Below are 54463 nucleotides of genomic sequence, written 5' to 3' on the forward strand. Positions count from 1 at the left end.
GCGATGGACTCAAGGACGCCGCATTTATCCGGTTTACTCGCGTTATCGTTAACGACCTTCGCTGGCAAGCCAGCTCCTACAAGACCGCGTCCTGGTTGAAAATGAAGTGACTTCCCGGGGAGCTGTAGGAGTCGGCTTGCCGGCGATGGACTCAAGGACGCCGCATTTATCCGGTTCACTCGCGTTATCGTTAACGACCATCGCTGGCAAGCCAGCTCCTACAGACTGCGTTCTGGTCGAAAATGAAGTGACTTCCCGGGGAACTGTAGGAGCCGGCTTGCCGGCGATGGACTCAAGTACGCCGCGTTTATCCGGTTCACACGCGTTATCGTTATCGACCATCGCTGCGATGCGGCGACCCGACAAGCCAGCTCCTACAGGGGAGCGTGCCCACGCTTTTTTTGCGGTCGACTGCTGCCGTTGCGCCTGCCTGAAGGTAAGTCCGGGCATGCCGATATCGCCCTGAATCGGGTCAACAAGCTGTACGGTATCGAGCGGAGATTTAAAAGAAGTTGGCGATGAACATCGCCGCGAAGGTCGACAGCAGAACAACCTGTCGCTGTTGCTGCAGTTGCACGCGTGGCTGGTGAAGATCCAGCCACGAGTGACGAGGCTAACGCACTGCGCAAATGGCTTGCGTCGCTTGGTTAGCCTGCAGGTGCATCATCAATAAATGTCTTTTGACAGCAGGGTGAACGGTGTCTTCACCAGGATTTTCACATCCAGCCACAACGACCAGTTATTGATGTACTTGAGGTCGATCTCGACGCGTTTCTGCATCTTGTCGATGGTGTCGGTCTCGCCGCGGCAACCGTTGATTTGAGCCAGCCCGGTGATCCCCGGTTTGATTCGGTGGCGCGCCATGTAGGCGAGAATCTTGCCGGAGTAGTAGTTATTGTGCGCAACGGCATGAGGGCGTGGCCCGACCAGCGCCATATGGCCCTGCAAGACGTTGAACAATTGCGGCAACTCATCGATGGAAGTGCGGCGGATAAAGCGCCCGATCGGGGTGATCCGCGAGTCGTTACGGCTGGCTTGCTTGACCTCGTGATCGTCGTGTACGCGCATCGAGCGAAACTTCCAGACCTTGATGACCTTCCCGTTCCACCCGTGGCGGTCCTGTTTGAAAAACACCGGGCCATGGGAGGTGAATTTGACGACCAGGCCAATGATCAGCAGTAACGGGCTTAGAGCGACAATGGCCATGAGCGCCACGCTTTTATCGAACAGGCTTTTACTCAGCGCGGCAGTGGGTTGGCTGCTCAGCGGGCATTCAATCAAATGGATTGCCGGCATGCCATCCACATCACTGACCGAGTGATTGAGCAGCGTCAGGCTGTTCAAGTCCGGGACCCAGACCACATCGACGTTGGCATCCAGCAAGTCGACATACATTTCTTCGATTTGTGCCGCTTCGCTCAGGGGGAGCGTGATGTACAGGCGTCGGATGTCATGTGTCTTGATCAGTTCGAGCAGTTCCTCTTGCGGGCCTACGACAGGTGGCATACCCGCCTCCTGCAAGAGAGTGGTGTCGGAGCTTACCAGGCCGACCAACGGGAAATGCTCGAGGGCACGAAGCTTGTTAGCCAAGCCCAGGGCCAGCTCGCCAGTACCAACAATCAGCGTTCTACGCTCAATCTGCAGCGTCCGTTGGTAGTACTTCGAAAAACCATGCAGCGGGACGTACAACAACGCCTGCCCGATGTAGCTGCAGAAAGCCCATATCAGGATGATTTGACGAGAAAACAGTTCGTTGGCCTTACAGAGAAAGGCGACAATAGCTAACGCTGCCAGTGTCATTGACCAACCCATCAGTAGTCTTGTCAACCCTTCCAGGTAATTGTCCTTTTTTGCATAGGCGCCGCACCATGTATAGGCCGGAACCGATGCAAGCACAGTAAGCGTTGCGCATACTCGATAGTAGAATTCTACCGTTCCAGTCTGGTAATAAACCAATAGAAGTAACAGGGCGACAACAAAGCCCTGACCCAGTGCCCACTGTCCCCAGAAGGTCAGTCCTTTGAGGGTGGTATTTCGATTGATACGAAGATTGTTAACCATACGATATCCCCAAAATACGTCCATTCGTGTTTCGACAATCAAGAGCCAAAATTAATGCGCTAAGAGTTGTTGTTCATATTAGATGGCGATGCATTGATGACCGAAACGCCACGCGGGCGGCGCTGTCATCAGTTCATAGGTTAAATTATTAGTGCGGGCACTGTCTGACGACTTTTAACGAGCGGGCGGTGTATCTTGTTGATATGTCTGGGTGAGAAAGGCGTTAGAAATAGTCTGGCTTCAACTTTTTTAACGCGACTTTATAGAGGGGGGGAGGGAGATGCGGGGGTAGATAAATTGGCGTGCTTTATTATTGTTGTATTGCACTGCCGAGGCGAAAATCTGAATTTCTCAGGCTAGATTTTTACGCGTACGATTTTTTGTATCACGCAGTACCCACGGTTCCTCACTGCACGAAAAAGGCGTTCGCCATTACTGGCGTTTTTAAATTTTTCCTGTAGTCGACTCAGGCACATTTCGAGACCCCGATAATGTTCAGGTTCTCTACCGATGCTGAGGATAAGGTCGTCCTTGCTGACCACGCGATCTTCATGGTGCAGCATTTTTTTAAGCAGCGCGGCCTCCAGGCCAGTCAAGACAATTTCCACGTCATCCTTGATCAGCGCGCCACTGCTGTCGCTCAGTCTCCAGGTTTCAGCCGCTGGAGTGTGCGGTTTGGCTGGCTGGGAAACGAATTCCCTGGCGTCATCCCTGGCGCTGTCTGCGGTTGATGTGAAGTGCGTAAACTTTGTTACGGTTAGGGCGGTTTGCCATTCGGACTTGAACGTTGAAAGGATGCGCTGGGTATCGTGCTTGATCACCGGCGGAAGCATTCTGGCCATTTGCGGGGAAATAATTTCCATAAGCTTGGGGGCAGAAGCTGGCGGGGCAACGCCTTCAAAAAACATTTTTGCCTGTGACGTGCCGTAACTGTTGTATCGCTTGCTGGACAGTAATGCCTCAAGCTCCAGTTGCAGTGCGGGGTTGTGAGTCACTACGACAAAGTATTTTCTGGGGAGGTTTGTGCTGCTATCCATGGCTCTCTCCTTAGTTGCACGTCTTGAATTTGGTTTAAAGGTTGTCAGCAGGGGAGTAATGACTCCCTTGAAAGTAATCAAAGGGCAGTGCACGTGCCAGTATATGGCTAGCAGCATGCTCGACTCTGTCCGCTATAAAGGAGACTTTTGTGTTGTGAGTGAGCATGGTCATACGTTCGTGGAGACGATTGAATAACTCTGGGTTGCCACTGAGCTTGAGGCTCAAGTCTAGAGAGGCGGTGGAGATCTTTATATAGTCGAATAAATTCAGGGTGGTAAAGATTTCGATACTTTCATCGTCGATGTTGTAGTCGTCGAGCGCGATTTCTATGCCGTGATCTTTCAACAAATATACGTTGTGAAGGATTTTCTTTTTTTCAGCGAAGCTGATTGCCGACAGGGGGAGCTCATTGAGCGCGACAACCAGTGTCTGGCCAAATTCGCGCAGAGCGGCGCCGGACTGTATCAGCTCTTCCGTGAGCGCAGAGTTGGCGAGATCTGACTGCCCTACGCAAACAAATCTACGGCTCAGGTATTTATTTCCGTTGGTGGTGTTGTGATCTTTCAGCGAAAAGGCAATCAGCCTGGTTTGCATCAGTACTTCACTGTAGATCCCGCTCATCTGATGCGCCTCTGGCGCGCGGGACGCGCAAGCGGAGTCGTCAAAATGTATTCTGATCTCGCTGCCAAACGGGCAGTCATCCCGAGTGAGAATCAATTGTCGAGACAGGTAATGCTCTGCGTGACCGTAGAGTCGCACGCTCCCTGTTGCGTTCATAATACAGAAACTCCCTTCTACATTTAGAATCAGGTTGTCGAGATCAGACCCCTGATTAAACGATATCCATGCCCACGAATACTTTGAATGGCGTTGCTGCCATACATGTCTTTTATTTTGCCGCGAAGGCGGCTGATCGACTTTTCCAAGGCTCTTGGGTCATAAAAATTTATATTCAGCCCCATGATCCTGGCGATTTCATCATGGCTCAATATTTGGTTCTTTGTTTGAGAAAAAGCCTCGAGAATCTTCATTTCCGCAAACGATACGTCCAGTTTTTTATAGTCGCCAATCAGGCACATGCGAGTGGGGTCCAAAAGCAGATTTTGCTTTTTTTGCCATTCTGGACTGCTAAAAAACTCGGACAGTGCGTCAGTATTTTCGTCTGCAAAGGTGTCGCAATTAATACAGTAGTCGGCCCCGGCAAGATAGTATTTCATCTTGTTGTAGGTGCCTCTACCGGTGATGGCGATGAAAATTATTGACGCCAGATTATCGGCGCGAATGTTTTCTACCAGGGTGAGGCTTTCAACCAACGCCTGAGGGCTGTCGATAACGATAAAAATTGCACGGTATGAATTAGAATTCTTGTTTCTTTTGAATGAGTTGCTATAGCACATTGCATCAACGGCAATATCCTGGCCTACGTGGCTTGCGACTAATTCCCTAAAGCCCTCAGCTAGCGTGTGGGTTCGCCCAATGGTGAGAATACTTTTCTCCTCCGTCACGTCGCTGTGGCTTGTAGTCGTTATTTTCCCTGTAAGCATCATGCTTTGACTCGGATGGGTGCTGGCATTCGAATGTTAAAGCACCAATTCTCGCTTGTGACTGACAATTGGTAACATTTCACTGTTTTTTCAGACGGCCGTCTCGTTTTTTTAACATTGTCGGTGATTCTGACGTGATCGTTTGCCCGCCGGTGGTTCGAGGAGCCTCATGATCGATGGCAATCTCGTGGGTTGATGAGGTGTGGCATTGTGCCATCTATTGGTCCAATGCCCCGCATTTTCGCAGCCATATGACCGCGCATGTCGCTAAAGTTTCAGCCACCTGACTTTTTTTGATTGGGCGTCATGAGGCGGTAGGGTTTTGTGGTTTCAAGTGCGATTTTTTGCTCTTGTCTGGCTCGGCACTCTCCAATATTAACCGTTATATAACGTTGGTATTGGTGGTGCCCGCCATGGACATTTCATAACATTGAGTTTTATTAATCGCTCTAATGCGCTTTACTCTCGTGTTGGCGTTGAATTAGTGCGAGGTCGACGCAACGGTATTTGTCGATGAGGGGGATTGATGGATCTTTGGACAACCATAACAGTGTTGATTTTAGGGATGGTCGAAGGTCTGACGGAGTTCTTGCCGATATCAAGTACAGGGCACCAGATTATCGTCGCGGACTTGCTCGGCTTCGGCGGCGAGCGAGCCATGGCCTTCAACATCATCATTCAATTGGGCGCGATCCTGGCGGTTGTCTGGGAGTTCCGCCGCAAGATTCTCGAGATCGTTACCGGCTTGCCGACCCAACGCAATGCACAACGTTTCACCTTGAATCTGTTAATCGGTTTTCTTCCGGCAGTGGTCTTGGGGGTGTTGTTCGCCGATAAGATCCATGAGTATCTGTTTAATCCAATCACTGTTGCAGTGGCATTAGTGGTGGGTGGCATCATCATGTTGTGGGCCGAGCAGCGCGAACATGTGGTGTCTGTCGACCATGTTGACGACATGCGCTGGACTGACGCCCTCAAGGTCGGTTTCGTGCAATGCCTGGCGATGATTCCGGGCACTTCGCGCTCTGGGTCGACCATTATCGGTGGGTTACTGTTTGGTCTGTCGCGTAAGGCTGCCACGGAGTTTTCGTTCTTTCTGGCGATGCCGACCATGGTCGGTGCCGCCGTGTATTCAGGCTATAAGTATCGGGATCTGTTCCTGGCCAGTGACTTGCCGGTGTTTGCGCTGGGTTTCGTGACGGCGTTCTTTTTCGCCATGATCGCCGTGCGTGGTTTGCTCAAGTTTATCGCCGCCCACAGTTACGCCGTGTTCGCCTGGTACCGGATCGGATTCGGTTTGCTGATTCTGGCAACGTGGGTATTCGGCTGGGTTGACTGGACCGGGGCTGCAGCGCACTGACACTTGCACCAGGCATGCAGGACATGCAGCCTGGTCGCAGGGAGGCGGCTAACCTTTAACGCCCCTCAAGCAGCTCCGCCGCTTGATCCAGCAACGCCAAAGGCTCTTTGGCCTTGTGAATATCCACCGACAGTAACTGCCGAAACTTGCGCGCCCCCGGGAACCCGGTGCCCAGCCCGAGTACATGCCGGGTGATGTGGTGCATCGAACCACCTGCAGCGATGTGCGCCGCTATATAAGGACGCAACTGCGCCAGCGCCTCAGCCCGGCTGATCACCGGCGCCGAGCTGCCGAACAGCTGCTGATCCACCTCGGCCATCACATAAGGGTTGTGATACGCCTCACGGCCCAGCATGACGCCGTCGAACGTCTGCAAATGCTCGTGGCAGGCCTCCAGCGTCTTGATCCCGCCGTTCAGGATAATCTCCAGCTCCGGAAAATCCGCCTTCAACTGCGCCGCCACGTCATAACGCAGAGGTGGAATGTCACGGTTCTCCTTCGGCGACAACCCCTCCAGAATCGCGATCCGCGCGTGCACGGTAAAACTGGTGCAGCCGGCATCCCGCACCGTACCGACGAAATCACACAGCTCTTCGTAACTGTCTCGCCCGTTGATCCCGATTCGATGCTTGACCGTCACCGGAATCGACACCGCATCACGCATCGCCTTCACACAATCGGCCACCAACTGCGGATGCCCCATCAGGCACGCGCCGATCATATTGTTCTGCACCCGATCACTCGGGCAGCCGACATTCAGGTTCACTTCGTCGTAACCATGCTCCTGCGCCATCCGCGCACACGCGGCCAGATCCAGCGGGACACTGCCGCCGAGTTGCAGGGCGAGCGGGTGTTCGGCTTCGTTGTGACGCAGGAAGCGCTCGTGGTCGCCGTTGAGCAGGGCGCCGGTGGTGACCATTTCGGTGTAGAGCAGGGCGTTTTTCGACAATAGGCGCAGGAAAAAACGGCAGTGGCGGTCAGTCCAATCCATCATGGGCGCAACACTAAACCGCCGAGATAGCGCAGGGCTTGGATTTACTGGTCTGGAGTGGGTGTTCTGTACCATTTTGCTCTACGTGTTTTCAGCGTGTTTTAGGGCGTTTTCGGGCGTTTTTTGAATGTGGGTGGTACGATGTACCACTTCAAAACTGACGCGTACCACTTTCGATATGGCGACTATCAGGGCAAGAAAACTGGCGGATGGGACTGTGAGCTACACGGCTCAGATCCGCATCAAGCGCGACGGAGTGCAAGTCTACCAAGAGAGTCAGACCTTCGCCCGAAAACAGGCTGCTCAAGCCTGGGCGCGAAAGCGCGGTGCGGAGTTGGATGAGCCTGGCGCAATTGAGCGTGCGAACCGAAAGGGGGTCACGGTCAAGGACATGATCACCCGCTACCTGGATGAGATGGAAAAAGCCCGACCGCTGGGGAAAACCAAGCGGGCCACATTGAATGCCATTGCAGAAACGGACTTTGGGAGACTCGTTGATTCTGACCTGAACAGTCAGCAGTTGGTTGATTACGCACTCTGGCGTATGAGTAAAGAAGGTGGCGGGGTGCAGCCACAGACTGCAGGCAATGATCTTGCCCATCTTGGTGCGGTGTTATCTATCGCCCGACCGGCGTGGGGGTATCAAGTTGATCCGCACTCAATGAGTGACGCACGCAAGGTATTGCGTAAGCTCGGTTACAACATGAAGAGCCGGGAAAGGGATCGTCGTCCGTCGTTGGATGAGTTGGAAAAGATACTGGGTTACTACGAAGAAATGCAGGGGCGTCGGCGTAGTTCCATCAATATGCTCAAGGTTGTGGGGTTCGCGATCTTTTCCACGCGACGACTTGATGAGATCACGCGCATTGCCTGGGCTGATGTAGATGAGGCTGGTCAGCGGGTGATGGTCCGGGATATGAAGAATCCTGGCCAGAAGATCGGCAATGATGTTTGGTGTTACTTGCCAGATGAGGCGTGGCGGATCCTGCAGACAATGCCCAAGGCTGGCGACGATATATTCCCATATAGCCCTGAATCTATTTCTACGTCGTGGGCGAAAGCCTGCAAGTTTACAAATATTGAAGACTTGCACTTCCACGATTTGAGGCACGACGGTGTTAGCCGTTTGTTTGAAATGGACTGGGATATCCCACGTGTAGCGAGCGTTTCAGGGCACAGGGACTGGAACTCGCTGAGGCGCTATACCCATCTGCGGGGCAGAGGGGATCGATACGTTGGCTGGGAGTGGCATGACAAGATATTGAAGGCGCCCGTACAGCTGGGCGCCGCATCAATGAAGTGGCTTAAGAGGCGCGTTTTAAGCCATTGAGTTGGTGGTATTCCTTGACTGCAGCTTCCCGCTGCAAGTCGAGGTAAGCCGCAAGGTCGGTAATGTGGATGCCTTTGGCGCTTTTTTGGCTTGGCTCAAGTCGTGTGATCGGGATTTTGATCTGGCCAGCCAATACCTTGCGTTGGAACATTTCTGTGGTTAGGTGTGTGAAGTAGTCCTTGCACACTTGGTCTAGCGGGATAATGGCACGGCCATTATATTGCGCCATCAGGATGAATGCCGTGTTCATGCCGCTACCTCCAGCAGTGCGTCTTCGTCCCGATCTGCGTTAGCGTTGATTAGTGCCATCATTGGCCAAGGGGATACAGAGTTCCCGACCATAAGCACCTGGTCCTTCTTGCTGAATTTGACGCGGTCGTGCCCGTGGTCGATGACGTAGTTATCGGGAAAGCCTTGGGCGCGGTACAGCTCGCGAGGCGTGAGCATGCGCATGCCGATGTCCACGATTACATACGGTGTGCCCTTGATCAGAACGGTGACTAGAGCCAGCCTGTCCCTTGTTGTGATCGTGGCGGCAGGGTCGCGTAGGTCGTAGATGTTGTCGCTGCCGTAGTAGCCCATCAGGAACGCTGCTACGCGCAGTGCGCCTTGCTCAGCCTCAGGTGCCAGTGCGTACTCAATCAGCGCGTGGTGTTCGGCCCCGGCACAGACAGTTGAGACCGGATCGTCCATTGCACTGCCCACGCAGTTTTTGCGTAGGGTGAGCATGTGGGCGGTCACCAGCTGCTGCTGGCTGCCTGTCGTCGTAATTGCGGTTAAAGGTTGATTCGGGTGGTGCCCCGGTGTTTCGTTGAAGCCGCCGTTGTGTTGTGCGATGTAGGCAACGGCCAGGGCGAAGTGTCCACCCTTGACCTGGGCGCAGATGGTGCTCAGTGGTGCGTCGGCGGACATATTGCGCTGGGTGGTCGCATTGGCGTGTTCCGTGAGGAATGGGGCCAGTTGCGGCGTTACCAGAGCGAAGCCGTGCGCGCCGGTAATGGTCTTTGTTGGATCCTGTACCGATTGGCAACGAGCTAGATCATTACCTGAGTGATTGACGCTGACGATGAATGGATCTGCGTGTTCGACCACGTAGCGGCGCGCGCCTTTGCGAACGCGCTCCATAGTCTTATTCACCAGCGGACGGCGTACACCTGCAGCACGACCCTCTTCCTTGCTGAGGAAGATGCTCGGGCAGGGTATCGACCAGTCGATGCAACTGGCGGCGGTTCGCCATCCCTTCTGGCCTTTTGTTGGGTTTTTGAAGTGGGTCGGTTCTGGCCAGCGGAGAGGCTTACCGTCGCATCGAGCGACCATGTACAGCCGTTCGCGGGTGGTCGCGGCACCGAAGTCACAAGCCTTGAGTTTCCCGTGCATTAAGTCGTAACCCATGCCCTTGAGGATCTGTACAAAACGGTGCCAAGTCTGGCCCTTGCGCTTAGGATCGGGCACCAGGTACTGATCTTGTACGGGAACCCGATCGCCCGGGGAGGCCACGCTGCCATCGCGGCGGACCACCCGGCCAGTCACTTTGCAGCGCTTCGCGATGAGCGGGCCCCATTGCAGGATCTGCCAGACGTTTTCCATGGTGATCATGCGCGGCCTGACCTGGCCTGCCCATTTGATGATGACCCATGACAGTGAGCGGCTAGTGCTGCTGCGTGCCTGGCCACCGGCCGCAAGGCTGTGGTGGGTGCATTCGGGGCTGGCGTGCAGGTGTGCGACTGGGCGGTTACGGGTCGCCTTGCGCGGGCAGACCTCGTACACGTCAGTAATGTAGTGCTCTGCACCTGGGTGGTTGCGCTTGTGCATGCTGATGGCTTTCGGGTTGTGATTGATCGCAATGTCGACCGCCTTGCCCGTTGCCATTTCTTGGCCCATGGTCGCGCCTCCACCTCCAGCGAACAGGTCGACGCGGATCTCGCCGGCAAGGTCTAGGCCGAACTGGGTAATGCAAGCGGTAACTATCGGGGTGGGGGTGAAGATCGATGTCATGATCTGCTCCCTGCACTCGGGCTCACAGTCCAGTGCACCGGCTTCGGCTCGATACAATCACAGGTGGACAACTCCATTGCGCAGTTTTCACAGCCGTTCTGCTCAGCGCTGGTCCATCCATTATCTTGGTCGCCCTGCGCCACAGAGGCGGCGTTTACGATATTCGATGAGTGCGTACACCCCACGACAGGCTGCGCGGGCGGGCGTTCCTGAGCGTTTAGCGTTGCATCAGCGAGCGCTGCCCCGCGCAGCTTTTCGTGGGGTATAAGTGCCTCGGCAGTGGCGCTGGAAGAAGCAATAATGCCTGCTGCTGCGCAGCAGAGACTCTCTGTTTTTGGAGTGTCGACGCCATTGGCGTTGCGGAGCAAAGCGGTTGATGTCTGGCTCGTGTTCTGTTCCATCTTCATGCCGCTTTCCTCCGGTGTTCGATAGCGAGTTGGTCCATCAGGCGCTGGTGAAACGTGAGCCGTGCTTCGGTGGCTGACCACGGGCGGATGGTTTCAGCCATGGGTTCGATGCCGATCAGACAATCCCAGATGGCCGGATCAGTTGGCATGAGATCGCGGCGCTCGGTGGCGAGAGCGATCATGTCGGCCTGGTGCACGCATGCTGGAAGTTCGGGGGAAATTTCAAAGCGCATGCAGACGCGTTGCCAGATCCAGTCCTCAAAATCCTGATAAGCGTGTATCCATTGTTTGAGTGGTCGGGTCATGTCGCCGAGGTAGGCTTCGGTGGCGTCGTGCAGCAGGGCGGCGAGCTTGTGTTCTTCCGGTACCAGTTCTGCAACGATGCAGCTGTGCTGGGCCACGCTGTAGAACTCGCGAGTGTGGCCGTTGAAGCGGCACAGATGCGCCAGCGAGTGGCTGATGTCCCTGGGGTCGATCATGTCGGCGTCAGGTTCGAACAAGTCGAAGCGCTTGCCGGTATGGGTCAGGATGCAGTTCATGCAGCCTCCTTGGTCAGATCGGCCAGCAAGAGCGCGTTCTTGGTGTCTTTGTGCAATTTGCGCAGGGTATCGTTGCCGATCAGCGCGCCCAGCTGCCGATCGAGCTCTTTGCGAAAACGCGTCAACTCACGCAATTCGTTGAGGGTTTTTGTGTGTTGATGCTGGAGTGAACCAGCTGCCTCCGGGGTGAGGCGTAGCAATGGGATTGGTCGGCTCATGCTACGTGCTCCGGCGCTTTTGGCTCGATTTGGGCCGCCAGACTCAAAGCTTTTTCGCGCAGTCTCAGTGTTTCCTTTACCTGGTCTTTGGCTGTCGGAAAGATGCTGAAGGTCTGGGCGGCAATTCGCAGCTTGTCAGCGATGGCCAATAGGGCTCCGTGACCGTCGATTCCGAGCATGTCCTTGAGTGTCTTGCAGTGTGAGGCCAGCTGCTTATGGTCGGAACGTATGAACTGAAGGGATGCTTCAAGTTCGCTGATGATTTCGGCGTTCGCGGCTTGCTGAGTGTTCACCCCTTCTTCTCGACCTTCGAGGCGGCCATCGGCCAAGCCTCCTCGGTAGCCGATCCAGTAGAGGAGGGCGGCCGCGATGATGACGCTGGCCATTGCGCAGATTTGAAGTGCGGTCATGTGGTGTGCTCCATAGGGCTGGTGGTGGCAGCCGTTTTGATTTACTCGGTTGGCTCGTCTTGCGGTCGCGGCATCTCTGCATCCGCCTTGTAGGCGCGGATGTCGATCAGAGAGGCAACGTGCCGGATGTGCGCGTACTTTGGTGCCTTGCGACTGGTGTCCAGGGTGGTGATGGGGAGCTGGATTCGGCCGCTGTTGATCTCCGTGACAAACGACTGCTCGTTGAGGTTGCGGAAGTACTGTTCGCGCACTTTTTCCAGTGGAATTAGCACGTCACCGAAAATGCGGTAGAGCAGCTCTACGGTCGCCGACTCAGGTGCGAGTTGCAGTCGGAGCGGTGTTTGACCTGTGTTAGTCATTGGCTTGCTGAGCCTCCTTGCGTTGTAATCTAGCCGGGTGGTTCCAGGCGTTCAGGCAGTGGCGTTTGGTCAGCTCCCGCAGATGTTCCGGCACTTCGAGGAGCGCGGCACTGCGCTCCTCGCGTGTGCGCATGGCGACGATCTGGCGGGCGTATTCCCTAGGCCACGTCACGGTTGTCGGCCGGAATGGCGGGCAGTTCGAGCCCCAGCTGTTCGGCCAGCCAGCGCATGCCGGCTTGTCGGACCTTGGTCGACTGGCTGTATTGCATGCCCGCGGTTTCGTGATACCAGGTGCCGTCTTTGATCCGCAGGTACTCGCGGTCGCGAACCGGGAATGCCGGCAGGCGGCGGTCGTTGATTAGGCCTTTCTCGCGCATGAGCGCGATCAGTTTGGGTCGAGTGATGCCGAAGTACTTCGCGGCTTTTTCCAGGCTACGTTCCATCTCGGCCTCCTAGGCTGCATGCGCGGTGGGAGTCGCCACGGCAGCCAGGTGGTTGATGGATTCGGCCACTTGCTCGTAAATCTCGGCATCGCTACCGCACACGGTGAAGCACTTTGTGCGCGGACGTTTCACACCGATACTCATGATGGTGGTGACGCCTGGGCGGGTCTGTGTGCGATGGATAGCGACGTGGATGGGGAGATCGAAACCCATGTCGAGGCTCAACGCGCCGCCGGTGCGTACAAGCTCGAACACTCTCTGCCTGTTCTCGATATCAAACCGAGCATATTGGCGACTTGCATGCGGAAGCGTCAGAAGATCGGCCGTATTGCTGGGGTCTGCTGGACCGTTAGCAATTTCTTCAATGAAGTCGGCCAGCTTCAGATGCATCTTTTTTTCGTTCTTCAAGGTCAGCGAGTGGCGTTCGCTGCCGAGTTCGACCGTGAAATAGGTATCAGATGGATTGCGCTCCACCTTCAGACGGAACGTCAGTGCTTCACGCTTAGGTGTCGACCGCAGGACGTGGCTGAAGGTCTCGGTTAGGTTGACCTGGGCGTTCAGCAGTTGCAGGGTGCGATTGTCGATCTTGAACTTGCTCATGCTGCGTGCCCTCCGCCATTCGGATCGAAGGGGGCTGGCTGGTAGCTTTTAGCGACAAGTTTGGGTTTGTTGTTGTGGATGATGATCAGGCAGCCGGTTGTGGATTGCAGCTGCTCGATCAGTTTCCGATTGCTGGTGCACGCCGGATGGACGTGCAGGGTGGCTGTGGTGTGCATGGTATTACCTCGCTCTGTGGTGGAAGAGTGAGGTGAATATCAACCATTGGTTTAACTGTGTCAACAATTGCCAGGTGATGTTTTGTGTATTTCTGGTCGATCTGTAGAAAAATGGAGGGTCTCATTCAGGGGTAAAGGTGCCGATGACTTTGCCACAAATCTGCATTTCTTCGGTGAGTTCGATGATCGGATACTGCGGGTTGATAGGCTTTAGATAGTGCTTCCCCGCGTCCTGCACTAAGACTTTGAACGTCGCCTCGTTGGTGCTAGGTAGTGTTGCTATGACTCGGTCACCGTTGTTTACCGCTAGCTCTGGGTCGACAAAGATTACAGAGCCTGCAGGATAACTTCTGCCCGGACCCGTGTTGGTCATGGAGTCTCCAACGACGCGTAATGCATAGCCAGATTTGCTGATATTGACCGGGCAAGGGAGCCAAAGCTCTGCATCGAAAGACTCGACGCTCGCGCCCATTTCGCACCATGAACCGGCTTGAACCCACGAAATTAGCGGAACCTTGCCCATTTTGTGGTTGGTAATCCTCACTACGTCTACATTGCTTTCCGGGCCTCTAGGGGGCGCTTCATCGGGGAAAACAGGCATTACGCCATGCTCAAGCCATTCTCTGCGTACACCCAACCAATCAGATAATGCCGTGAGGCTATCGACCTCTGGCATAGCGGCACCATTTAGCCATTTGCTGACCGCCTGAGGCGTTTTTTCGACCCCTTTGGCCTTCAGTTTCTTGAGGACGTCAGCACCTCTCCCATGCTTCCGAACGTTATTAGCGTCAAGGGCGGCGTGGAGCCTTTCGGCAAACATGAGTCGCAAATTTTCTTTATCAATCATGAGTTGATGATCACATAGAAGTTGCTAATCCGTCAGTTGAACTTTACTATCAACCAACAGTTTAATAGAGGGCCAAAAAATTGAACCCGTCAGACTTTCCAAATGCCATCGCGTTCGCTTTTGAAGCTGTAGGGGGCATTGGTGCTGCCGCCAAAGTGTGCAACCGGAGCTACCAGGCACTGAACAAATGGCGTCTGGCATCCAGCCTGCCGCGAACCGATTACACCGGTGAAACTCAGTACGCCGCGCTTTTGGCGATTGCTGCGAAGAAAAAGGGGAATGAATTTGATGCCGCTTGGTTGCTCCATGCGTCGATCCCACAAAAAACTGCTGCATAGATAGATAGATAGAAAAAAGGCGACCCAAGGGTCGCCCAGTTCCTCCCGACACACACCACCACAGTGCTGTCGGGTCGCAATAAAGGTAGGCGGGCACACCACATGCAAAACCGCCAATCTTTATCGCGTTGCCAAGGCACGGATGCCTCGGGTTGCTGCCTTTTCCACCACAGATAGGGCAGCTGTTGCGCCAGAGGTAAACGACGGATCGTTTGCCTCGGCACGGTGCCGGTATCGATCTTGCGGATCTAACCGGCGTTTGGGCCCTTTCAAGCCACGCGGCAAATGTATCACCACTGCATGTCGCGCGGCACTGGCAACTTTCAAGGATTAATGCCATGAGCCGAATCGCTCTGAGTTCAGTAGACCGGGCACAGCGGGAAATATTGCCGCTCGATCTAGCGCTTTACCATGCTGCACGGGATTACCCCGGCGGCGCCGCTGCAATTGCCGTCACCACCGGCAGAAACCCCACCACGCTGCAACACAAGCTTTCACCCACCCATCCCAGCCACTCTGTGAACATCCAGGAGTTTGGCGAAATTCTCGAGCTGACCAAGGATCGCCGCATTCTGGATGCAGTGCATGCGTTGGTCGGCGACACGACTTGGCAGGAGTTGGCCGAGGCCTATACCAACGACATGCCTGAGACGTTGACGACTGGCATTGCAGGGTACTTCAGGCAGGTCGCCGATTTGGCGGACACCTGGGCCAAGAGCATTGGCGACGGCGTTGTGACTGATCGCGAACTGGCCGAGATTCGCCTGCAGGTGTTTCGCGGCATTCAAGGGCTTCTGGGGATGTTCAACCGCGCCACGTACGTCAATCAGACAACGCGGGTGGCTGACCATGGCTGATATTGCTGATTTTGCGAATGACCTGGTGCAAGAGCGTCTTGATCAAGCCCTCGCTGCACGCAACGCCGCTAAGCCTGTGTTGGCGGCGCATTCTTTCCTGTTTTGCGTAAGTTGCGACGATCCGATCCCTGAGGCTCGCCGACTTGCCCTGTTGGGTTGCGATCTGTGTGTTGTTTGCCAGTCCGTTGTTGAATCGCGGGAGGCCCGCCATGCTCGATGAGGTATTGGGGCAATTCGCAGACTACGGCCTTGAGCCTGAGCAGCCGCTGATCTTCGGCAAACTGACCCGCTGCAAAACCTCCCAGGACAAAGGCAAGGAAAAGAACGGTTGGTATGTAGTCCATGAGCACCGGACCGAGAAAAACGAAACGCTAATCTTCGGCAGCTTCGGTGACTGGCGTTCCGGCGAGACTCAGAAAATCAAGGTCAAGGCCGGGCGTATGAGCCCCGAAGAACGCGAGGTTATGCGTGCTCGTCAGGAAGAGGCAAAGCGCAAGGCTGCTGAGATTGCAGCCAACGCTGCACGTCGAGCGGCCAACCGTGCTGCAGGTCTGTTCAAACGCATGCCTGAGAAGGGCAAAAGTGCTTATCTGGATCGAAAGCAGATTGTCGGCTTCAAGGTTCGTTATGCGCCCCGTACCGGCGCATTTTTAGTGCCTATGTGTAACGTGCGGGATCAGATTGTCGGTCTGCAGGTGATCTTTCCGGCAAAGCAAGAAGACACCGGGCGCGACAAAGCTTACTGGCCTTACGGCATGTCGAAAGAGGGTGCCTTCCATTTGATTGGTCCGCACCCTGAACCCGGTGAACCGGTGCTGGTGTGTGAGGGTTACGCCACGGGTGCCAGCTTGCACATGGCGACGTCGCTGACGGTCGCAATCGCGTTCGACGCGGGCAACTTACTCCCGGTCTCCAAGGCCATGCGCGAGCGTTTCCCCGGTTGTCCGCTGATTCTCTGTCGGGACGATGATTGGAAAACCAAGCGCTCCAATGGTGAGCCTTGGAATCCCGGGGAAGAGAAAGCCAACAACGCAGCGTTGATCGTCGGTGGTCAGGTGGTCGCACCTGTCTTCTCGGGTGAGCGTGAGACCAAGTGGACCGACTTCAACGACCTGCACGTTGCCGAAGGTTTGGAGGCTGTCCGTCGCCAGGTGTTGGCGGTGGTCAAGCCTCCTGCAGCTGGTGGCTGGAAGGATCAACTGGCCCGCACCGAAAACGGCTCCCTGATTGCGCACATGCAGAATGTCGAGCTGATCCTGGGCAATGACGAGCGCTGGGCCGGCGTGATCGGTTACAGCGTGTTCAGCTCCAAGATCGTCAAACTGCGGTCCGCACCCTTTGGCGGCGGTGCCGGGGATTGGGCCGACATCGATGACATGCGGGTGATGAAATGGCTCGCGCAGCAGTACAACTTGCGAGTGAAAGCGTCCCATGTGATCGAGGCGGTCAGCGTGGTTGCCCACGATCATTCTTTTCACCCGGTGCGCGAGTACCTGGAGAAGCTGGAGTGGGACCGGGTGCCCCGGCTGGAAAGCTGGTTGACCGATGTGCTGGGCGTCCAGGCCAGCGAGTATTCCGCCAAGGTCGGCAAGCGTTGGCCGATCTCTGCGGTGGCTCGGGTGATGCGCCCGGGCTGTAAGGCTGACTCGGTGATGATCCTCGAAGGTGGGCAGGGTGAGGGTAAGTCCACGGCCATGGGCATTCTCGGCGGCGAGTGGTTTATGGACACGCCTTTTGCCCTCGGCGACAAGGACAGCTTTCAGGCGATTCGCGGCAAATGGATTGTCGAGCTGGGGGAGCTGGACAGTTTCAACAAGGCTGAGAGCACCAAGGCCAAACAGTTCTTCTCGGCGTCCACCGACACCTATCGCGAGAGCTACGGCCGCAGAACAAACGATGTGCCACGCCAGTGTGTGTTCGTGGGTACCACCAACCAAGAGGAATACCTCAAGGACGCCACCGGCAACCGCCGTTACTGGCCGGTGTTCTGCAACAAGGTCGATCTGGAACAACTGCGCGAGATCCGTGACCAGCTGTGGGCTGAAGCGGTGTTCTGCTTCGAGGCTGGCGATATCTGGTGGGTGACGAAGGATGAGTCATGGATGTTCGCCGAAGCACAGGACGAGCGGTTTGTTGTGGACGAGTGGGAAGGACCGATCCTGACCTGGTTGGAGGAGTCGCAGATCGGCGAAACCGCCACCGGCAACGAGATCTTGACCCAGGCTCTCAAACTGGATTTTGGTCATTGGGGTAAGCCTGAACAAATGCGAGTCGGCGCGATCATGCACCGGCTGGGCTGGCGGAAGAAGCGTATGCCGGCGTTGGCAAAAAGCGGTGTCCGACAGTGGGCCTATCAGAAGCCTGCAACGTGGGCGCGTGCGGCTGCATTGCAGCAGGCAGTGGTAGAGGAGCCTTGCTTTGATTAAGCGAATCGATGAAATGCTTAAGCTCTGGGCGCAGGATCTGCATTCGCCAATTCCTGAAACTTATGGTGGTGCGAGCGGAGGCAACATGATCGCCATGTTGATGGAGTGCAAGGGCGAGCTGATACGTGGCACTCGGGGTAGTCGGGTGCTGTTGGACGAATCGGCGGATATTGAGCTAATCGTCAACAAGCACCTGGCGCCAGAGCTTGCCTTGGTGGTGATGGAACACTACTGCAACCACGAAAGCTTTCTCTCACAGAAGATGTTGCACTGCGGATGCAGCGCGCCGACCTACTACCGCCGGCTGCATGATGCCCATGTGAGCATCGATGGCTTGCTGATGGGGAAGGCTGCATGACCTCTGGCGTCACTCCGCTTGTTGTTGTCCTACTGTCCGGCCTTGTCCGACTGCCGTTTAAGGTAGTCGGACAAGTGCAGGCCGCGCTGTTGCTGGGCTGTCCTACTGTCCAACCTTTGCCCGCACCATGCACACGTAAGCATAGCGGGCACGTAGTCGCGCCCATGGCGCGCACGCGTGCTTTTAGCTTTCTCTCTATACACAAGGAAAAGTTAAATAAGGTAGGACAGTAGGGCTGAGCCCCGAATTTAAGGGGCTGTAGCTGTCCTACTTCGACTCTGAATGGTGGGACAGGTAGGACAGGGCAACAGAAGCGATAGCCGAGGTGATGTATTCACCGACATTCGCTAGACGTTCACCCTGCGTTACCCACTTATTCACCGGGTGGCATTAAAGTAGGGTTGCTGCCATGAGAATCCACCTGTAAAAAGTACCCATCTTCGATAGGTGCGACCGCAGAGAGCGGCAGGCACCACACACCAAACCCGGCCCTTGCGCCGGGTTTTTGCGTTTATGGAGTAGGGCGATGACGAACGAGCAGCAAGCGCTGGCAGAGATGCCAATCTGGTTAGTGATCGTCCTGGCTCTGGTCGGTGGCGTGTCGGGCGAGATGTGGCGGGCGGACAAGGATGGGGCACGAGGCTGGGTGTTGTTACGACGCCTGGCACTGCGGTCGGGTGCCTGCATTGCCTGCGGGGTTTCGGCGATGATGTTGATGATCGCTGCAGGCATGTCGATCTGGGCGGCGGGTAGCTTGGGTTGCCTGACCGCGATGGCCGGCGCCGATGTCGCCATTGGGTTGTACGAGCGCTGGGCCGCCAAGCGTCTTGGCGTCAGCGAGTCGTCCGCCACTGGTGGCGAACCAGGGCAATGATGCGCCTTGAGATGCGCGACAACATCGACAAGATCGTGAAGAGCATGCGAGGGCTCAGCCGCAACAAGGTGCCAATTGCTGCGGCCAAGGCGCTGACCTTCACCGCCGAACGGGTGCAGATCGCAGAGAAGGAAGAGATTGCCCGGGTGTTTGATCGTCCTACCCGCTGGACGTTGAACTCGATTTATAAGCGAAGTGCGACAGCCACCCGGTTGTTCGCTCGGGTGTGGGTCAAGGACGAGGCCAGTTCGGGTGTTGCGGCCTCGAAGTACCTGCCGGTGCATATGGACGGCGGCAATCGTCCGCACAAGCGATTCGAGAAAGCGTTGATCCACTATGGTCTGATGCCTGCTGATATGTACGCGGTGCCAGGCCGGCGTGCCCGAATGGATGGCAACGGCAACATCAGTCGTGGGCAGATCGTGCAGATACTCTCCGCCCTCGGTGCCGCCGAACGTGTATCGGGTTTCATGGCTAACCGCACGGCTCGCAGTAAACGCCGCAATCGCAATGCCCCTGACTACTTCGTGGGTCGCCCAGGCAATGGCACTGGCCCATTGGGTATCTGGCAGCGTATCGGCAACGGTGCGCGGCCCATCCTGATCTTCGTTAAGCGTCCGACCTATCGTCGTCGTTTCGACTTCTACGGTGTAGCCAACCGCGTCGCCGCTGCCGAGTTCGAGCCGCTGTTTCGCCGGGCATTGGCCCGCGAGATGGCTCGCGACTGAGGCCATCGTCGATTTTTCGGCGTTTTCGCCCGAATTTTGGGGCGATTCGGGCATGGGTCGGGGCCTCATCCCCTTTTTCAATGGGTCCTTCCGGCGATCTGGGGGAATGGGGTAATTCGAACCCCGACTTTTTCACAGATTCAACCCGACATAGGGGGTTCCGCTTCCATGTCAGCAATAGGACCAGACCATGCCAACGCAACGTGAAATCGCCGAACACCTGGACATGAGCGAGCGAAATGCCCGCGACGTGCTCAAGGGGCTGGACCTGGACTGGCAGACGGCGGGACTCGACGAAATCCGCACCGCCTACATCCGCGACCTGCGCGGAAAAGCTGCGGGGCGCGGGGGCAGTCAGCTTGAACAACTCAACAGAGCGCGAATCGATGACCTGCAGCAGAAGTCGGCGAACGGGCGGTTGGCGTATCACGAAAAACTGCGTTCATTGATCCCCGCCGGCGATGCTGAGCGGGTGTTGTCCGACTGGGCCAGCTTCGCAAACCGGGAATACCTCGGCGGCCTTGAACGAATTATTCAGGAAATCGAGAACGTGCAGAAACTCACGGTAGATCGAACAGTGGTGGCCAAAGTTGCTGGACCTACAACCGAGCGAATTGCAGGCTACGCGCGAAAACTTGGCGCGGAGCTTGTTGGCAGCAGCGGGGAAGTTCAACCCGCCCCGTGACATTCCGACCGCGCATTACCTGAGCACCGAGTTTTACCTGCCCTCGGAGAGCGGCGTGTTGCACGGGCTCTACGACTTCCAGTACACGCCTTACTTTCTCGGCGTTGCCGCTGCCCTGGATGATCCGCGGGTTAGCGAAGTTGACCTGATGAAGGCGGCGCAGATCGGCTGGACGTGGTTCCTGATCGGCTACCTGTTCAAGTTCATTCATAACCTGCCGCGTCCGATCATGATCCTGTTTGCGAAGGAAAAGGACGGCAAGAACTTCCACGACGAAAAGCTCAAGTTCGGTGTCACGGCGAACACGGAAGTGGCGAAGCTGATGCCCGTCGACGTCAGCCGCACCTCCGGCAACCGCTGGGACCATAAGACCTTTCCGGGCGGGTTCCTCAAGTTGGTGGCGTCCAATTCCCCCGGCAACGTGAAATCCACCTCGTCTGTCGGCCTGTCGGTGGTCGAGGAACCGGACGATACCAGCGACGACGTGAAGGGGCAGGGTGATGCGATCGCCCTGCTCGAAGAGCGTGGCAAACGTTATCCCGGCTCCAAGATGCTGGTGGGTGGTACTCCGGCGATCAAGGGCGCGAGCAAGACCGAAGCCAGGCTGGCCCAGACCGATTGCCGGGTGTTGCCGATCATCTGCCATACCTGCGGCCAGGCTCATGTGCTGGACTTCGCACACATCAAGTGGCTGGACATCGAAGAGGAAGCCCAGCCCCATGAAATCTACGGCCGTGCGGATCCGGCAACAGCCGGCTACGCCTGCCCGTACTGCGGCGAGATCTGGGACGACTACCAGCGCAAGGAGAACATCCGCAACACGGTGTTCAACGCCATTGATGCAGGTGACCCGAACTGCGGCTGGGTACCGACCAAACCCTTTGCCGGGCGTGCCGGATTCATTGAGCTGAACGAGCTATACGCCTGCCTGCCGGGCACCAGTCTGGCCGATATCGTGCGTGAGAAACTCAACGCCGAGCACCAGGCGTCGATGGGCAACCTGTCGCTGCTGATCAAGTTCGTCAACCAGAAACAAGGCCGCGCCTACGAGTACAAGTCCGACCTGCCCGAGGCGGACAAGCTGGCAGAGCGGGCGGAAGACTACCCCGAACTGTTCGTGCCAATGGGTGGCCTGGTGGTCACTGCCGGCGTGGACGTCCAGCATGACCGTCTCGCGGTTGTCATGCGGGCTTGGGGCCGCGGCGAGGAATCTTGGTTGCTCTATTGGGGCGAGATCTACGGTGAAGTGGTTTTGCCCGATCAAGGTGTTTGGTTGGACCTGGAGAAACTATTGTTTGCTCCCATCAGCCACGCCTGCGGTGCCAAATTGAAGGTTCTCGCGGTGTCGCTTGACACCTCGGACGGTACCGTTACCCAGGACGCGGCGTATGCGTTTTGCCGTAAACACCAGCGCAATGGCGTGATGGCGATCAAGGGGGCCAGTGAGCGGGGTAATACCCGTGATGATGAGCGCCGGGAAATCTTCAGCGCGCCGCGGCAGGGTGTGGACACCGACAAAGAACAGAAGGCCTCGAAGTACGGCCTGCGCCCTTACATCGTCGGCACCTCGCGAGCCAAGGACCTCTGGATTGAAGGGCGTTTACCGCTGGCTGGAGACGGACCGGGCCGGATGCACTTCTACAAGACTGTGCGGCCGGACTACTGGCGGCAGATCACGGCGGAAGTGAAAGCCCCCAGCCGGCGGCATCACTACCGCAAGGTGTGGCAGAAAAAGGCTGGTGAGCCGAACGAAGCCACCGACTGTGAAACCTATGCACTCCACGCGGCCCGATCGCTGAAAACGCACCTGCTGCAAGAGCACGACTGGGCAGCGCTTGATGCCCAGATTCGGCAGGGGGCGCTTTTCTTCGATGCCCCACCCGCGATTGAGCCAGCTCACGATCCAGATCCTGAGGGTGATGCAGTGGTGGAGCAGCCGACGCCGGCCACACCTGTTGAACCACCTGAACTCCCGCCAACTGGCGGGAGAGTTATTTCTGGGCGCCGCAGTGCAATGCGGGTGCTCTCCCAACGCAGGAATTAACCCATGGCCATCACACTGGAACAGGCGCAGAGCCAGCTTCAAGCGTGGCTCGACGCAAGCATCAAGGTCAGCCAGAAACAGAGCTATCGCATCGGCACCCGGCAGCTGGAATATGCCGATGCCGCTGAAATCACGCGGATGATCGACTACTGGCAAGGCCAGGTTGATCGGCTGGCCAGCGGACGGCCTCGGGGTATAACGCTGCGTGGGATCACGCCGTTATGAGCCGCGCACCGAAAGCACCTGAACCGACGCTGCTGGACAAGGCCATCAGTTGGATCAGTCCGGAGCGCGGTGCCAAGCGGATGCATGCCCGGATGACAATGACCGCGTTGGGCGGTTACACCGGAGCCTCCAAGGCCAAGCGCTCGTTGAGTGCCTGGAATCCTACGGCGGGCAGTGCCGCGGCGGACCTGCTGCCTGACTTGCCTACGCTGCGCGAGCGCTGTCGTGACCTGGAGCGCAACAACCCCATCGGCGGCGGCGCCATCAACACCGTGACGACGAAAACGGTCGGTACCGGCTTGGCCCTCAAGTCGGTGGTCAATCGCCAGATCCTCGGGTGGGATGAAGAGCAGGCCCGCAACTGGCAGCGCAATACCGAATCGCTGTTCAAGTCCTGGGCCGAAACCAACTGCTGCGACATTACCCGGGAGCAGAACTTCTACGGCCTGCAGGAGCTGGCTTGGCGGTCGGTGCTGAGCAGCGGGGATGTGTTCCCACTGCTGACGCATAAAGTCCAACCAGGGCATCACTACTCAGCATGCATTCAACTGATCGAAGGCGATCGGGTCTGCAATCCCTCGGGCAAGGCCGACACCGAATCCCTCACTGCAGGTATCGAACGGGATGCGGACGGGGCGCCGGTAAAGGCGCACATCCTGCGCAGTCATCCAGGTGCGCTGGGTGTGAAAGAGCGGGTCTGGGATGAGCGTCCGTTCTTCAATGAGCGAGGCGGCCGGGTGCTGCTGCACCTGTACCGGCGCCGTCGTGTGGGTCAGCCCCGCGGGGTACCGTACCTGGCGCCGGTGATCGAAAAGCTCAAGCAGCTCGACCGCTACACCGACGCCGAGCTGGAAGCGGCGGTAGTGTCCGCGTTCTTCGCGGTGTTCATCAAGCCAGGCAATGGTGGCCAGCTCAGCCCTTTGGCCTCGGCCGCTACGGGCAATACGCCGGTGGGCGGTGATGGTCCGGCAGGACGCGCTTCTGGCGGGTGGGACGGTTCGCTCAGCGGCGGCATCGTGGCCGAGCTGGACGACGGCGCCTCGATCGAGACCGCCGCACCAGGCCGTCCCAACCTGGCCTTTGATCCTTTCGTGCTGGCCATGCTGCGCCAGATCGGTATGGCCCTGGAGCTGCCGTATGAGGTGCTGATCAAGCACTTCACTGCCAGCTATACGGCGGCCCGGGCTGCCGTTATGGAGGCCTGGCAGTTTGTGCGAGGGTGTCGCGACTTCTTGGGGCACAACTTCTGCCAGCCGGTGTACGAGCACTGGCTGGAAGAAGCCGTTGCGCAAGGCGATGTCGAAGCGCCGGGCTTTTTCGATCATCCGTTATTGCGATATGCCTATTGCGGGTCGCTGTGGGTCGGGGATGGCCCGGGCACGGTGGACCCTCTGAAAGACGTCAACGCCGCGGAGAAGCGTATTGATATCGGCATCAGCACGCTGGCGAAGGAATCGATGCTCTATGACGGCAGCGACTGGGAAGAAAACCACGAACAGCGGGCGCTGGAGGTAAAACGCCGTCTTGACGATGGTCTTTCTGCAACGCCTACAGCCCGCCCGGAAAATGAGCCTGCCGTAAACCCCGACCTTCCTGAACGGACATAACTATGAGCGACAACCCAACCGATGCACCTCCCGTGCACCGGGTGACGGCGTTCGACCTGGTGTCACGCGAGCCGTGGGCCATCACCCCGGACATGCTGCAGACCATCACCGCCATCGCCCGCCGTGAAAATGAAGGGCCAGAAGCCTTGGAGGCTCGGCAAGGCAAGCCCTTGCAGAACACTCGAACGGTGACACAGCGCGGCAATGTCGCGCTGCTGCCCGTCACCGGCCCGGTGTTCCGTTACGCCAACCTATTTACGGCGCTGTCCGGTGCGACCTCGCTGGACGTGCTGGCCAAGGAGTTCACCACGGCGGTGGATGACCCGCGAACCGACACCATCATCCTAGTGATGGACACGCCCGGCGGCATTGCCAGCGGCATCGCGGAGTTTGGCCAAATGATCCGCGCCTCGCCCAAGCGGGTGGTGGCCTACGTCTCCGGCAACGCGGCCAGCGCCGGTTACTGGATGGCGGCGGCGGCCCATGAAATTGTCATGAGCCGCACCGGCGCGGTCGGCTCCATTGGCACTGTGTTGACGGTGCAGAAAAACGGCGACGACGGCAGTTTCGAGATCGTCAGCAGCCAGAGCCCCAAAAAACGGCCGGACTTCGGTACCGAGTCAGGCCGTGCGCAGGCCCAGGCCCATGTCGATCGATTGACCGACATCTTTGTCGAGGACGTAGCCAACTATCGCGGCCTCAGTGTTGAAACCGTGCTGGCCGACTTCGGCCAGGGCGACATGCGGATTGGTTCTGATGCCGTTGAACTGGGCATGGCTGACCGTGAATCCACCCTTGAAAACCTTATCGCCGAATTCAACGGCAGCTCTTCTGGAGATCGATCCATGTCCACGCCAAACAGCAGCACCGCACCCACCTCAACGACTGACAAGCCGGCCATCACCCGCGAGTACCTTGCCGCGAACCATGCCGAGCTGCTGGCCAGCCTGGAACATGATGCACATGCGGCCGGTGCCCGTGCTGAGTGTGACCGTATCAAGGCTGTTGAGGCGGCTGGATTGCCGGGCCATGAAGAACTGATTGCCAGCCTCAAGTTCGATGGCAAAACCAGCGGTGCCGAAGCTGCAGCGCAGGTGATCGGTGCCGAGAGATCGAAGCGCGCAAACGCACTGACCGATATTCGCGGTAGTGCTGCCGAGCCCGTACCGGGCGTAGTTACTCCGCCAGCGGCCCCAGCTGCTTCCAAGGAAGATCCGGACGCGCCGCTGGAAGAGCGAGCCAAAGCAACGTGGGACAGCGACAAGGAGTTGCGCACTGAATTCGGAACCTTCGAGGCCTACCACGGCTATCGCCGGGCTTCTGAAAAAGGGCTGATTAAGGTCCTGAAAAAGTAAGTACCTGGTAATCCTCTAACCCTTGGCCTTGGAGAATCCTATGCCACTTACACTCGACACCCCACGCGCTTACGAGACGGGGGATATCAACGATTTGCCTGTTGCCGGCGGCGCTCAAATCTTCGAAGGCTCAGCGGTCGGCATTGTTGCCGCCAGTGGCCTGGCTCGACCGCTCGCCGCCGGTGACCTGTTCGCAGGCTTTGCTGATCGCGGCGCTGACAACCGCATCGGCGGCGCTGGTGCGATCCGTGTTCGCACGCGAGAGCACGGCAAGGTGCAGCTCGCTGTCGCAGCACTGGCGATCACGGACATCGGCAAGGCTGTCTACGCCAGTGACAGCGGCACCTTCGTGCTGTCCGCGGCTGGCAATAGCCGCGTCGGCCATGTGCACCGCTTCGTCAGTGGCGGTGTGGGCATCGTCAAATTCGCTGCACAGGCCATTCCGGTCGCTCCGTAACATCCCGCGCAACTCCATTTTTTTCCAATTCATCCTTCTTCGGGAGAATCACCCATGGGTGCTGAAGTACTTTCCAGTCGTGCCGTGATCGGTACGTTTTACGAGCTGCTCGAACAAAATGTCGGCAATACCTGGATCGATGCAGTGTCCAACCTATTCGACTCCGACCAGGCCAAAGAAACCTATCCATGGATCGGCATGGTGCCAACGCTGCGCGAATGGATCGGCGGGCGTCATGCCAAGGGTTTCAACAGTGCTGACCTCGAAATCGAGAATCTGCACTTTGAAGCGACTATCGAAGTTTTGGTCAAAGAACTGCGCCGCGACAAAACCGGCCAACTGCGCATTCGTCTGGGTGAGCTGGCCGACCGTACCAACGCGCATTGGGCCCGCCTGTTGTCGGTGCTGCTGCTCAACGGCGAGAGCCAGGTCTGCTATGACGGGCAGTACTACTTCGACACCGACCACCAGGAAGGTCAAAGCGGTGTCCAGTCCAACAAGATCACCACGGTCATTGCCAACCTGCCTGCCAAGGTGCACGGCACACCGACTGCCCCGAGCGTCGAAGAATTCCAGCAGGCTGTTGCCCACTCGGTCACTCAACTCACCAGCCTCAAGGACGATCAGGGGGAACCGATCAACGAACTGGCTCGCGAATTCCTGGTGATGGTGCCGTTCAACCTGCTGAGTGTTGCCCAATCTGCGTTGAGCGTTCCCCGCGGTACCAGCATCAGCGAAATCGTCATGCCGGATAACGTCGTGGTACGCGTGGTGGGCAACGTCCGCCTCAACGCCTGGCAGGACCAGTTCGTCACCTTGCGTACTGATGGTCGCCTGAAAGCGTTCATTCGTCAGCAGGAAACCGATGTGGTGATGAAGGCCAAGGCTGAAGGCTCGGAGTTCGAATTCGACAACGATGCCCACCAGTACGGTGTCGACACCTGGCGCAACGTTGGCTTCGGTCGCTGGCAGTACGCCGTCCTGAACAAGCTGGTGTAAGCCAGCGGGCTTACACGTCATCGAGGACATCGATATGCCGAAGTATCAAGTTGATCAGCCCATCACGCTGTACAGCGGTGAGTTGATCTTGACCGCTGCCCAGGCCGCTGTGCGTGCGCACAGCCTGGAGGCGATCCCGGGCAAAAAGGGGCGTTACATCATTCTGGATGCCGTTCAGTTCAAGGCGGGGGAGGTGATCGTTATCCCCGGTGAACCGGACAAGGCGTTGGCGCAGCGCGTGAGTAAGGTCGAGAAAGCAGCCGGGGGCAGTGATGGCGAATAAGTCCTACACGGTCGTGTCCGGGACTTTTCGCGGTCCGGGCGACAAGGTGACCGCGCTCGGTGGCCAGATTGAATTGCCGGCCGACGTTGCTGAGCGTTTTCGCCATCAGCTGGTGGAGGTGAAGGTGGAGACCGTCGCCCAGCCAGTTCAGGAAAATGACCCTCGCAAAGGCGCCCAGGCCAAGGATGGCGGCAGTGCTTAATGAGGATCTCGCGGGCTTCCTGGAAGATTTCGACGTGGGCGGGGTGATTGATGGTCAACCCTTTCTGGCGGCCCGAGATATGCCCGACGAGATCGTTGGAATGGGTGGGCTGAACAGCCAATCCACCAGCTACGAGATCCTGGTTATCACCGCCGAGGCCGAACGCCTCGGCATCGACAATCCCAAGATGATCACCGTCGGTGGCGTCACTTTCAGGGTGCGCGATCGCCGCATGATTGATGACGGCGCTTTCAGTCTGGCCTCTCTCACCAAGGTTTAAATCCCATGCCTTCGATTCAAGAACGCATCGTCGAAAAGGCGAGGGCGCTGATTTCGGCTGCCGGTACGTTGGCCGAAGATCGTGTGTTTCGCAGCCGTACTGAAGCGCTGACGCGAGGCATGACCCCGGCCATCGTGCTGCGTCCTGATCTGGAAACCACCGAGCGCGAAAGCGCCTCGGTGGACCGCAACCAGTTTGAACTGTCAGTTGAAATTCTGGCGCGGGAGAACACCACCACCGGTGAGGCCTGGGACCAGATTGCCGATCTGGTCAAGGTTGCGGTCCATGCCGTCCTGCTGGCAGAGGATGCGTTTGAAGAAGCGGATCGGGTGCAACGCTTCTACATCGATTGGATCGAGGAAGACGGGGACAACACAGCCGGTAACTGCATGGTGCGTTACCGCTTTACCTACCTGTGCAATACCGGCGACTTGACGTCCGGTCCTACCTTTTACTGAGGAACACATTATGCAAATTGCATTCGGTAGCGGGCTGTTTTATGCCACCCCGCTGATGGACGCCTATGGCAACTCGCTGGCCTCACCGACCCCCATCCTGCTCGGCATCATGCAGGAAGCCTCGGTAGATCTGTCCTATGACTCCAAGGAGTTGTTCGGTAGCGAGCAGTTCGCGGTCGACGCCGCTCGTGGTCAGGGCAAGCTGTCCGGCAAGGCAAAAGCAGCGCAGATCAGCCTTGCACAGTGGAATGCTCTGGTTTTCGGCCAGAACCTGCAGTCCGGTCAGGTGCTGGTGCATCATGCGACTACGCCGACCCCTGTGCCTGCCGGCGGCAAGATCACCGTGACGCCGCCCGTAGGCGGTCTATTGTCGGGTGATCTGGGAGTGCGTGGCGGCGGAGCGCTGCCTTTCGAGCGAGTGCTGACCGCTCCTGCAGTCGGTCAATACACCTATAACGCCGTGACGGGCGAGTACAGCTTCGCGGCTGCCGATGTCGATGTGCCGGTGTTTATCGACTACCGCTACTCGGTTGCGACGGGTAAGAGCCTGTCGGTTCGCAACTTGCCCATGGGCGATATGCCGGTGTTCCAGGGTGAGCTGTACCTGAAGTACAAGGGCAAAGCGATCTATGTCCGAGTGCCGAACTTCGTCAGCAACAAGCTGAGCTTCGGTACCAAGCAGGACGACTACACCATCCCTGACTTTGAATTCACTGGCTACGCCGATGAGTTTGGCGAGGTCGTGTACTGGAGTGCCAGCGAATGACGGTCGTGAATGTACCGGGTGTCGAGTTCTCGTTTCCCGGGAAGGTATTAGTTATTCCGCCGCTGGCTCTGGGTGATCTGGAGCAGTTGCTGGACCGAATCAACTCGGTGATGGCGGGCAACATGGACAAGGACAGCATTGCGACCGTGATCGATGCGACGCACGCCGCATTGCGTCGTAATTATCCCGATATTGAGCGCGCTGAGGTTGCCGCTCTGTTGGACCTGAGAAACATGCGTGATGCCCTCGATGCGGTGATGAGCGCCTCGGGTCTGGAAGTCCAGGATGCGGCACCGGGGGAAGCGGTGGCCCCTTCGCCTGGGGCCAGCTCTACGCTCACCTGATTGCGAGCACCGGTCAGAGCCCGGTCACGCTGCGACGTGACTGGGACATGATCATGGTCGGGCACATGACCGACTACTGGCATCACCACCCGCCGGTGCATGTGCTGGTTGCCGGGTATCTGGGATACAAACCAACGCAATCGGACCATGGAGCGCCTGACTTGGCGACCAACATGGCAGCGCTGGCGGCGGATATGCGCGACGAGCTGCCTGAGCATTTGCGTGGCGCTTTGGATGCCTTTGTCGTACCAGGCTGAGGAAGCGCCGAGCGCTCTCTCGTCATCAACAGAACTCCGCCTCGGCGGAGTTTTTTACTATCTGCACAGTGAGTGTTCGGCATGGATAGAAATATCGCGTACCAGTTCACTGCCGGCACTCAGGGGTTTGACCGCGCAGTTGAAAGCATCGAGCGCAACATGCGTGACGCTCGAACCACGCTCAGCCGTGAATTGCGGGCCATCAACACGGACATGGTGGGCAGTCAGGCCCAGATCGGAAAGTTTGGCCCGGCGGTGAATGACGCCTTTGCGGGTGTCGCTAGTGTCATGCGCTCTGGTTTGGGCGGCGTAGCCGCGGGCATTTTGGGCGTGTTTGGGATTGGGGCCTTCAAGCTGAGCCAGTTGGTCAGTGATAGCAAGGATGCAGCGATCCAGCAGCAGGCGGCCTATCGCGGTTTGGAAGCGGTGGCCAACCATGCTGGCGTCGGTATCGGGCGGGCCATGGATGAGGCCAACAAGCTGGCAGCCGATGGCTTGGTCAGCGTCGGGGATGCTGCCAAGGCGTTGCAGAACCTGCTGAGCCGCGGTTATAGCGTTGACCAGGCGGTGTCGGTCATCAATCGATTGAAAGACGCCGCGGCGTTCAACCGGCAAGCCAGCCTCAGTATGTCCGAAGCGGTGGTGACCGCGACCGAGGGCTTGAAGAACGAAAACTCGGTGCTGGTCGACAACGCGGGCGTGACAAAAAACGTCGCCAAGATGTGGGACGAGTACGCCAAAAGCATCGGCACCACGCGTGACAAATTAACCGAATCCCAGAAAATCCAGGCCGAATACAACGGGATCATGAAAGAGACCGAGGCCCAGGTCGGCAATGCGAAGAAGGCGGCCGATGGGCTGACGGGTAGCCAGGCTGAGCTTGACTCGAGGAGCAATGAACTCAAGGTCACCATTGGCACAATCCTCGAGCCCGTTTTTATCAGCTTGAACAAACGCCTGGCTGAAACTGCCGGCTGGTTCAATGGCATTCTTAAAGGCATGACGGGGGTGGGGCTGACCGTCGAGGAAGTGGCGGCGAATGTCGCTCGCTATGAGGCGATGCTGGCAAACGTTGGCAATAAAGGATCACGGGGTGGGGGTGGCCAGGCCCAGCTGGAGGGCTCGCTACAGGAAGAGCGCCTGTTGCTGGAAAGTATGCAGCTCACCTCTACGAAGATCGATCAGGTAGATGCCGGCATGCGGTCACGCATGGCGCGAATCGAGGCGCAGCGAGCCAAGGTCGCGGAAATGGCGGCGACCGGTGACACGGCGTTGACCAAGCCTCCCCAGCAAGGGCGCGTCGCTCCAACAGCCTATGGCATTGAAATAGCGCGCCTCACCAAGCTTGAACAGGCATACGCCGCTGCCGTCGAGCATCGCAAAAACCTGGTTCAAACCACCACACCGCCGCCGGCGAAAACGGACACTCCGACCGCGCCAACTGGGCCTACAAAATCCCGGATGAGCCAGTGGTCTGAAGCGCTGGATGCGCAGAAGGTCGCACACGCGCAGCTGCAGTCGGAGCAGGGAACCTTTCTGAAGTTCTCCCAACAGCAGGAAATGGACTACTGGCAGGGCATCCTTAAACGTACTGATCTCAGCGCGTCCGAAAGGCTCACCGTGCAACGCAACTACCTCGGCGCCTTGAACGGGCTTCGGCGTCAGGACGAAGGCAAAGCGTTTGCCGATCTGCAGGCCCAGGCCCAGCAGTACCGCCACAACATGGACGCTCGGCTGCAAATTGCTCAGCAGACGCTGGATCGCAGTCGGCTGCTCTATGGCCAAGACTCCCAGGAGTACCAGCGGGCGGCCTCTGAGGTTGTTGCTATCGAGCGGGAGAAACAGCAGCAGATTGCCAACATGAAGCAGCAGCAAGTTGCTGCTGATCAACAAACCCGGCTCACGGACATTGCCCATGCCGAGCAAATGGCGCAATTGGATCTGCAGGCCAACCTGATCACCCAAGGGCAGTTGTTGCAAGCGCAGGCCGAGTTCGAGCAGCAGCGTTACGCGATTGAAGCGGCTGCTTTGGCGCAGCGAAAAGCCTTGCTCGATCAAGACCCTGACCGCAACCCCGTTGCCCTGCAGCAGGTTCAGCAACAGATCCTCGCGCTGGAGCAAACGCATCGCAACAGCATGGCGGTCATCGGCCGTCAGCAAACCATGGAGTCCCAGAGCAACTGGTCCGGAATGCTCGGCAGCATCCAGTCGAGTTGGTCCGGCGGTCTCAGCGGCATCCTGTCCGGGACGATGAGCACTCAAGGGTTACTGCAGGGCATCTTCGGCAATATCGGCACCGCGTTTATCGAGAACATGGTGACCAAGCCGTTGATGGCCTGGATGTTCGGTGAAACTGCCAAAACCGGCGCGACGGTGGCCGGCGTCGGTGTGCGTACCGCAGCGGAAGCGGGTGGTGCGGCCATGTCCGTGGCGATCTGGGGCGCGGCCACGATCAAGAACATCATCGCCAGTGCTTGGCAAGCGATGGCGGGTGCCTTCGCGGCCATGTCGGCGATTCCCATCATCGGTCCCGTGCTGGGTGTCGCTGCCGCTGCGGCGGCTGGCGCCTTTGTGTTTGGCCTGGTGAAAAACGTGGCGTCGGCCGAAGGCGGCTACGACATTCCGGCGGGTACCAATCCAATGACCCAGCTTCACGAACAGGAAATGGTTCTGCCCAAACAATACGCCAACGTCATCCGCCAGGCGGCGAATGGCGACGGGCAACTGGGGGGCGGTGGCACCTACCACTACAACGATTACAGCGGCCGGATGACGCCGGCAGACATCCGGCGCAACGCCCGGGCATTTGCCGAGGAAATGCAAAAAATGCGGCGTAACGGTGCCATCAAGGCATAGGGGGGAAATCATGCCATTAGGTCCGTTCTGGCCACCACGCTGGATTGCCAGCTATCCAGATGTGGGTGAGGTGATCGACGGGGTGTTGCCGCGTATGCCGGGGCAAACACTGCTGTCGAAAAAGGCACCGGAGTGGAGCACGGGGGTGCAAAAGGCAGCCAGCGGCCGGCGTCGCACCACCGCGTACTACTCGGCGCCATTGTGGTCATTCCAGATCAGTTACAACGCGGTGCGCAAACGGCCGGGGCTGGATGAATGGTCGCGGCTGGTGGACTTCTTCAACAGCCGCAAAGGGCAGTTCGGCGAGTTCCTGTACTTCGATCGCTCTGATCACCTGGTGACACTTCAACAGTTCGGTACCGGCGACGGCACCACCGTCAGGTTTCAGCTTTCCCGCGCTATCGGCGGTTGGGTCGAGCCGGTGTATGGCGTCGTCAACATTGATGCACTGACGGTGGATGGCGTTCTGACGTTGGCCTACAGCATCGATGAACTGGGTCTGGTCACGTTTGCTGTGCCACCGCCCAACGGGGCGTCGCTGGTGTGGAGCGGCGCCTTCTATTTCCGCTGTGCCTTCGATGCCGACTCGCTGGATGGCGCACAGCCTTTCCGGACGATCTGGGAAATAAAAAACGTCGCCTTTACGAGTATCAAACCATGATCGATGCCAGCCCAGAGTTAAAGCAGTTCCTGGCCACGGCGCGCAGTTTCGTGATGGCCGATCTGTACACGATTGCCTTGGCCAGCGGCCAAGTGCTGCGCTACACCGATGCCGGTCTACAGATTTACTACGCCGGGCAGAATTACTCGGCCAGCGGCCCAATGATCAAACGCACCGGGGTTCGTGCGGTGCGCGGCATCGAGGTGGACACCTTGAACGTCACCTTTACCGCAGGCCTGAGCGATACGGTGCTGGGTGAATCGGTACTGCCGTTCATTGCCGGCGGTGGTTTCGATGGCGCCACGTTGAGTCTGGCCCGGGCCTTCATGGCGGATTGGGGCAAGCCAGTGATTGGAACGGTGACGCGCTTCATCGGCCGGGTGGCCGAGGTCGATCCCGCCGATCGCGAGCAGGCGACCGTCACCGTCAAGTCGCCGATGGAATTGCTGGATACCAAAGTCCCCCGGGGTGTGTATCAGCCGTCGTGTCTGCGCACGGTGTACAGCGCCGATTGTGGGGTGAATCGGGCGTTGTTCCAGACGGCGGGCGTCGTCCAGGCAGGCAGCAATACCGCCCTGCGCATCAATTCCAACGTGATGGCGGATCAGGGCTGGTTCGACCAGGGCGTGATTCGCTTCGTCAACGGGGCCAATGCTGGTGTGGCGCGTACGGTACGACGCCAGACCGGCGACGGCGCGGTCACGATGATTCTCGGGGTACCCGCTGTTCCTGAACCGGGCGATCAGTTCCTGATTTATCCGGGCTGCCCGCGCACGCTGGATGCCTGCACCAACAAGTTCGGTAACCGCGCGCGTTATCGCGGCATGCCCTTCATCCCAGTCGCGGAGACGTCGATATGAACGCGCTCGAAGCTCAGCAGCGGGCGGCCGTGGTGGCCGAGGCTGAACGCTGGCTGCGCACACCGTACCAGCACCGTCAGCACTTGCTGGGTGTCGGTGTCGACTGTGCCTGGCTGCTGATTGAAGTCTATAACGCGGTCGGGCTGATGCCCTTGATCGACCCCGGACCTTATGCCCAGGACTGGCACCTGCATCGCAGCGAGGAACGTTATCTGGACTGGCTCGATCGGTACGGCCACCCGGTGGAGACACCTCAACGCGGAGACATGGCGGTGTGGCGTTTCGGTCGCACGTACAGCCACGGCGCGGTGGTAATCGATGAGCACCGGGTCATCCATGCCTACCGCGATATTGGCGTGGAATACGCAGACATGCGCGAGGAACGGCTGGCCAGCCAGCTGGTGCGTTATTACACACTCAACCTATATGGAGTCAGCGATGGGGGGCAGCAGTAGCACCATTACCACCAGCGCCACGCGCATCAATGCACTGCAAGTTCAGAGCAGTGCCAGCGGCAAGCCGATCGCCTGGATCGCCGGCCGTAACCGCATCAGCCCCAACCTGATTTACTACACCGACTTCGAAGCCGTGGCGAAGACCACGAAGAAAAAGTCGGGTGGCAAGGGCGGCGGTGGGGCAACCCAAAAAGACACCACCTACACCTACTACGCGGCACTGATCCTCGCGATTGGTCGTGGGACGTTGGGTGCGGTTCACCGCATTTTTCGTGACAAGGAAGTGTTTGCCGAAGCGGTCATCAACGGGGTAACTCAGTCGGCCTTGGCACAGGCGGGTTTCAGCTTTGCCCGGGGTGATCGCGACCAACCGGTGTGGGGCTTTCTCGAAACCAAGCATCCCGCCGAGGCTATCGCCTACGCGGACACCGCTTATGTGTATGCCGGTCGGTACCTGCTCAATGATAGCGCCGGGGTGCAGAACCACACGTTCGAGGTAGACGGTCCCTATCAAGTGCCGGGGTTGCCGGACGCCAATCCCGGGGAGTTTTTGTCAGGGTTACTGCTCGATCCTTTGGACGGCATTGGATTCAACCCATGGTGGATTGCCGACCTGAGCAATTATCGCAATTACTGTCTGGCCGAAAACCTATTGTTGAGTCCGGTGCTCGACGAGCAGTCTCCGGCCAGAGAAGCGATCGCCCGCTGGCTGCAGCTAACCAACAGCGAACTGGTCTGGTCGGCCGGTCAGCTCAAGGTCATTCCCTATGGCGATCAGGTCGTGACCGGCAATGGCGTGACCTGGTATCCGGATGTCACGCCAGTGGCGGATCTGACCGATGATGATTTTCTGGCTGAGGAGGGCGAGCCACCGGTTTCACTGAAGATCAAGAGTCAGGCGGACAGCTACAACGAAGTCTCGCTGGAGATTCTCGATCGCGCTCACGAGTACAACACCGATGTGGTGCGCGGCACCGATCAGGCGGCCATCGAGCAGTTCGGCTCGCGACCGATGGAGACGATCAAGGCCTATGAGATTTGCGATGTGGCGATTGGTGCGCATGCCGCGCAGTTGCTGGTTCAGCGCAAGCTCTATGTGCGCAATGAATACCAGTTCTCCCTGGGCTGGCAGCATGTGCTGCTTGAGCCGATGGACCTGGTTACCATTACCGAGCCGGGGTTGAACCTGCAGCAGCGCTTAGTCCGTTTGATCTCGGTCGAGGAAGACGAAGAGGGCAAATTGGCCGTGGTGGCCGAAGATGCGTTGCTGGGTGTTGGCAGTGCGCCGAATTACCCGGTACAGAGCAAAAGTGGTTTTCAGAGCAATCAGAATGTCGCACCCGGTCCGGCCTTGGCGCCGATCATGTTCAATCCCCCGGAAAGCCTGTTGCTAACTGGTCAGTTGCAAGTGTGGGGCGCCGTGGCGGGGGCGAGCCCGAACTGGGGCGGCTGCGAGATCTGGATTAGCGCCGACGGTGACAGCTATCGGATGGCTGAAACCATCTATGGTCGGGCCCGCATGGGCCAACTCACGGCCACGCTGGCCGCCGGCAACGATCCGGACACGGTCAATACCCTGTCTTTGCAACTGGCGGCACCGGACGAACTGGCGGCCGCGACTACCGCCGAGGCGGATAGCGGCGCCACTCTGTGCTGGGTGGACGGGGAGCTGCTCAGCTACCGCGATGCCACGCTGACCGGCGTGGGTGCCTATCAGTTGGGCTACCTGCGACGTGGACGACTCAGCTCGCCGGTGGCCAGCCATCCGCCCGGGGCACCGTTTGTGCGTCTGGATGATGCCGTCTGGAAATACAGTTACGCCCAGGATCAGATCGGCAGAACCGTGTGGGTCAAGTTTCGTTCGTTCAACGTGTATGGCCGGGCGCTGGAGGATCTGGCGGACGTCACGGCGTACAGCGTCACCTTGTCGCCGGCGCGGGTGGTACCTGCGTCGGCGCAGAACCTGGCGCTGGTCGGCTCATTCGAAGCGCCGTACTTCACCGTCAGCTGGACGGCCGGGGCTCGCGCGGAGGATCGGCTGGTGCGGATCCGCAACGCCGGCAGCAATGCGTTGCTGCGTCAGGTATCGACCACCAGCACGGCCTTCACCTACCAGCGGGCTGACGCCTTGATCGACGGCGCGCTGCTGCGCAGTTACCGCGTGGAGATCATCGAGCGCAACGCTGCCGGCAGCGCGCCGTTGGCTTCGGTGTTGGTCACCAACACGGCACCGGAAGCGGTGACCGGCACAACGGCGACGGTCAGCGGCACAACGGCTGATGTGAGCTGCGATCCCAGCAGTGCAGCAGACGCTGCCGGTTACATGTTCGTGTATTCCACCGTCGCTGGTTTCGACCCGACCTTTGCCGGAGCGGTTGGCTATCAGGGGGCGTCCCGTTCTGGGGAAATCACCGGCTTGATTGCCGGCACCACCTACTACCTCTGTGCCGCTGCTTACGACACCTGGAGCAGCACGCGCAGTCAGCTCAACTTCGCTCCGGCGATCACCTTTAACACCTGATAGAGAGCCATTATGCAACCCATTCAATTCTTCGCCGCCCGGGCTGAGGACGGCGCCCTGGTGCCCGGCGCAACGGTAGATGTGTTTGTGAGTGGCACGCAGGCACGTGCTGCGCTGTTTTTGGACTCATTAGGCAATACACCTCTTGGTAATCCGTTTCTTGCCGACAAAAATGCCCGCGTATTTTTTTACACAAGCACTAACCGAATCGATGTGCATATCCATCGCGGTGGGTATTCGGCTCCCTTGATTCGAGACATCGTCATAACGGACCCCGACGATGTGCTTGCATTGACCAACGGTGTCTATCGCACCATTGCACAGGGGCTCGCTGCGACTGTTAACGGCAAGATCTTTCAGGTTGTAGCCCCTGAAGATGAAGCCGCCTATGCGATTTACCAGAATGTTAACGGTGCAGCTGTTGATACCGGAAAGAGAATTCCCACACGGTATCTGTTAGATCGGGTGGAAAGTTCGGCTCGGCAATCTGCGGATGCGGCAGAGGCATTTTCGGAAGCATCGAGAACATTTGCTGAGGGTGCTTTAGCCTATGCAGGGCGAAACTTCGGGCCTCTAGCGGCTGATCCCGCTACCAATCCGCTGGGGCAGCCTCTGTCGGCAGGGGATCGATATTTCAATACCACCATGGGCATCGAACGTGTCTTCACCGGCATTGTTTGGCTTACGCCAAATGCCGATGGGCAAATGATTATGAGCGAGCTTGGTGACGCCACTGACCCGGGGAAGGGGGGAGGAATGGTGGCATTCATACGTGGAGTCTTCGGCCGAGGCGCTTATACAGTGGCCGGCATGTTGAGCGCTCAGACCTTAAATGTCTGGGAACACGTCCATGTCATCCCTTTGGCGGACAAGATTGACCCCGCCGAACCGGCCACCTGGTATTGGGACACGGCAATCAACGCGGCGCTGCAAAAGGGCAAGAAAGTCCTGATTCCGTACCCCCTCAAGGTCAAGCGCAAGATCACAACCAAAGTGACTGGCGCGCAGCTCGTGGGTGACGGCATCGACTCTGCCGGCCTTGTCCTGGACCCGCTGGGTGGTCCAGGTGCCGGGTTCATCGGTGACTGTGTGGTTGAGTTGGGCGACTCAACTGCGGCTGCAGAAGTCTCGACCCATCTGGGTCTTTCTGCGCTCACGATCGATGTGGGTGGCCGCGATATTCCGGGTGTCGCCATGTTTGGCGCCCGGGATGGGAGTTATGCAAAGCGCGTCTATATCAAAAACTTCTCCGGTACCGCCTTTAAAACCAACAAGGCCGGCGGTGGTACAGGCGTGGCGACTGGCAAGATGTGCCAAGGCGTCAAAATCGAGCAGGTGATTGCGCTGCCACAACATGGCATCAAAACCGATGTGTTCTTGCTCGACGGTATCTTTGAAAGCGAGGTCAATCTTTGCAAGGCCTTTGGTTTCACGCTGGCTGAGAACAGCGCTGTGGGCTTCGCCGTGGGCAGAAATACCGAATCCCGCGGGGTCAAGCTCAACACCTGCGCGGGTGCGAACATGGTCAAGTTTGGCAATGCCGCCAATTTCAACGCTGTCATCCAGTATGGTGAGTGGTCGCGCGATAATTGGGATTACAACACCACCTTCGAGAATGTCGAAGGGCCGGGAGTTATTTTCCATGGCGGCACGGCCAGCGGTCAGCTGTTGCCGCTCAACTGCCGATCGGTGGACCCGAGGCCCTATTTTTCCGCAGTGGCTGCCGTGCTTAATCCGTTGTACTTGTTCCGCAAGGCGAATGCCTGCTTTGCTGAGGGCGTTAACTATTACTCAACGGTCAAGGCGATTTTCGAATTTACAGGTGAGGGTGGACTGAATAACTACGGGGTGCTCACCGGTGGCGTTAACCCCGAAGCGCTTGTGAGCTCCGGAGTAGTAGTGTTTGGCGCTGGAACTCTTTCCAGTAACTTTGTGGCGGGTTACTCAAGCGAAGTGTCCACGCGTAAAGAGTTTGTGGTTACTGTTGATCAGCAGTTCTATCGCGTGCTGCCGAATGGGGCGAGCGAGCAAACGGATCAGTTCTACACCACCTTCAACCTGGGGGATTCCGGAAAATACCGCTGGCGCAACAAATCGTTGGAGACTGTCGCATCGATTGATGACTCGAGCCTTTCCTCAGGGAAAACGGCGTTGTCGCTCAAACTGATCAAGAACGGTGTGACCTCTTTTGATCGCATTGAGTTGGGTCCTACTGACTCCGCAGGTGTCGGCTATCGAACACTCCGGATCCCTAACTAAGGAATTGAGCATGTCCATCAAGAAGACCATCGAATTCAAAGGTATCACCGTCATAGATGCCCACATTACCGCGGTCATGCCAGCCATTGCCATGGGCAACAGGATGATGACCTTTGGTGTTCAGTACCGCAGTAGTCCCGAGGCGGAAGTGTTCCAAAGCGAAATCAAAGAGGCGCCCTATGACATCGACGGCGGCAATCCGCTGGAGCAGGCCTATGCGCACCTGAAGACGCTTCCAGGATTCGCTGGGGCTATCGATTGCTGATTAATTCACCAGCAACATTTTACTTCGGTGGATATCTACGGGCTCAGGAGTGGAGTCGATGAACGCCATGCCAGCTCGGATGGCGCTTAGGCCTTGCTCTATCGGGAACGAGCCCAAGCGGTGAATGTGCGGACCAATTCAGCCAATGAGGCTAAGCCGTCTGCACATCCACCTCTAGAGAAACCGGCTTTATGCAATCGAGTACGCCGTACCACAGCGTATTCCGAAGCCATGTCTGCTTCGCAGACCTGGGCCGAACTTGAACTCCTTAGGAGTAAAACTAATGCCGAGCTCAGAATCGACAAAAGAAAGCTCCACTGCGGTAATTGGCAGTTCTACTTTGGCCCAATTTTGATCACTGATTTCGGGATAGCGCTTCTTCGCTTCGTCGATGCTGTTTATTTCGAAATACTCGATCGAGACCATGTCCTTGTTTGGGTAGCTGATCTTTAGCTTTTTGGCAGAGGGTGGGAATTCTATATGTTCCTCATTTCCTGCATCGTACCAAACGTTATTTACCACTGACATTCTTGGTTTGTTGCTGGTTTCAATCATGTGAAGATTTAGTAGTAGGTAGCCATTTTCATCTCGCTCGAACCATATTTTTGGTGTGCCTTGATATGAAAATAGAATAGGAGTCTCGTAGGATAAATTACTACCAATAACGGCAAGAAGCCTATTTCTCATCCAATTGAATTTTCCGGAGACTTGCTTCCAGTTTTCTTTGCCGGACTTTTTGAATTGTTTAAGTTGTTCATTGGTGAAGGCGCCATTGTCTGCTTGGATGTGGTGATCTCTGCATAGCGCAATCATTCCTTCAGGGTTGTGATGATTCTCTTCACTAAATGGTGGATCAAAGTGGTGCCACTCAAGATTTGGCAGACCACAGTCTGTGACTGGGCAGCCAAAACCTACTTCTTCACGAAGAATTTGTATTACGTTTTTTGGTGGCTTGCGAGTCATGCACTAATCCTTAGTTGTATGAAAAAAGCTCACTGCTTGCAGTTAAGGCGCGGGTGCTAGTCGTGCCCGGTTATAGCTGAATACGAAGGCAGAAGTCTTTGCTTTTTCTGCGGCCGATTCCACGGCCGCTGCTTCATTGTAGATCGTTAACCGTCCCCCGCTAAATGCGGGTGTTTTGCATGGAGAAAATATGCCTCTTACACAGCAGCAACTGTTACAGATCCTTCCAAATGCCCGCCCAGTTGCGGGCATTTTTTTGCCTGCGCTGAATCGATCTATGGCTCGGTACAAGATCGACAGTCGCATGCGGCAGGCTGCGTTCTTGGCACAGGTCGGACATGAGTCCAGCCACCTGCGGAGCCTGGTGGAAAACCTCAATTACAACGCCGAGGGTTTATCAATGACCTGGAAAGACCGGTACCGCGGCGCCGATGGCAAGCCGAACGCCCGGGCGATCAGCTTGGCCCGACGGCCGGAAGCGATCGCCAACGATACGTATTCTGGCCGTAACGGAAACAAGGCACCCGGGGATGGCTGGCAATACCGCGGGCGTGGGCTGCTGCAGATCACCGGCCGCTCGAACTACAGCTCCGCTGGCGTCGCCTTGGGGCTCCCGTTGGAGGATAAGCCGGAACTGCTCGAGCAACCGGAATACGCCGTCATGTCCGCCGCTTGGTGGTGGTCGCAGCGCGGCCTGAATGAACTGGCAGACGCCGCCCGTATTGAGGACATCGGCAGCGTCATTAACACAGGCAAACCTGGCCGGGTGCCGCACGGTGCCGCGGAGCGGCTTGCGCTGTACCGGCTTGCGCTGGAGTCGCTGGCCTGATTGGTAAACAAGTGCTCGCAAACTACTTCAAAATTAACAGGGGAAAATTATGCAACTCATTGGCAATTGGAAAAGCGCTTTGAAAATGTCCAGTGTTCAGGCGGGCGGCGCTATTGCAGCATTGGGTATCGCTGAGCAGTTGCTGCCTCAGTTGCAGGCGGTACTGCCGCCTGTGGCCTATGGCGTGCTGGGCATCCTGGTGATGCTGGCTCGGGTGATCCTGCAGCCCAAGCTGAGTAACTAAGGAGGGACTGGCGCGAGCTCAAAGAATTGTCGCCATCACCGATGCCGGTGACCAAGGATTGATCGCCCTGGCTGCGTGTCAGGCCTATGTGCGGGCGCTGATGCCGAATTTACCTGTCGCCCGGTAACCCGATGGGCTGATCTTTGCAGGTGAGGGCGCGTAGCTTTGCGGTGAGCTCGCTGATGTGCTTGTCCTTGGCCATCAACTCCCAGTTCCTCCGGGTTTCGATCTCGGTCGTGAGCCTGTTCGCATCTGCCGCTTCAGCTTTGGCAGTGGCCAATTGAGAGCGAAGCGCATCTCGCTCATTGGCAGCTTCGGTGTGCATCTCAACCAGTTTGAAGATGTTTTGCCGGGCCTGGCGTATTTGCAGAGTCAGTTCCTGAATTTCGTTCTCGAGCATTCGAAGCTGATGCCGGCAGGTATCGAGCGGCGTCGGGCAGCCAAGCCAATCGCTGGTGTCTTCGATTTCGTACGGGTCCACGGTCACACCTTACGGATGCTGGTTTTATATACAGTAGTTGAGGCGTGACGATTAGGCGAGATCAAGGTGACGAACTGCTGGGACATCCCGGCTTCGTAGCCTTACCACTAACGTTAAAAAGAGCGACCGAGCTGGGTGCGTCAACACCCAGCCTGGCCGCCGTCCCTGCAGATTGTCCCTGCAAGTCCAGCCAAGGCTCTTGCTCCGTGCACAAAGCGCGGCGAGCCTAGCACCTGTTTATATATACAGTAAAGGTCTTGCTAAATATGTCCACACCCATCATTCCTTGGATGGGCGGCAAACGCCGCCTAGCCGACCGCCTCATTCCACTTTTTCCGCCCCACGAATGCTACGTTGAAGTCTTTGCCGGCGGCGCCGCGCTCTACTTCATGCGGCCTCAGGCTGCACCCGTTGAAGTACTCAACGACATCAACGGCGACCTGGTAACGCTGTACCGCGTCGTGCAGAACCACCTCGAAGAGTTCGTGCGCCAATTCAAATGGGCGCTCAGCTCGCGCCAGGTGTTCGAGTGGCAGAAGATGACCCGCCCCGAAACCCTTACCGACATCCAGCGCGCCGCGCGATTCTTCTACCTGCAGCACCATGCCTTCGCCGGCAAGGTTTCCGGGCAGACGTTCGGTACGGCGACCACCGCTCCGGCCATCAACCTGCTGCGGATCGAGGAAAACCTCTCGGCAGCCTGGCAGCGCCTGTCCGGCACCTACGTCGAAAATCTCCCTTGGCTTGAATGCGCGGCACGCTACGACCGTGCCCACACGTTCCACTACATGGACCCGCCTTATTGGCAGACCGCCGGCTATGGGGTGGACTTTCCGTTCGAGAACTACGAGCGGATGGCTGACTTTATGCGTCGCTGCAAGGGGAAGGTGATGGTCAGCATCAATGACCACCCGGACATCCGCCGGGTGTTTGAGGGCTTTCACTTTGAGATGTTGGATATCCGCTACAGCACTGCCAATCAGCGCCAGGGAAAAACCGAGGTGAGCGGTGAACTGATGATCTTGAATTGGGAGCCAGCAGCGCTAGGAGGATTGTTTTAGTTGGGGATTGCAGGTGACCCATTTACGGAAGGGCACCTGCAGAACTGCATCAGTCGTCCGTTGAGGTTACTGGGCGACTGAACCCTTGGTAGAGAAGATTAATTATCTGTTTCCCTTGTTCTCAAACGATGCTCAGAGCCCATTAGATCTTGATCAAACAAGATGTTAGTTATGTTTTAATTTTATGAAAATTAAGAATGGGGGAGCCGCTGAGTGCTAGTCAGCGGAATGTTAAATTTAAAGGTTGGTGGGGTCATTGTCGGATTTTTTTTATAGCCTCAATACTTGTTTCTGCTCCAATTTTATCTGAATATTTTAGCAGGAGGGTTTGAAGAAGCTCAGTTTCTCGGTCTGCATAGTCGGAATTGGAGGATAGTGCGGATTTCATCAGTTTTTTTATTTCTTGGGATGAGTCCGATTCTTGAGGCCTTTCCGCTGCTTTGAGAAAACGATCAAGCCCATATGTATTTATGGTTTTTCGACCTTTTGGTGTTTTCCATTGATACAGCTGTCCCGCTACAATGACTTCGAGATGATCTTCGTATTGGTCAAAGTGTGGGTGTACGATAGTGTATGCGCTAGATCTGGCTGGATAGCGAGGACCTGTGACGGGGCGTTCTAGTACAGGCTTTGAGCTTTTTTCCATGTTGCAATCTATGCAGGTTATGCATAGGTTTTTAGGCTCGAACATGAAAGCAGGATGTGAAAATCTAGATAAAATATGTTCTGCATCCCACGCTCTGTTATGGCAAACCACTATTCTTTGTTTGCAAAAGCAACAGGTGTGGTTTTGTTCTTTTATGTAATGATCTTTTATTGTTTTTTTTATGGAGGTAAATTCATCTTTAGACCAGTCGCTAGCAGATTTGTCGCTAGATGCAATGAAGTGCTCTATTGTTTTGTTTTCCGATTCCGAGAATTTAACTTCGTTCATTTTATAATGACGCTCAGGGCTTTTCGTAGAGTGGAGAGAAGCTTCTGTACTGGGTCGTTATTGGGAACTATGTCGTGGAATTCCATTAGCTCGTTAACTTTTGTTAAAAACGAGTAATCTGGGGTTTGGCCGTCTCGTAATGCGGTTAATGCTTCTACGGCTTGCGATATTAAATATTCGTTTCTGTTGCCTGGAGCTCTAAATACTTGCGCTAGTTGGTAGTCGAGAGACTGGGAGCTAACTTCTTTTCCTTCAAGTATTTTGGTTGGGTTGTTTTCTAGGTTTACGATATAAGAGTTTGAGGTGCTAATTGATGATACTATATGAGGGGAATGTGTGGCGATTATGAAGTGGCATTCTTTGTAGTGGGAAAAAATCGTAGATAAGAGTGGTAAAAAATCTTGCTGCCACTCAGGGTGAAGACTCAACTCTGGCTCGTCTAGTAGAATCACTGTATTGTTTGTGATCTCTGCTGCAATTGAAAGGATGTTAAAGAGGATGCACAACTCTCCTGAGCTTGCTTCGGACAGAAAAAATCTAGAATTAGTTGCAATTTTGTTAAATTCGATATTTTCTAGGTCGATTAGATCGAATTTTACCAAAGTGGAAAGTTCTTTTAAAAAATTCGGCTGACTGCTATTTTGTGATTCGTTATCTGGGTTTAAGTCTAGCTCCAGTGTAAAGAGTTGGGCTAGGCGTGAGTATGGTTCCATTGCATCTTTATACAGTGCCTTAACGGAGTTTATTATTTCTTTTTGATCTTTTTCTGAGAGGTTGTCGTCCCCTCGACCTATTCCCTTAAAGAAGCGTGAGCTTTGTACAATGTCGATAGGGGCACGGTAGTTTTCTTTGCTGATTAACTGATCAAGGGAAATGTGATCGTTGGTTTTTAATATGATTTTGAATTTTGAGCTTAGGCCTAGATATTCGAAGAGCGGTAATATTTCGTTTTTTCGATCCTCATGCTTGAGGAAGAAGTTTATGAATGATGCACCTAGTTGATCAAATTTTGATTTCAAGTAACCTTTTGATATTCTATAGTCGGTTCTAGCTCCACGGTAGATGTAGTTGGATTTTAGTTGTGTTTCGTGATACCTGGTAGCTGCCCAATCTGCCAAGGGAAATTTGTCAAATGGGCTTGAGGAAACGGCGATAATTTTGGGGTGAGTAAAGTTGTCAAATTCGTGTTCGTGATTGCTAAAGCGCTCTAGTGTAAAGTCTTTTGGGTGACTGTTCTTTATGCGTTCGATTATTGCAGCACGTTCATTTTCCGGCACGCCGGCGAAGGAAATTCTATCTGGGTTGAATTCGGCCTGCTTTACTTCAATTTTGTTGGTGGTATTTGCGAATATATATGTCATGCTCCCGTTTTCGTTCCAGTTAGAGTTTTCCCCAGAATCGAAACCGTAAAGTGAATTATTGTTTAATATTGAGCGAATACTTATTTGGCATATTTTTTTGAATAATACGCTTTTGCCGCACCCATTTCGCCCCACGATTAAAGTGAAAACATTGCTCTCTCTGTTGGACAAGTTCCCACAAAGAAGTATCTTTTTATTGTCGAATGTTAATTCGCTAATTATCATTGCAGTCCCTATGCGTTTTTTAGTGGCCTGTCGCTTTTAAAATTTGTTTAGTGTTCTATGTGCTTTTAGCAGGCTCGTCATGCTGGGCGATAACCCTATATTAATTTAGCATGGCATGTAAATGGGGTTCGAATCCCTATCTCGGCCAATATTCGACTCAGGCCAGGGGCTTTGGTGGCAATGGAATTTCTTTGGATAACGATGAGGCAGCGCCGGAAGAGGGCTTACGTGGCATAGCGCCTATCGCCACAATCTGAGGCTTACTAGCCATAAGGATTTCGTTTATCAGCCCATTGGGATCTGCGATCTCTCGTTTTAGGCGTTGCCATTCTTCTTTGAGAATGATCTTGGTGTATGCCGCAGCGTAGTCCAGAGTCACCGCTATAGAGTCGAATAGCTTCTGGTTTGAGTAAGACCCCCTGAGTGCTGCCGTCGCTAGGTCTCTCATGTGAGTGCGCAGTTCATCCAACGTGGTCATCAGCCTCTGATGCGCTTCTTCCTCGTTGTTCAGGCGCAAAATGATGCGCATGTAGAGTTGGTGGTGCTCGCTATCGCGCGTTGCGTTTTCGTTGAGAAAGTTGATATGCAACGATTCGCAAAACTTGAGTACATTCTGAGGATCGTGATCGAAATGCTCGTCGTGCTCTTTCCCGCACTTCCAATAGAGCTGTTTCCAGGCCTCCGCAGTCTCCAACGACAATGACAAATATTTGGATGCGTCAGTGCGCAGATCATCGATCCACTTCTGGCGCTTGTCAGCGATAAAAGTGGACGCTGACCGCGCATTCGTCAGGCGCTGCACGTCTAGCGATCTCCGGGTGTTCCAAATGCTCACAAGCGGAGCGATAAGAGCTGCCACCAGTCCAGCAATGACGGTCCATCCGACAACTGCCGGCAGCCTAGCGATGAGTTCCCATGCGTTTGTGAAGAAATCAGTCATTGGTCAGTCCCTAGGCGCGACGGTGATCACTTGGCAATACCGCGAATGTTCATATTGGAAATCATTAGGATTCCCTGGTGCTACTGTGAACCAGAGCGGCGGGGTGGTTGGGGATGGGGCAAAAATGGGGCAAATCGTACGCCAACCAATGCCATTTCATGCCAAATGAACAATAGCCGCCATATGTCAAAAAATCCCTACAGCCCTTTATTCTCGGGGTTGTAGGGCTTTTTTCGTTAGTACTCCAACACAATCGGGGTGTGCTGCGCTGAGCGGTTTACTCCCTTTGGATACGGTCCCACTCGTTCGAGTACTGTTCGGTCTCGTTGATGCAGTTCTCGCAGAGAACACTGCTGTAGTAGCCCTCTTGTTCTAGTGCTGTTGCCAACTCTTTACCTTCAAGGACTACCCGGCACTCGTTATGGTGGCCGCCTGGGTTCGTCACTCCCTCACATGCTCTCTGGAGATGGGGCGCAATGACTGCCTTTTGCAGGGCACTCAACTGGTCGAAACCTTTGTCCACGGCGAGCTTGGCTATTCCGCTAACCTTGCCGTCTTCGTTATCCAGATGGCCTTTGTCAAGCAGCTGTTTCAAAACCTCGATCTCTTCGCTCATTGATTTCTCCTCGGGTCATGCTCCGGATGAGGCATGACGATATCACCAAGGATGAAAGCGTAGGGCAAATTCAAGGCTGCAGCAGGCCGACTCTAGCCATTCGCAACGATGAGAGTTCCTGTCTGGATTGGAGCGACAGTCACTGGCGACAATATTTGCGAGTGGCGGCTGCAAATGTGCGCGCAGTGGTACGAAAGAGGTACGTAGAAAAAGCAGATTCTCTGAAAGTCTTTATTTGTAAGGCCTTCAGAATTAGATGGTCCAATCCATCATCGGCGCGACGGAGAAACGGCGGGAGAGTGGGGCGGGTGTGACGGTGGTTACGGACATGAGGGATCTGGAATCGGTGAGGCTGGGAGGTGAGGGAGTTTATCAGGAATGGGCTGATGGAGCTTGGGCATGCCTCAGGACGATTGGGCAAGTGCTGGGTATTGCGTTGATAACATCACGAAAAGTAGGAAATTTCCCTCAAATCGCGTCCCCATTGCCCATATTGCCCTCCCACTGATCACCCAGCTAACCTCCCTTCGTCGCTGCAAATTCAGCGACAAGGGTGTGGAAGCCCTTCACAAGATCTGGGCGCACAGGGCGCCACCTAAATTTAAGCAGGCGCTTTTTTCATGTCTGCTGTTAAATTATGGCGGCTGTGCGCGGGGCACTTTCGAGTGCGTCGGGTTCCTAGATCCCCGGTCTTCCACACCCGTGCACAGCTGCCACCCCATCATGTGGAAGTGATGCTGGCAGTTCCTTTGGTTAATTCTAGGAACGAAAACGATGAAAAAGATCACGCCTGACCCTCCGGAAACCGCAATGGCTTCCGATTCTCTCGATCTTCCTCAACTAACCGCTGACTCTCAGCGGGTGGTCAGCAAACGCCTGCGAAACCCGAATCACGCTGATCCTGTCTGCCATCTGTTCACCATTCTTCCCAATGTCGACACTGAAACGCTCCTGTGTCATGCCAGCGAAACCCTCGCTTCGTTGAACGTCTTGACCACTGACCTGGCTTGCAAGCTCGAAGGTTCAACCCGCAGTTTGGCGCTGTCGATTCAGCAACTGGCGGTGGTGGGGGAGTTGTTGGTGAGTCGGGCATTGGACAATGTCGATCCGCAAGGCAATGGGGGTGAGATATCGCCAGGAGCACACGGCTCCTGAACCAACGCTGTCGCCCCAAAAAATTTCATGATCCCCTACGTTGGTACACCCGACGCTCGTGCGGTCGCAGTTTGCAGCAGTTCGTCGATGACCTGCGCCCTTACATTCTGGGTTGGAAAGCTTACTTTGGGCTGTCGCAAACCCCAGGCGTCTGGCGTGAGCTGGATGAATGGATACGACACCGACTGCGAGCTATCCAGCTAAAACAATGGAAGCGCGGAACGACGACGTATCGTGAGCTGCGAGCACTCGGCGCGAATAGCCAAGTGGCGCAGAAGGTGGCAGGAAACACCTGCCGCTGGTGGCGCAACAGTCGTCTTGGTCTGAATCGCGTGCTCAACATTGCGTGGTTCGACAGACTGGGAATGGTGCGTCTCTCATAACCTCAATCTCTCGAACCGCCCGGTGCGGACCCGCATGCCGGGTGGTGTGGCAGGGGAACGGCCTGTGAAGGTCGTCCCCTATGCCGATTGCTTGGTGTTTGGGCAAACGACCACCGCACTACATCTTCAGGTTGGCTTTCACCTTCATGTAAACCACTGCGTCATCACTGTGCCCTACCTGGTAGTGTTCGGTCATCTTCACGTCAGCGTGACCCATCAAGCCCTGAATGTATTCCTGCTGAACCCCTTTTGCTCATACAGCCAGGCACCGAGTGCGCGAATCTCGTGGAAGGTAGGGCGTTCACCGGCTGGCATTTCTTCATAAGCCTTGGAATCGTCCCGTGCCAGGGCAAAAGACTTGGTCAGATAGTCCGCCGTTACTGCGTTCCAGTGTAGCTTGGCGTCCAGTTGAGTCCTTCTGCGTGTCTTTGGCGAGTAGTGGATCAGGTACGGGCAGACGACCGGCGATCTCACGCACTCCAGCACCACCTCCCGCAGGGCCTGACCCATGACAATTTCCAAGTGCACGGGCTTGCCGTAGTTCTGTGTCTTCCCGGGTGACACCTTGATGGTGTTCTGTTCGAGGTCCACAGCCAATTTCGGCCACATCACGATATCTTCCCGCCGCTGAAGACTCAGCAACCCTAGTCGAATGGCGCTTCAGCCAGATCGGTGTCCCCACGTACTCCAGAATGTTGTTCAGACCCTCGACGGTGTGCCGCTGGCGCTTCTTCTCGGCTTCCTTTTTCACCAGCGTCAGCTCGGCGCAGTTGCGATCGCACAAGCCCTTAGCGACGGCGAACGCGAATACCTGGACTAGCAGGCCCCGGTGCTTTGTGTAGGCGTTGTTCTCGAAGCCATCCAGGTACTCAGTCACTGTCAGCACATCCAGTTGGCCCATCATCAGGTGACCCAGGTCCTCGCGGTACCGGGCCAGCTTGAATTTGATTTCCTTCAGGGTGCTTGCGGCGTAGGTCTTGGTGGTCAGCCATTTCGTTTCGAAGCGCTCCAGGCAGCCGCTGAACTTGGGTGCGGCATCGCCGATGATCATGGCCAGCACCGAGCCCTTCGATTGGTCGGTCGGCGGGGCGCACGTGGTCGCCTTGCGCAAGCAGAGCGGAGAGCTCTCCGGTGTGTGGCCGGCGACCTGCGTGGATGAATACCGGGTGAGCGTGAGCAGCCTGGATTTTTGATCCCAACACCGCCTGGGATCCGGAGCCACCGCACCTCCTATTCGGCCCGGTAAATCGGTGGAGTTACCCCACACTGGTCACCGTCGTGAATCCATCAGGCAGCGGAAGCGTCGCGGTGGAAGGCATGCCCTACGACGCGCGGGTGTACCTCTATGACAACAGCGCCCCGTTATGAAGCATTTATCGGTCCATAGAGGCAGCAAATGATTGAGTATCCGAAGTTTCTGCCCCTGCCGCAGCGCAAATGTTATGGCTTTCAATCCGTAAGCCCGATTGCTCGCTCTGATCAGCAGAGTGGGCGGGCCAGGCAGCGGCGTCGATTCACGTCCGTTCCCACTGTGGCAACGGTTACTTGGCTGCTCAACGATACCCAGGCGCAGCTCTTTGAAGGATGGTTTGAGCACATCCTGCTCTCGGGCAGCCTGTGGTTTCAGTGTCCACTCAAGACGCCACTGGGGGGGATGATCACCGAGCTCACTTCATCGATATTTACGACGGGCCGAATCTGGTGGGTGTGAGTCATTGGCGCTTTTCCGCCAAAGTCGAATTGTTCAAGCGCCCCATTCTGGACGCAGGCTGGATTATCACTGTACCCGACTACGTTGCTATGGCGGATATCTTCGACCGTGCCATAAACCACGAGTGGCCAGCAGGGTAGGTCTGCATGGTGTTTGGCTGCGTCTGCGTCAGTCTGTTGCAACGATTCGCACATTCTTCATTCGGCCTACAACGCCTGCGCCGGTACACTGCCAACCGATTCTGTTTTGAGGTTGGTCGTTATGGTAAATCGCCGGCAATTGATAAAAATCAGCGCACTCGGCACCGCGTCATTTGCGGCGCCGGCGGCTTACTCTGTGAGCGAAATGACCATGAGCTACAACACCGGCAACCCGATCGGCAGTACCGATCCGCGAGACTTGTCTGACAACGCAAAAATTCTCGACAAGTTTGTGAATGGCCCCGGATCAATGTATGCGGATCGTTTCGGTACGAACCGAAAGACAATTCCCGCCATGGGTATCGAGTTTGAGGCGGATCAGGCCGGACGTAACTCGGCGTTCACATCTGCTCAAGCAGAGCGTGTAACCGAGTTTGTCGACTTTCTTGAAAGTAGCGGTTTCGAGACTCCGGCCGATTATGTCGTCGGCTTGAGTATTACCCGGCCCACGCAAACTGTTCGCTATTTGGGTGAGCTGTATCGCGCCAAGAACGCCAGCTTGCCTTTTGTCACATCGGGATGGGCAATCGATGCGCCGAAGCTCTTGGCGGCGGGTGACGCGTCATTGCGCCAGGAACTGGCCGACCCGAGCAGAAACGACAAGATGCTGGCCTTCATGCGAGGTCCGTTCGGCAAGTCAGCCTACACGGTGGCGGGCATGTTGAGCGCCCAGTCCTTGAACGTATGGGAGTACATCAACCGTATTCCCGCGGGGGACAGGATTGATGAAGCGGAACCCGCTACCTGGTACTGGGATACGGCGATCAATGCCGCGCTGCAAGAGGGTAAGAAGGTCCTGATTCCTCACTTACTCAAGGTGAAGCGCAAGATCACGACCAAAGTGACTGGCGCGCAGCTCGTTGGTGACGGCATCGATTCTGCCGGCCTTGTCTTGGACCCGCAGGGTGGGCCAGGCGCCGGGTTCATCGGAGACTGTGTGATTGAGTTGGGCGACTCAACTGCTGCTGCAGATGTTTCCACTCATCTGGGTATTTCATCGCTCACGATTGATGTAGGCGGCCGTGATATTCCTGGTGTAGCCATGTTCGGCGCCCGGGATGGGAGCTATGTGCAGCGCGTCTACATCAAAAACTTTTCTAGTACCGCCTTTAAAACCAACAAGGCCGGTGGTGGTACGGGCTTTGCGACCGGCAAGATGTGCCAGGGCATCAAAATCGAGCAGGTGATTGCGCTCCCCCAGCATGGCATCAAAACCGACGTGTTCTTGCTCGACGGCATCTTTGAAAGCGAAATCAATCTATGCAAAGCCTTCGGTTTCACCTTTGCTGAGAACAGCGCTGTGGGCTTTGCGGTAGGCAGGAACACCGAGTCCCGGGGGGTCAAGCTCAACACCTGCTCGGCAGCGAACATGGTCAAGTTTGGCAATGCCGCCAATTTCAACGCCGTGATCCAATATGGGGAATGGTCGCGCGACAACTGGGATTACAACATCACCTTCGAGAATGTCGAAGGGGCCGGAGTTGTTTTTCATGGCGGCACGGCCAGTGGCCAACTGCTGCCGCTCAATTGCCGATCGATTGACCCGAGACCCTATTTCTCCGCAGTGGCTGCGGTGCTTAATCCGTTGTACCTGTTCCGTAAGGCGAATGCCTGCTTCGCTGAGGGCGTTAATTATTACTCGACGGTCAAGGCTATTTTCGAATTTACAGGCGAGGGTGGATTGAATAACTACGGGGTGCTCACAGGTGGCGTTAACCCTGAAGCGCTTGTGAGTTCCGGGGTGGTAGTGTTCGGCGCTGGGGCTCTTTCCAGTAATTTTGTGGCGGGCTACTCAAGCGAAGTGTCCACGCGTAAAGAGTTCGTGGTTACTGTCGATCAGCAGTTTTATCGAGTACTGCCGAATGGTGCGAGCGAACAAACGGATCAGTTTTACACGACCTTCAACCTGGGGGATTCCGGAAAATACCGCTGGCGCAACAAATCGTTGGAGACTGTCGCATCGATTGATGATTCGGGCCTTTCCTCAGGGAAGACAGCACTGTCGGTCAAGCTGATCAAAAACGGTGTTATCTCATTTGATCGAATCGAGGTCGGCACTATTGATTCCGCAGGTACGGGCTATCGAACACTCCGGATCCCTAACTAAGGAATTCAGCATGTCCATCAAGAAGACCATCGAATTCAAAGGCATCACCGTTATAGACGCTCACATCACTGCGGTCATGTCAGCCATTGCCATGGGCAACAGGATGATGACCTTTGGTGTTCAGTACCGCAATAGTCCCGAAGCCGAAGTGTTCCAAAGCGAAATCAGGGAAGCGCCTTATGACACCGACGGCGGTAATCCGCTGGAGCAGGCCTATGTGCACCTGAAGACGCTTCCAGGATTCGTCGGTGCCGTGGACTGCTAGTCAGCAGGCATCAACTGTGACCCGCTTCGGCGGGTTTTTTTCGTGGTGCGCCAGGCATGGCGCGTTGCGCGCAACCCGCTTGGCTGTGGTGGCCAAGCGGGTGACTTGGAGGTGCAAGTCCTCTACACACCCGGCAAGGGGAAGTGTTAGTCAGAGGCAAGGGTGTCGCGGGTGACTGCGAATCTGAAGGAAGCCCGAGGCAAAATGCTGGCCTGACGAACAGGAAGCGGATTAGGCGGCGCAGTGGGGTAAGGTGGCCATGATCATTAAAGCCCGATACTTGCACGGAACGCTGTGACGTAGATCCGACAGGCATAAGCAGGAAGGTCACGCGAATTACCCTGGGAGATCTGTAGGTTTGCCACTGTCCTACCGAGCGTCGAGAGGCGACGGGATGAGCCTACAGAAGTCAGTTGAGGCCGTAGTAAGTGGCGGATCACCGCGTCACCAAGGGCCGAACAGGTTATGCCGCCAGTAGGCGTCAGAGTCTCGTCGAATGTTGAAACGCAGAATATTCTCCAAGAGAAAACTGTTACCCCAGGTCCTGGACGGTATCCGAGGATGAAGGCTGACAGGGCGCAAACATCGACGGCGTCTGTGGCGTGGACGAACGCGGAGCCGGACACGCTGATGGCGCGGGTGCTTGCACCCGCCAACCTCAAGCGTGCGTATCAGCGCGTAGTCAGCAACAAAGGCGCACCGGGTGCCGATGGCATGACGGTCGACCAGCTGGCGGGCTACGTGAAACAGTATTGGCCGATCCTCAAGTCTCGGCTGTTGGCCGGTGAGTATCACCCGCAAGGTGTACGCGCCGTCGACATCCCCAAACCCAAAGGTGGGACGCGGCAACTGGGCATTCCCAGTGTCGTGGATCGCCTGATCCAACAGGCTTTGCTGCAACAGCTCACGCCGATCTTCGACCCTCTGTTTCGGACTACAGCTACGGCTTCCGTCCAGGCCGAAGCGCCCATCAAACCATCGAAACAGCCCACGCCCATGTGGCGGCGGGTCACCGCTGGTGCTTGGAACTTGATCTCGAGAAGTTCCTTGATCGGGTCAACCACGATGTCCTGATGGCTTACGTGGCGCGTCAAATCGAAGACAAACGGGTGCTCACGCTGATCCGTCGTTATCTCGAAGCGGGGACGATGTCAGGCGGACTCGTCAGTCGACGGCAGGAAGGGACGCCGCAAGGCGGCCCGCTCTCGCCGTTGCTGTCGAACATCCTGCTCAACGAACTCGACCGAGAA

General features: G+C 56.4%; 62 protein-coding genes and 2 pseudogenes (1 of these 64 cut by a window edge). 40 read left to right on the top strand and 24 right to left on the bottom strand.

Features of this window, described 5'->3' with window-relative positions; genetic code table 11:
* Positions 1–666: 666 nt before the first annotated feature.
* The 4 genes from AC1DWG_RS03700 to AC1DWG_RS03715 all read right to left on the bottom strand — a co-directional run bounded on the left by AC1DWG_RS03700 (position 667) and on the right by AC1DWG_RS03715 (position 4646).
* A complete protein-coding gene (locus tag AC1DWG_RS03700; protein WP_477787434.1) occupies positions 667–2061 on the bottom strand; it encodes an undecaprenyl-phosphate glucose phosphotransferase in 1395 nt (464 codons plus the stop codon).
* Between the two features lie 356 nt (positions 2062–2417).
* Positions 2418–3098 carry a winged helix-turn-helix domain-containing protein gene (locus tag AC1DWG_RS03705; RefSeq protein ID WP_477787221.1) on the bottom strand — a complete coding sequence of 227 codons (681 nt, stop codon included), beginning with the start codon at positions 3096–3098 and terminating at the stop codon, positions 2418–2420.
* Positions 3099–3132: 34 nt separating this feature from the next.
* The gene (locus tag AC1DWG_RS03710) at positions 3133–3720 is read right to left on the bottom strand and encodes an EAL domain-containing protein (RefSeq protein WP_477760120.1); all 588 of its coding nucleotides are present in this window, start codon (positions 3718–3720) and stop codon (positions 3133–3135) included.
* A gap of 185 nt (positions 3721–3905) precedes the next feature.
* Entirely contained in the window at positions 3906–4646 is a 741-nt protein-coding gene (locus AC1DWG_RS03715) for a winged helix-turn-helix domain-containing protein (protein WP_477787222.1), read from the bottom strand.
* A 523-nt stretch (positions 4647–5169) separates the two neighbouring features.
* Here AC1DWG_RS03715 and AC1DWG_RS03720 point away from each other — a divergent pair.
* A complete protein-coding gene (locus AC1DWG_RS03720; RefSeq protein ID WP_477787223.1) occupies positions 5170–6003 on the top strand; it encodes an undecaprenyl-diphosphate phosphatase in 834 nt (277 codons plus the stop codon).
* Between the two features lie 55 nt (positions 6004–6058).
* Here AC1DWG_RS03720 and dusA read toward each other — a convergent pair whose 3' ends face one another.
* Positions 6059–7069 carry a tRNA dihydrouridine(20/20a) synthase DusA gene (dusA, locus tag AC1DWG_RS03725; RefSeq protein ID WP_477787224.1) on the bottom strand — a complete coding sequence of 337 codons (1011 nt, stop codon included), beginning with the start codon at positions 7067–7069 and terminating at the stop codon, positions 6059–6061.
* Between the two features lie 103 nt (positions 7070–7172).
* Here dusA and AC1DWG_RS03730 point away from each other — a divergent pair, with 103 nt between their 5' ends.
* Positions 7173–8324, top strand: a complete 1152-nt coding sequence (locus AC1DWG_RS03730) for a tyrosine-type recombinase/integrase (RefSeq protein WP_477787435.1) — start codon at positions 7173–7175, stop codon at positions 8322–8324.
* Here AC1DWG_RS03730 and AC1DWG_RS03735 read toward each other — a convergent pair.
* From AC1DWG_RS03735 to AC1DWG_RS03790, 12 genes are all read right to left on the bottom strand, one after another.
* A complete protein-coding gene (locus AC1DWG_RS03735) occupies positions 8299–8574 on the bottom strand; it encodes a pyocin activator PrtN family protein (RefSeq protein WP_477787225.1) in 276 nt (91 codons plus the stop codon). The two genes, AC1DWG_RS03730 and AC1DWG_RS03735, sit on opposite strands and share 26 nt — an antisense overlap.
* A complete protein-coding gene (locus AC1DWG_RS03740) occupies positions 8571–10319 on the bottom strand; it encodes a DNA cytosine methyltransferase (protein WP_477787226.1) in 1749 nt (582 codons plus the stop codon). The genes AC1DWG_RS03735 and AC1DWG_RS03740 overlap by 4 nt, the downstream gene beginning before the upstream one ends.
* A complete protein-coding gene (locus tag AC1DWG_RS03745; protein WP_477787227.1) occupies positions 10316–10726 on the bottom strand; it encodes a hypothetical protein in 411 nt (136 codons plus the stop codon). Before AC1DWG_RS03745 ends, AC1DWG_RS03740 begins: the two co-directional genes overlap by 4 nt.
* The gene (locus tag AC1DWG_RS03750; protein WP_477787228.1) at positions 10723–11265 is read right to left on the bottom strand and encodes an HD domain-containing protein; all 543 of its coding nucleotides are present in this window, start codon (positions 11263–11265) and stop codon (positions 10723–10725) included. The genes AC1DWG_RS03745 and AC1DWG_RS03750 overlap by 4 nt, the downstream gene beginning before the upstream one ends.
* On the bottom strand, positions 11262–11483 hold the full coding sequence (locus AC1DWG_RS03755; RefSeq protein ID WP_477787229.1) for a hypothetical protein: 222 nt from the start codon (positions 11481–11483) through the stop codon (positions 11262–11264). Before AC1DWG_RS03755 ends, AC1DWG_RS03750 begins: the two co-directional genes overlap by 4 nt.
* On the bottom strand, positions 11480–11893 hold the full coding sequence (locus AC1DWG_RS03760) for a hypothetical protein (protein WP_477787230.1): 414 nt from the start codon (positions 11891–11893) through the stop codon (positions 11480–11482). Before AC1DWG_RS03760 ends, AC1DWG_RS03755 begins: the two co-directional genes overlap by 4 nt.
* 41 nt (positions 11894–11934) lie before the next feature.
* The gene (locus AC1DWG_RS03765) at positions 11935–12252 is read right to left on the bottom strand and encodes a pyocin activator PrtN family protein (protein WP_477787231.1); all 318 of its coding nucleotides are present in this window, start codon (positions 12250–12252) and stop codon (positions 11935–11937) included.
* Positions 12245–12385, bottom strand: a complete 141-nt coding sequence (locus AC1DWG_RS03770) for a hypothetical protein (protein ID WP_477787232.1) — start codon at positions 12383–12385, stop codon at positions 12245–12247. The genes AC1DWG_RS03765 and AC1DWG_RS03770 overlap by 8 nt, the downstream gene beginning before the upstream one ends.
* 25 nt (positions 12386–12410) lie before the next feature.
* A complete protein-coding gene (locus tag AC1DWG_RS03775) occupies positions 12411–12695 on the bottom strand; it encodes a phage antirepressor KilAC domain-containing protein (protein WP_477787233.1) in 285 nt (94 codons plus the stop codon).
* A gap of 9 nt (positions 12696–12704) precedes the next feature.
* The gene (locus AC1DWG_RS03780) at positions 12705–13295 is read right to left on the bottom strand and encodes a hypothetical protein (RefSeq protein WP_477787234.1); all 591 of its coding nucleotides are present in this window, start codon (positions 13293–13295) and stop codon (positions 12705–12707) included.
* Complete coding sequence (locus AC1DWG_RS03785) at positions 13292–13471, bottom strand: hypothetical protein (RefSeq protein WP_477787235.1); 180 nt, start codon at positions 13469–13471, stop codon at positions 13292–13294. The genes AC1DWG_RS03780 and AC1DWG_RS03785 overlap by 4 nt, the downstream gene beginning before the upstream one ends.
* A 121-nt stretch (positions 13472–13592) precedes the next feature.
* The gene (locus tag AC1DWG_RS03790) at positions 13593–14318 is read right to left on the bottom strand and encodes a LexA family protein (protein ID WP_477787236.1); all 726 of its coding nucleotides are present in this window, start codon (positions 14316–14318) and stop codon (positions 13593–13595) included.
* 80 nt (positions 14319–14398) lie between these two features.
* On the opposite strand from AC1DWG_RS03790, the gene AC1DWG_RS03795 reads away from it, so the two are divergent.
* From AC1DWG_RS03795 to AC1DWG_RS03930, 28 genes are all read left to right on the top strand, one after another.
* A complete protein-coding gene (locus AC1DWG_RS03795) occupies positions 14399–14656 on the top strand; it encodes a hypothetical protein (RefSeq protein WP_477787237.1) in 258 nt (85 codons plus the stop codon).
* Positions 14657–14994: 338 nt separating this feature from the next.
* Positions 14995–15513, top strand: coding sequence for a phage regulatory CII family protein (locus AC1DWG_RS03800; RefSeq protein WP_477787238.1), 519 nt, complete (start codon positions 14995–14997; stop codon positions 15511–15513).
* On the top strand, positions 15506–15733 hold the full coding sequence (locus AC1DWG_RS03805) for a TraR/DksA family transcriptional regulator (protein WP_477787239.1): 228 nt from the start codon (positions 15506–15508) through the stop codon (positions 15731–15733). The genes AC1DWG_RS03800 and AC1DWG_RS03805 overlap by 8 nt, the downstream gene beginning before the upstream one ends.
* A complete protein-coding gene (locus AC1DWG_RS03810) occupies positions 15723–17939 on the top strand; it encodes a VapE domain-containing protein (RefSeq protein WP_477787240.1) in 2217 nt (738 codons plus the stop codon). Before AC1DWG_RS03805 ends, AC1DWG_RS03810 begins: the two co-directional genes overlap by 11 nt.
* Positions 17932–18297: a PA0613 family protein gene (locus AC1DWG_RS03815; protein WP_218495633.1), complete on the top strand. Its 366-nt coding sequence runs from the start codon at positions 17932–17934 to the stop codon at positions 18295–18297. Before AC1DWG_RS03810 ends, AC1DWG_RS03815 begins: the two co-directional genes overlap by 8 nt.
* A 526-nt stretch (positions 18298–18823) precedes the next feature.
* Positions 18824–19171: a phage holin family protein gene (locus tag AC1DWG_RS03820; protein ID WP_477787241.1), complete on the top strand. Its 348-nt coding sequence runs from the start codon at positions 18824–18826 to the stop codon at positions 19169–19171.
* Complete coding sequence (locus AC1DWG_RS03825; RefSeq protein WP_477787242.1) at positions 19168–19899, top strand: hypothetical protein; 732 nt, start codon at positions 19168–19170, stop codon at positions 19897–19899. Before AC1DWG_RS03820 ends, AC1DWG_RS03825 begins: the two co-directional genes overlap by 4 nt.
* A gap of 190 nt (positions 19900–20089) precedes the next feature.
* Positions 20090–20584: a hypothetical protein gene (locus tag AC1DWG_RS03830; protein WP_477787243.1), complete on the top strand. Its 495-nt coding sequence runs from the start codon at positions 20090–20092 to the stop codon at positions 20582–20584.
* Positions 20547–22628 carry a phage terminase large subunit family protein gene (locus tag AC1DWG_RS03835; protein ID WP_477787244.1) on the top strand — a complete coding sequence of 694 codons (2082 nt, stop codon included), beginning with the start codon at positions 20547–20549 and terminating at the stop codon, positions 22626–22628. Before AC1DWG_RS03830 ends, AC1DWG_RS03835 begins: the two co-directional genes overlap by 38 nt.
* 3 nt (positions 22629–22631) lie before the next feature.
* Positions 22632–22853 carry a DUF6148 family protein gene (locus tag AC1DWG_RS03840; RefSeq protein ID WP_085715656.1) on the top strand — a complete coding sequence of 74 codons (222 nt, stop codon included), beginning with the start codon at positions 22632–22634 and terminating at the stop codon, positions 22851–22853.
* Positions 22850–24460, top strand: a complete 1611-nt coding sequence (locus AC1DWG_RS03845; RefSeq protein WP_477787245.1) for a phage portal protein — start codon at positions 22850–22852, stop codon at positions 24458–24460. The genes AC1DWG_RS03840 and AC1DWG_RS03845 overlap by 4 nt, the downstream gene beginning before the upstream one ends.
* Before the next feature lie 2 nt (positions 24461–24462).
* Positions 24463–25815: a S49 family peptidase gene (locus AC1DWG_RS03850; protein WP_477787246.1), complete on the top strand. Its 1353-nt coding sequence runs from the start codon at positions 24463–24465 to the stop codon at positions 25813–25815.
* 40 nt (positions 25816–25855) lie between these two features.
* Positions 25856–26272 carry a hypothetical protein gene (locus AC1DWG_RS03855; RefSeq protein WP_477787247.1) on the top strand — a complete coding sequence of 139 codons (417 nt, stop codon included), beginning with the start codon at positions 25856–25858 and terminating at the stop codon, positions 26270–26272.
* 54 nt (positions 26273–26326) lie between these two features.
* Positions 26327–27271 carry a Mu-like prophage major head subunit gpT family protein gene (locus AC1DWG_RS03860; RefSeq protein ID WP_477787248.1) on the top strand — a complete coding sequence of 315 codons (945 nt, stop codon included), beginning with the start codon at positions 26327–26329 and terminating at the stop codon, positions 27269–27271.
* A 34-nt stretch (positions 27272–27305) separates the two neighbouring features.
* Positions 27306–27554 (top strand): hypothetical protein, encoded by a 249-nt coding sequence (locus tag AC1DWG_RS03865; protein ID WP_477787249.1) that lies wholly within the window; start codon positions 27306–27308, stop codon positions 27552–27554.
* Positions 27544–27756, top strand: coding sequence for a hypothetical protein (locus tag AC1DWG_RS03870; protein WP_477787250.1), 213 nt, complete (start codon positions 27544–27546; stop codon positions 27754–27756). Before AC1DWG_RS03865 ends, AC1DWG_RS03870 begins: the two co-directional genes overlap by 11 nt.
* Positions 27749–28036, top strand: a complete 288-nt coding sequence (locus AC1DWG_RS03875) for a hypothetical protein (protein WP_477787251.1) — start codon at positions 27749–27751, stop codon at positions 28034–28036. The genes AC1DWG_RS03870 and AC1DWG_RS03875 overlap by 8 nt, the downstream gene beginning before the upstream one ends.
* Before the next feature lie 5 nt (positions 28037–28041).
* Positions 28042–28494, top strand: a complete 453-nt coding sequence (locus AC1DWG_RS03880) for a hypothetical protein (protein ID WP_477787252.1) — start codon at positions 28042–28044, stop codon at positions 28492–28494.
* 10 nt (positions 28495–28504) lie between these two features.
* On the top strand, positions 28505–29260 hold the full coding sequence (locus AC1DWG_RS03885; protein ID WP_477787253.1) for a major tail protein: 756 nt from the start codon (positions 28505–28507) through the stop codon (positions 29258–29260).
* Positions 29257–29604, top strand: a complete 348-nt coding sequence (locus AC1DWG_RS03890) for a hypothetical protein (RefSeq protein ID WP_477787254.1) — start codon at positions 29257–29259, stop codon at positions 29602–29604. Before AC1DWG_RS03885 ends, AC1DWG_RS03890 begins: the two co-directional genes overlap by 4 nt.
* A 65-nt stretch (positions 29605–29669) precedes the next feature.
* A complete protein-coding gene (locus AC1DWG_RS03895; RefSeq protein ID WP_477787255.1) occupies positions 29670–29861 on the top strand; it encodes a hypothetical protein in 192 nt (63 codons plus the stop codon).
* Positions 29862–29942: 81 nt separating this feature from the next.
* A complete protein-coding gene (locus tag AC1DWG_RS03900; RefSeq protein WP_477787256.1) occupies positions 29943–32717 on the top strand; it encodes a hypothetical protein in 2775 nt (924 codons plus the stop codon).
* A gap of 10 nt (positions 32718–32727) precedes the next feature.
* Complete coding sequence (locus AC1DWG_RS03905) at positions 32728–33378, top strand: DUF2460 domain-containing protein (protein WP_477787257.1); 651 nt, start codon at positions 32728–32730, stop codon at positions 33376–33378.
* On the top strand, positions 33375–34238 hold the full coding sequence (locus AC1DWG_RS03910) for a DUF2163 domain-containing protein (RefSeq protein WP_477787258.1): 864 nt from the start codon (positions 33375–33377) through the stop codon (positions 34236–34238). Before AC1DWG_RS03905 ends, AC1DWG_RS03910 begins: the two co-directional genes overlap by 4 nt.
* Positions 34235–34693, top strand: a complete 459-nt coding sequence (locus tag AC1DWG_RS03915; RefSeq protein ID WP_223594501.1) for an NlpC/P60 family protein — start codon at positions 34235–34237, stop codon at positions 34691–34693. The genes AC1DWG_RS03910 and AC1DWG_RS03915 overlap by 4 nt, the downstream gene beginning before the upstream one ends.
* Positions 34677–37214, top strand: coding sequence for a phage tail protein (locus AC1DWG_RS03920; RefSeq protein WP_477787259.1), 2538 nt, complete (start codon positions 34677–34679; stop codon positions 37212–37214). Before AC1DWG_RS03915 ends, AC1DWG_RS03920 begins: the two co-directional genes overlap by 17 nt.
* A 12-nt stretch (positions 37215–37226) precedes the next feature.
* On the top strand, positions 37227–39473 hold the full coding sequence (locus AC1DWG_RS03925; RefSeq protein WP_477787260.1) for a hypothetical protein: 2247 nt from the start codon (positions 37227–37229) through the stop codon (positions 39471–39473).
* Between the two features lie 10 nt (positions 39474–39483).
* Positions 39484–39738, top strand: a complete 255-nt coding sequence (locus AC1DWG_RS03930; protein WP_477787261.1) for a hypothetical protein — start codon at positions 39484–39486, stop codon at positions 39736–39738.
* A 189-nt stretch (positions 39739–39927) separates the two neighbouring features.
* Here the strand turns inward: AC1DWG_RS03930 and AC1DWG_RS03935 are convergent, their stop codons facing one another.
* Positions 39928–40701, bottom strand: coding sequence for an HNH endonuclease (locus AC1DWG_RS03935; RefSeq protein ID WP_477787262.1), 774 nt, complete (start codon positions 40699–40701; stop codon positions 39928–39930).
* 190 nt (positions 40702–40891) lie between these two features.
* On the opposite strand from AC1DWG_RS03935, the gene AC1DWG_RS03940 reads away from it, so the two are divergent.
* Together AC1DWG_RS03940 and AC1DWG_RS03945 are read left to right on the top strand one after the other, a co-directional pair.
* Positions 40892–41530, top strand: coding sequence for a glycoside hydrolase family 19 protein (locus AC1DWG_RS03940; protein ID WP_477787263.1), 639 nt, complete (start codon positions 40892–40894; stop codon positions 41528–41530).
* Positions 41531–41579: 49 nt separating this feature from the next.
* On the top strand, positions 41580–41774 hold the full coding sequence (locus tag AC1DWG_RS03945; protein ID WP_477787264.1) for a DUF7940 domain-containing protein: 195 nt from the start codon (positions 41580–41582) through the stop codon (positions 41772–41774).
* Between the two features lie 109 nt (positions 41775–41883).
* Here AC1DWG_RS03945 and AC1DWG_RS03950 read toward each other — a convergent pair whose 3' ends face one another.
* The gene (locus AC1DWG_RS03950; protein WP_477787265.1) at positions 41884–42255 is read right to left on the bottom strand and encodes a hypothetical protein; all 372 of its coding nucleotides are present in this window, start codon (positions 42253–42255) and stop codon (positions 41884–41886) included.
* 266 nt (positions 42256–42521) lie between these two features.
* On the opposite strand from AC1DWG_RS03950, the gene AC1DWG_RS03955 reads away from it, so the two are divergent.
* Positions 42522–43316 (top strand): DNA adenine methylase, encoded by a 795-nt coding sequence (locus AC1DWG_RS03955; RefSeq protein WP_477787266.1) that lies wholly within the window; start codon positions 42522–42524, stop codon positions 43314–43316.
* Between the two features lie 253 nt (positions 43317–43569).
* Here the strand turns inward: AC1DWG_RS03955 and AC1DWG_RS03960 are convergent, their stop codons facing one another.
* The 4 genes from AC1DWG_RS03960 to AC1DWG_RS03975 all read right to left on the bottom strand — a co-directional run bounded on the left by AC1DWG_RS03960 (position 43570) and on the right by AC1DWG_RS03975 (position 47392).
* Positions 43570–44250, bottom strand: coding sequence for a hypothetical protein (locus AC1DWG_RS03960; RefSeq protein WP_477787267.1), 681 nt, complete (start codon positions 44248–44250; stop codon positions 43570–43572).
* Complete coding sequence (locus AC1DWG_RS03965) at positions 44247–45836, bottom strand: AAA family ATPase (protein WP_477787268.1); 1590 nt, start codon at positions 45834–45836, stop codon at positions 44247–44249. Before AC1DWG_RS03965 ends, AC1DWG_RS03960 begins: the two co-directional genes overlap by 4 nt.
* A gap of 157 nt (positions 45837–45993) precedes the next feature.
* Positions 45994–46776, bottom strand: coding sequence for a hypothetical protein (locus AC1DWG_RS03970; RefSeq protein ID WP_477787269.1), 783 nt, complete (start codon positions 46774–46776; stop codon positions 45994–45996).
* Between the two features lie 277 nt (positions 46777–47053).
* On the bottom strand, positions 47054–47392 hold the full coding sequence (locus AC1DWG_RS03975) for a hypothetical protein (protein ID WP_477787270.1): 339 nt from the start codon (positions 47390–47392) through the stop codon (positions 47054–47056).
* 774 nt (positions 47393–48166) lie between these two features.
* Between AC1DWG_RS03975 and AC1DWG_RS03980 the strand changes: the two genes are divergently transcribed.
* Together AC1DWG_RS03980 and AC1DWG_RS03985 are read left to right on the top strand one after the other, a co-directional pair.
* A complete protein-coding gene (locus AC1DWG_RS03980; RefSeq protein WP_477787271.1) occupies positions 48167–48547 on the top strand; it encodes a DUF6124 family protein in 381 nt (126 codons plus the stop codon).
* Positions 48548–48585: 38 nt separating this feature from the next.
* Positions 48586–48930 (top strand): annotated as a pseudogene (locus tag AC1DWG_RS03985) (group II intron maturase-specific domain-containing protein); the annotation flags it as partial.
* 319 nt (positions 48931–49249) lie between these two features.
* Here AC1DWG_RS03985 and AC1DWG_RS03990 read toward each other — a convergent pair.
* The gene (locus AC1DWG_RS03990) at positions 49250–49981 is read right to left on the bottom strand and encodes a hypothetical protein (RefSeq protein WP_477787272.1); all 732 of its coding nucleotides are present in this window, start codon (positions 49979–49981) and stop codon (positions 49250–49252) included.
* On the opposite strand from AC1DWG_RS03990, the gene AC1DWG_RS03995 reads away from it, so the two are divergent.
* The 5 genes and pseudogenes from AC1DWG_RS03995 to ltrA all read left to right on the top strand — a co-directional run.
* The gene (locus tag AC1DWG_RS03995; RefSeq protein WP_477787273.1) at positions 49974–50123 is read left to right on the top strand and encodes a hypothetical protein; all 150 of its coding nucleotides are present in this window, start codon (positions 49974–49976) and stop codon (positions 50121–50123) included. The genes AC1DWG_RS03990 and AC1DWG_RS03995 overlap by 8 nt on opposite strands.
* Positions 50124–50326: 203 nt before the next feature.
* The gene (locus AC1DWG_RS04000) at positions 50327–50641 is read left to right on the top strand and encodes a hypothetical protein (protein ID WP_477787274.1); all 315 of its coding nucleotides are present in this window, start codon (positions 50327–50329) and stop codon (positions 50639–50641) included.
* Positions 50642–50992: 351 nt separating this feature from the next.
* On the top strand, positions 50993–52948 hold the full coding sequence (locus AC1DWG_RS04005; protein WP_477787275.1) for a hypothetical protein: 1956 nt from the start codon (positions 50993–50995) through the stop codon (positions 52946–52948).
* 10 nt (positions 52949–52958) lie between these two features.
* Entirely contained in the window at positions 52959–53213 is a 255-nt protein-coding gene (locus tag AC1DWG_RS04010) for a hypothetical protein (RefSeq protein ID WP_477787276.1), read from the top strand.
* Between the two features lie 465 nt (positions 53214–53678).
* Positions 53679–54463, top strand: a pseudogene (ltrA, locus tag AC1DWG_RS04015) (group II intron reverse transcriptase/maturase) (it continues 636 nt past the right edge of the window).

Source organism: Pseudomonas sp. P4_B3 (assembly GCF_056402295.1).

Bases quoted from the DNA above. Each gene is read 5' to 3' on its own strand.
- AC1DWG_RS03860 (WP_477787248.1), top strand. From the start codon at position 26,327: ATGGGTGCTGAAGTACTTTCCAGTCGTGCCGTGATCGGTACGTTTTAC.
- AC1DWG_RS03920 (WP_477787259.1), top strand. From the start codon at position 34,677: ATGGGGGGCAGCAGTAGCACCATTACCACCAGCGCCACGCGCATCAAT.
- AC1DWG_RS03770 (WP_477787232.1), bottom strand. From the start codon at position 12,385: ATGCGCACACGCGAGGAGCGCAGTGCCGCGCTCCTCGAAGTGCCGGAA.
- AC1DWG_RS03750 (WP_477787228.1), bottom strand. From the start codon at position 11,265: ATGAACTGCATCCTGACCCATACCGGCAAGCGCTTCGACTTGTTCGAA.
- AC1DWG_RS03755 (WP_477787229.1), bottom strand. From the start codon at position 11,483: ATGAGCCGACCAATCCCATTGCTACGCCTCACCCCGGAGGCAGCTGGT.
- AC1DWG_RS03735 (WP_477787225.1), bottom strand. From the start codon at position 8,574: ATGAACACGGCATTCATCCTGATGGCGCAATATAATGGCCGTGCCATT.
- AC1DWG_RS03840 (WP_085715656.1), top strand. From the start codon at position 22,632: ATGGCCATCACACTGGAACAGGCGCAGAGCCAGCTTCAAGCGTGGCTC.
- AC1DWG_RS04005 (WP_477787275.1), top strand. From the start codon at position 50,993: ATGAGCTACAACACCGGCAACCCGATCGGCAGTACCGATCCGCGAGAC.
- AC1DWG_RS03845 (WP_477787245.1), top strand. From the start codon at position 22,850: ATGAGCCGCGCACCGAAAGCACCTGAACCGACGCTGCTGGACAAGGCC.
- AC1DWG_RS03960 (WP_477787267.1), bottom strand. From the start codon at position 44,250: ATGAACGAAGTTAAATTCTCGGAATCGGAAAACAAAACAATAGAGCAC.
- AC1DWG_RS03890 (WP_477787254.1), top strand. From the start codon at position 29,257: ATGACGGTCGTGAATGTACCGGGTGTCGAGTTCTCGTTTCCCGGGAAG.
- AC1DWG_RS04000 (WP_477787274.1), top strand. From the start codon at position 50,327: ATGATTGAGTATCCGAAGTTTCTGCCCCTGCCGCAGCGCAAATGTTAT.
- AC1DWG_RS03700 (WP_477787434.1), bottom strand. From the start codon at position 2,061: ATGGTTAACAATCTTCGTATCAATCGAAATACCACCCTCAAAGGACTG.
- AC1DWG_RS03945 (WP_477787264.1), top strand. From the start codon at position 41,580: ATGCAACTCATTGGCAATTGGAAAAGCGCTTTGAAAATGTCCAGTGTT.
- AC1DWG_RS03970 (WP_477787269.1), bottom strand. From the start codon at position 46,776: ATGACTGATTTCTTCACAAACGCATGGGAACTCATCGCTAGGCTGCCG.
- AC1DWG_RS03990 (WP_477787272.1), bottom strand. From the start codon at position 49,981: ATGATCATCGGCGATGCCGCACCCAAGTTCAGCGGCTGCCTGGAGCGC.
- AC1DWG_RS03980 (WP_477787271.1), top strand. From the start codon at position 48,167: ATGAAAAAGATCACGCCTGACCCTCCGGAAACCGCAATGGCTTCCGAT.
- AC1DWG_RS04010 (WP_477787276.1), top strand. From the start codon at position 52,959: ATGTCCATCAAGAAGACCATCGAATTCAAAGGCATCACCGTTATAGAC.
- AC1DWG_RS03965 (WP_477787268.1), bottom strand. From the start codon at position 45,836: ATGATAATTAGCGAATTAACATTCGACAATAAAAAGATACTTCTTTGT.
- AC1DWG_RS03880 (WP_477787252.1), top strand. From the start codon at position 28,042: ATGCCTTCGATTCAAGAACGCATCGTCGAAAAGGCGAGGGCGCTGATT.
- AC1DWG_RS03830 (WP_477787243.1), top strand. From the start codon at position 20,090: ATGCCAACGCAACGTGAAATCGCCGAACACCTGGACATGAGCGAGCGA.
- AC1DWG_RS03710 (WP_477760120.1), bottom strand. From the start codon at position 3,720: ATGAGCGGGATCTACAGTGAAGTACTGATGCAAACCAGGCTGATTGCC.
- AC1DWG_RS03850 (WP_477787246.1), top strand. From the start codon at position 24,463: ATGAGCGACAACCCAACCGATGCACCTCCCGTGCACCGGGTGACGGCG.
- AC1DWG_RS03745 (WP_477787227.1), bottom strand. From the start codon at position 10,726: ATGAAGATGGAACAGAACACGAGCCAGACATCAACCGCTTTGCTCCGC.
- AC1DWG_RS03760 (WP_477787230.1), bottom strand. From the start codon at position 11,893: ATGACCGCACTTCAAATCTGCGCAATGGCCAGCGTCATCATCGCGGCC.
- AC1DWG_RS03870 (WP_477787250.1), top strand. From the start codon at position 27,544: ATGGCGAATAAGTCCTACACGGTCGTGTCCGGGACTTTTCGCGGTCCG.
- AC1DWG_RS03785 (WP_477787235.1), bottom strand. From the start codon at position 13,471: ATGCACACCACAGCCACCCTGCACGTCCATCCGGCGTGCACCAGCAAT.
- AC1DWG_RS03905 (WP_477787257.1), top strand. From the start codon at position 32,728: ATGCCATTAGGTCCGTTCTGGCCACCACGCTGGATTGCCAGCTATCCA.
- dusA (WP_477787224.1), bottom strand. From the start codon at position 7,069: ATGGTACAGAACACCCACTCCAGACCAGTAAATCCAAGCCCTGCGCTA.
- AC1DWG_RS03915 (WP_223594501.1), top strand. From the start codon at position 34,235: ATGAACGCGCTCGAAGCTCAGCAGCGGGCGGCCGTGGTGGCCGAGGCT.
- AC1DWG_RS03790 (WP_477787236.1), bottom strand. From the start codon at position 14,318: ATGATTGATAAAGAAAATTTGCGACTCATGTTTGCCGAAAGGCTCCAC.
- AC1DWG_RS03780 (WP_477787234.1), bottom strand. From the start codon at position 13,295: ATGAGCAAGTTCAAGATCGACAATCGCACCCTGCAACTGCTGAACGCC.
- AC1DWG_RS03855 (WP_477787247.1), top strand. From the start codon at position 25,856: ATGCCACTTACACTCGACACCCCACGCGCTTACGAGACGGGGGATATC.
- AC1DWG_RS03715 (WP_477787222.1), bottom strand. From the start codon at position 4,646: ATGATGCTTACAGGGAAAATAACGACTACAAGCCACAGCGACGTGACG.
- AC1DWG_RS03865 (WP_477787249.1), top strand. From the start codon at position 27,306: ATGCCGAAGTATCAAGTTGATCAGCCCATCACGCTGTACAGCGGTGAG.
- AC1DWG_RS03730 (WP_477787435.1), top strand. From the start codon at position 7,173: ATGGCGACTATCAGGGCAAGAAAACTGGCGGATGGGACTGTGAGCTAC.
- AC1DWG_RS03910 (WP_477787258.1), top strand. From the start codon at position 33,375: ATGATCGATGCCAGCCCAGAGTTAAAGCAGTTCCTGGCCACGGCGCGC.
- AC1DWG_RS03825 (WP_477787242.1), top strand. From the start codon at position 19,168: ATGATGCGCCTTGAGATGCGCGACAACATCGACAAGATCGTGAAGAGC.
- AC1DWG_RS03930 (WP_477787261.1), top strand. From the start codon at position 39,484: ATGTCCATCAAGAAGACCATCGAATTCAAAGGTATCACCGTCATAGAT.
- AC1DWG_RS03775 (WP_477787233.1), bottom strand. From the start codon at position 12,695: ATGGAACGTAGCCTGGAAAAAGCCGCGAAGTACTTCGGCATCACTCGA.
- AC1DWG_RS03995 (WP_477787273.1), top strand. From the start codon at position 49,974: ATGATCATGGCCAGCACCGAGCCCTTCGATTGGTCGGTCGGCGGGGCG.
- AC1DWG_RS03810 (WP_477787240.1), top strand. From the start codon at position 15,723: ATGCTCGATGAGGTATTGGGGCAATTCGCAGACTACGGCCTTGAGCCT.
- AC1DWG_RS03705 (WP_477787221.1), bottom strand. From the start codon at position 3,098: ATGGATAGCAGCACAAACCTCCCCAGAAAATACTTTGTCGTAGTGACT.
- AC1DWG_RS03935 (WP_477787262.1), bottom strand. From the start codon at position 40,701: ATGACTCGCAAGCCACCAAAAAACGTAATACAAATTCTTCGTGAAGAA.
- AC1DWG_RS03925 (WP_477787260.1), top strand. From the start codon at position 37,227: ATGCAACCCATTCAATTCTTCGCCGCCCGGGCTGAGGACGGCGCCCTG.
- AC1DWG_RS03955 (WP_477787266.1), top strand. From the start codon at position 42,522: ATGTCCACACCCATCATTCCTTGGATGGGCGGCAAACGCCGCCTAGCC.
- AC1DWG_RS03940 (WP_477787263.1), top strand. From the start codon at position 40,892: ATGCCTCTTACACAGCAGCAACTGTTACAGATCCTTCCAAATGCCCGC.
- AC1DWG_RS03885 (WP_477787253.1), top strand. From the start codon at position 28,505: ATGCAAATTGCATTCGGTAGCGGGCTGTTTTATGCCACCCCGCTGATG.
- AC1DWG_RS03895 (WP_477787255.1), top strand. From the start codon at position 29,670: ATGACCGACTACTGGCATCACCACCCGCCGGTGCATGTGCTGGTTGCC.
- AC1DWG_RS03800 (WP_477787238.1), top strand. From the start codon at position 14,995: ATGAGCCGAATCGCTCTGAGTTCAGTAGACCGGGCACAGCGGGAAATA.
- AC1DWG_RS03975 (WP_477787270.1), bottom strand. From the start codon at position 47,392: ATGAGCGAAGAGATCGAGGTTTTGAAACAGCTGCTTGACAAAGGCCAT.
- AC1DWG_RS03720 (WP_477787223.1), top strand. From the start codon at position 5,170: ATGGATCTTTGGACAACCATAACAGTGTTGATTTTAGGGATGGTCGAA.
- AC1DWG_RS03900 (WP_477787256.1), top strand. From the start codon at position 29,943: ATGGATAGAAATATCGCGTACCAGTTCACTGCCGGCACTCAGGGGTTT.
- AC1DWG_RS03765 (WP_477787231.1), bottom strand. From the start codon at position 12,252: ATGACTAACACAGGTCAAACACCGCTCCGACTGCAACTCGCACCTGAG.
- AC1DWG_RS03805 (WP_477787239.1), top strand. From the start codon at position 15,506: ATGGCTGATATTGCTGATTTTGCGAATGACCTGGTGCAAGAGCGTCTT.
- AC1DWG_RS03740 (WP_477787226.1), bottom strand. From the start codon at position 10,319: ATGACATCGATCTTCACCCCCACCCCGATAGTTACCGCTTGCATTACC.
- AC1DWG_RS03820 (WP_477787241.1), top strand. From the start codon at position 18,824: ATGACGAACGAGCAGCAAGCGCTGGCAGAGATGCCAATCTGGTTAGTG.